45 protein-coding genes and 1 pseudogene are annotated in these 50,013 nt (G+C 45.4%); 23 read left to right on the forward strand and 23 right to left on the reverse strand.

The genetic code is table 11. From position 1 onward, the window contains the following. Nucleotides 1-71 precede the first annotated feature (71 nt). A complete protein-coding gene (locus tag QUB52_RS18460) occupies nucleotides 72-182 on the reverse strand; it encodes a helix-turn-helix domain-containing protein (RefSeq protein WP_442923201.1) in 111 nt (36 codons plus the stop codon). A gap of 858 nt (nucleotides 183-1,040) precedes the next feature. Between QUB52_RS18460 and QUB52_RS18465 the strand changes: the two genes are divergently transcribed. The 3 genes from QUB52_RS18465 (at nucleotide 1,041) to QUB52_RS18475 (ending at nucleotide 3,328) form a co-directional block, all read left to right on the forward strand. Further along, nucleotides 1,041-1,598 carry an HPP family protein gene (locus QUB52_RS18465; protein WP_265233893.1) on the forward strand — a complete coding sequence of 186 codons (558 nt, stop codon included), beginning with the start codon at nucleotides 1,041-1,043 and terminating at the stop codon, nucleotides 1,596-1,598. A 295-nt stretch (nucleotides 1,599-1,893) separates the two neighbouring features. Continuing rightward, entirely contained in the window at nucleotides 1,894-2,781 is an 888-nt protein-coding gene (locus QUB52_RS18470) for a shikimate dehydrogenase (protein ID WP_332974144.1), read from the forward strand. A gap of 115 nt (nucleotides 2,782-2,896) precedes the next feature. Continuing rightward, nucleotides 2,897-3,328, forward strand: coding sequence for a hypothetical protein (locus QUB52_RS18475; protein ID WP_265234462.1), 432 nt, complete (start codon nucleotides 2,897-2,899; stop codon nucleotides 3,326-3,328). A 373-nt stretch (nucleotides 3,329-3,701) separates the two neighbouring features. Here the strand turns inward: QUB52_RS18475 and QUB52_RS18480 are convergent, their stop codons facing one another. From QUB52_RS18480 to QUB52_RS18490, 3 genes are all read right to left on the reverse strand, one after another. Then, nucleotides 3,702-3,989, reverse strand: a complete 288-nt coding sequence (locus QUB52_RS18480) for a YggT family protein (RefSeq protein ID WP_265234463.1) — start codon at nucleotides 3,987-3,989, stop codon at nucleotides 3,702-3,704. A 231-nt stretch (nucleotides 3,990-4,220) separates the two neighbouring features. Next, on the reverse strand, nucleotides 4,221-4,544 hold the full coding sequence (locus QUB52_RS18485) for a hypothetical protein (protein ID WP_265234464.1): 324 nt from the start codon (nucleotides 4,542-4,544) through the stop codon (nucleotides 4,221-4,223). Between the two features lie 75 nt (nucleotides 4,545-4,619). Continuing rightward, entirely contained in the window at nucleotides 4,620-4,988 is a 369-nt protein-coding gene (locus QUB52_RS18490; RefSeq protein ID WP_265234465.1) for a YkgJ family cysteine cluster protein, read from the reverse strand. Nucleotides 4,989-5,202: 214 nt separating this feature from the next. On the opposite strand from QUB52_RS18490, the gene psb30 reads away from it, so the two are divergent. Further along, a complete protein-coding gene (gene psb30, locus QUB52_RS18495; protein ID WP_265234466.1) occupies nucleotides 5,203-5,343 on the forward strand; it encodes a photosystem II reaction center protein Ycf12/Psb30 in 141 nt (46 codons plus the stop codon). 235 nt (nucleotides 5,344-5,578) lie between these two features. Here the strand turns inward: psb30 and recJ are convergent, their stop codons facing one another. Then, a complete protein-coding gene (gene recJ / locus QUB52_RS18500) occupies nucleotides 5,579-7,654 on the reverse strand; it encodes a single-stranded-DNA-specific exonuclease RecJ (RefSeq protein WP_332974145.1) in 2,076 nt (691 codons plus the stop codon). Nucleotides 7,655-7,971: 317 nt separating this feature from the next. On the opposite strand from recJ, the gene QUB52_RS18505 reads away from it, so the two are divergent. After that, on the forward strand, nucleotides 7,972-8,877 hold the full coding sequence (locus tag QUB52_RS18505) for a bestrophin family protein (RefSeq protein ID WP_332974146.1): 906 nt from the start codon (nucleotides 7,972-7,974) through the stop codon (nucleotides 8,875-8,877). Nucleotides 8,878-9,161: 284 nt separating this feature from the next. Here the strand turns inward: QUB52_RS18505 and lnt are convergent, their stop codons facing one another. The 3 genes from lnt to QUB52_RS18520 form a co-directional block, all read right to left on the reverse strand. Next, on the reverse strand, nucleotides 9,162-10,934 hold the full coding sequence (gene lnt / locus QUB52_RS18510) for an apolipoprotein N-acyltransferase (RefSeq protein WP_442923202.1): 1,773 nt from the start codon (nucleotides 10,932-10,934) through the stop codon (nucleotides 9,162-9,164). 139 nt (nucleotides 10,935-11,073) lie between these two features. After that, nucleotides 11,074-12,156, reverse strand: coding sequence for a photosystem II q(b) protein (psbA, locus tag QUB52_RS18515; protein WP_265234471.1), 1,083 nt, complete (start codon nucleotides 12,154-12,156; stop codon nucleotides 11,074-11,076). 669 nt (nucleotides 12,157-12,825) lie between these two features. Then, the gene (locus QUB52_RS18520; protein ID WP_332974175.1) at nucleotides 12,826-13,143 is read right to left on the reverse strand and encodes a histidine triad nucleotide-binding protein; all 318 of its coding nucleotides are present in this window, start codon (nucleotides 13,141-13,143) and stop codon (nucleotides 12,826-12,828) included. A gap of 32 nt (nucleotides 13,144-13,175) precedes the next feature. Here QUB52_RS18520 and QUB52_RS18525 point away from each other — a divergent pair, with 32 nt between their 5' ends. Further along, a complete protein-coding gene (locus QUB52_RS18525) occupies nucleotides 13,176-13,391 on the forward strand; it encodes a hypothetical protein (RefSeq protein ID WP_332974147.1) in 216 nt (71 codons plus the stop codon). A 35-nt stretch (nucleotides 13,392-13,426) separates the two neighbouring features. Then, nucleotides 13,427-14,956, forward strand: coding sequence for a YifB family Mg chelatase-like AAA ATPase (locus QUB52_RS18530; RefSeq protein WP_332974148.1), 1,530 nt, complete (start codon nucleotides 13,427-13,429; stop codon nucleotides 14,954-14,956). A 22-nt stretch (nucleotides 14,957-14,978) separates the two neighbouring features. On the opposite strand, the gene QUB52_RS18535 is transcribed toward QUB52_RS18530, so the two are convergent. Together QUB52_RS18535 and QUB52_RS18540 are read right to left on the reverse strand one after the other, a co-directional pair. Next, a complete protein-coding gene (locus QUB52_RS18535; RefSeq protein ID WP_332974149.1) occupies nucleotides 14,979-15,200 on the reverse strand; it encodes a type II toxin-antitoxin system HicB family antitoxin in 222 nt (73 codons plus the stop codon). A gap of 68 nt (nucleotides 15,201-15,268) precedes the next feature. After that, the gene (locus tag QUB52_RS18540; RefSeq protein WP_332974151.1) at nucleotides 15,269-15,499 is read right to left on the reverse strand and encodes a type II toxin-antitoxin system HicB family antitoxin; all 231 of its coding nucleotides are present in this window, start codon (nucleotides 15,497-15,499) and stop codon (nucleotides 15,269-15,271) included. A 161-nt stretch (nucleotides 15,500-15,660) separates the two neighbouring features. On the opposite strand from QUB52_RS18540, the gene QUB52_RS18545 reads away from it, so the two are divergent. Then, nucleotides 15,661-16,836, forward strand: a complete 1,176-nt coding sequence (locus tag QUB52_RS18545) for a DNA cytosine methyltransferase (RefSeq protein ID WP_332974153.1) — start codon at nucleotides 15,661-15,663, stop codon at nucleotides 16,834-16,836. Here the strand turns inward: QUB52_RS18545 and QUB52_RS18550 are convergent. From QUB52_RS18550 to QUB52_RS18570, 5 genes are all read right to left on the reverse strand, one after another. Next, complete coding sequence (locus tag QUB52_RS18550; protein ID WP_332974154.1) at nucleotides 16,802-17,026, reverse strand: type II toxin-antitoxin system HicB family antitoxin; 225 nt, start codon at nucleotides 17,024-17,026, stop codon at nucleotides 16,802-16,804. The two genes, QUB52_RS18545 and QUB52_RS18550, sit on opposite strands and share 35 nt — an antisense overlap. Next, nucleotides 17,023-17,244: a type II toxin-antitoxin system HicA family toxin gene (locus QUB52_RS18555; protein ID WP_332974155.1), complete on the reverse strand. Its 222-nt coding sequence runs from the start codon at nucleotides 17,242-17,244 to the stop codon at nucleotides 17,023-17,025. Before QUB52_RS18555 ends, QUB52_RS18550 begins: the two co-directional genes overlap by 4 nt. Nucleotides 17,245-17,453: 209 nt before the next feature. Further along, nucleotides 17,454-17,828, reverse strand: coding sequence for a hypothetical protein (locus tag QUB52_RS18560; protein WP_332974156.1), 375 nt, complete (start codon nucleotides 17,826-17,828; stop codon nucleotides 17,454-17,456). Nucleotides 17,829-17,876: 48 nt separating this feature from the next. Continuing rightward, nucleotides 17,877-18,125 carry a hypothetical protein gene (locus QUB52_RS18565; protein ID WP_332974158.1) on the reverse strand — a complete coding sequence of 83 codons (249 nt, stop codon included), beginning with the start codon at nucleotides 18,123-18,125 and terminating at the stop codon, nucleotides 17,877-17,879. Continuing rightward, nucleotides 18,118-18,840, reverse strand: coding sequence for a hypothetical protein (locus tag QUB52_RS18570; RefSeq protein WP_332974159.1), 723 nt, complete (start codon nucleotides 18,838-18,840; stop codon nucleotides 18,118-18,120). The genes QUB52_RS18565 and QUB52_RS18570 overlap by 8 nt, the downstream gene beginning before the upstream one ends. Nucleotides 18,841-19,346: 506 nt before the next feature. Here QUB52_RS18570 and purB point away from each other — a divergent pair. Then, the gene (gene purB, locus QUB52_RS18575; protein ID WP_332974160.1) at nucleotides 19,347-20,642 is read left to right on the forward strand and encodes an adenylosuccinate lyase; all 1,296 of its coding nucleotides are present in this window, start codon (nucleotides 19,347-19,349) and stop codon (nucleotides 20,640-20,642) included. A 183-nt stretch (nucleotides 20,643-20,825) separates the two neighbouring features. Here the strand turns inward: purB and QUB52_RS18580 are convergent, their stop codons facing one another. Beyond that, nucleotides 20,826-21,146: a hypothetical protein gene (locus tag QUB52_RS18580; RefSeq protein WP_332974162.1), complete on the reverse strand. Its 321-nt coding sequence runs from the start codon at nucleotides 21,144-21,146 to the stop codon at nucleotides 20,826-20,828. A 10-nt stretch (nucleotides 21,147-21,156) separates the two neighbouring features. On the opposite strand from QUB52_RS18580, the gene QUB52_RS18585 reads away from it, so the two are divergent. Beyond that, nucleotides 21,157-21,882 carry a M15 family metallopeptidase gene (locus QUB52_RS18585; protein WP_332974163.1) on the forward strand — a complete coding sequence of 242 codons (726 nt, stop codon included), beginning with the start codon at nucleotides 21,157-21,159 and terminating at the stop codon, nucleotides 21,880-21,882. 370 nt (nucleotides 21,883-22,252) lie between these two features. Here the strand turns inward: QUB52_RS18585 and QUB52_RS18590 are convergent, their stop codons facing one another. Further along, nucleotides 22,253-23,095: an SH3 domain-containing protein gene (locus QUB52_RS18590; protein ID WP_332974164.1), complete on the reverse strand. Its 843-nt coding sequence runs from the start codon at nucleotides 23,093-23,095 to the stop codon at nucleotides 22,253-22,255. Nucleotides 23,096-23,422: 327 nt separating this feature from the next. Here QUB52_RS18590 and QUB52_RS18595 point away from each other — a divergent pair, with 327 nt between their 5' ends. Next, entirely contained in the window at nucleotides 23,423-24,790 is a 1,368-nt protein-coding gene (locus QUB52_RS18595) for an NACHT domain-containing protein (RefSeq protein ID WP_332974165.1), read from the forward strand. Between the two features lie 162 nt (nucleotides 24,791-24,952). On the opposite strand, the gene QUB52_RS18600 is transcribed toward QUB52_RS18595, so the two are convergent. Beyond that, nucleotides 24,953-25,588, reverse strand: a complete 636-nt coding sequence (locus QUB52_RS18600) for a Uma2 family endonuclease (RefSeq protein WP_265234482.1) — start codon at nucleotides 25,586-25,588, stop codon at nucleotides 24,953-24,955. A 191-nt stretch (nucleotides 25,589-25,779) separates the two neighbouring features. On the opposite strand from QUB52_RS18600, the gene QUB52_RS18605 reads away from it, so the two are divergent. From QUB52_RS18605 to QUB52_RS18620, 4 genes are all read left to right on the forward strand, one after another. Then, complete coding sequence (locus tag QUB52_RS18605; protein WP_194010298.1) at nucleotides 25,780-26,763, forward strand: alpha-ketoacid dehydrogenase subunit beta; 984 nt, start codon at nucleotides 25,780-25,782, stop codon at nucleotides 26,761-26,763. Nucleotides 26,764-27,038: 275 nt separating this feature from the next. Next, nucleotides 27,039-28,448: a protein translocase subunit SecD gene (secD, locus tag QUB52_RS18610; RefSeq protein WP_265234484.1), complete on the forward strand. Its 1,410-nt coding sequence runs from the start codon at nucleotides 27,039-27,041 to the stop codon at nucleotides 28,446-28,448. A gap of 125 nt (nucleotides 28,449-28,573) precedes the next feature. Continuing rightward, nucleotides 28,574-29,542: a protein translocase subunit SecF gene (gene secF, locus QUB52_RS18615; RefSeq protein ID WP_265234485.1), complete on the forward strand. Its 969-nt coding sequence runs from the start codon at nucleotides 28,574-28,576 to the stop codon at nucleotides 29,540-29,542. Nucleotides 29,543-29,657: 115 nt separating this feature from the next. Further along, complete coding sequence (locus QUB52_RS18620) at nucleotides 29,658-30,038, forward strand: hypothetical protein (RefSeq protein ID WP_265234486.1); 381 nt, start codon at nucleotides 29,658-29,660, stop codon at nucleotides 30,036-30,038. Nucleotides 30,039-30,124: 86 nt separating this feature from the next. On the opposite strand, the gene QUB52_RS18625 is transcribed toward QUB52_RS18620, so the two are convergent. Then, a complete protein-coding gene (locus QUB52_RS18625; protein WP_265234487.1) occupies nucleotides 30,125-31,585 on the reverse strand; it encodes a sensor histidine kinase in 1,461 nt (486 codons plus the stop codon). Nucleotides 31,586-32,044: 459 nt separating this feature from the next. Further along, complete coding sequence (locus QUB52_RS18630; protein WP_265234488.1) at nucleotides 32,045-34,864, reverse strand: AAA-like domain-containing protein; 2,820 nt, start codon at nucleotides 34,862-34,864, stop codon at nucleotides 32,045-32,047. Nucleotides 34,865-35,393: 529 nt separating this feature from the next. On the opposite strand from QUB52_RS18630, the gene QUB52_RS18635 reads away from it, so the two are divergent. Continuing rightward, nucleotides 35,394-35,792 (forward strand): DUF4342 domain-containing protein, encoded by a 399-nt coding sequence (locus tag QUB52_RS18635; RefSeq protein ID WP_265234490.1) that lies wholly within the window; start codon nucleotides 35,394-35,396, stop codon nucleotides 35,790-35,792. A 180-nt stretch (nucleotides 35,793-35,972) separates the two neighbouring features. Here QUB52_RS18635 and QUB52_RS18640 read toward each other — a convergent pair. Further along, nucleotides 35,973-36,392: pseudogene (locus QUB52_RS18640) on the reverse strand (transposase); the annotation flags it as partial. A gap of 812 nt (nucleotides 36,393-37,204) precedes the next feature. Between QUB52_RS18640 and QUB52_RS18645 the strand changes: the two are divergent. Continuing rightward, entirely contained in the window at nucleotides 37,205-38,047 is an 843-nt protein-coding gene (locus QUB52_RS18645) for a hypothetical protein (protein WP_265234491.1), read from the forward strand. A gap of 302 nt (nucleotides 38,048-38,349) precedes the next feature. On the opposite strand, the gene QUB52_RS18650 is transcribed toward QUB52_RS18645, so the two are convergent. Next, nucleotides 38,350-39,735 (reverse strand): hypothetical protein, encoded by a 1,386-nt coding sequence (locus tag QUB52_RS18650; RefSeq protein ID WP_332968093.1) that lies wholly within the window; start codon nucleotides 39,733-39,735, stop codon nucleotides 38,350-38,352. Nucleotides 39,736-40,225: 490 nt separating this feature from the next. Here QUB52_RS18650 and QUB52_RS18655 point away from each other — a divergent pair, with 490 nt between their 5' ends. From QUB52_RS18655 to QUB52_RS18665, 3 genes are all read left to right on the forward strand, one after another. Continuing rightward, the gene (locus QUB52_RS18655) at nucleotides 40,226-41,779 is read left to right on the forward strand and encodes a metallophosphoesterase (protein ID WP_332974166.1); all 1,554 of its coding nucleotides are present in this window, start codon (nucleotides 40,226-40,228) and stop codon (nucleotides 41,777-41,779) included. A gap of 135 nt (nucleotides 41,780-41,914) precedes the next feature. Continuing rightward, nucleotides 41,915-42,643: a DUF3891 family protein gene (locus QUB52_RS18660; RefSeq protein ID WP_265234494.1), complete on the forward strand. Its 729-nt coding sequence runs from the start codon at nucleotides 41,915-41,917 to the stop codon at nucleotides 42,641-42,643. 185 nt (nucleotides 42,644-42,828) lie between these two features. After that, nucleotides 42,829-43,797 carry a YegS/Rv2252/BmrU family lipid kinase gene (locus QUB52_RS18665; protein WP_332968095.1) on the forward strand — a complete coding sequence of 323 codons (969 nt, stop codon included), beginning with the start codon at nucleotides 42,829-42,831 and terminating at the stop codon, nucleotides 43,795-43,797. A 176-nt stretch (nucleotides 43,798-43,973) separates the two neighbouring features. Here the strand turns inward: QUB52_RS18665 and QUB52_RS18670 are convergent, their stop codons facing one another. Further along, nucleotides 43,974-44,330 carry a hypothetical protein gene (locus QUB52_RS18670; RefSeq protein ID WP_242717026.1) on the reverse strand — a complete coding sequence of 119 codons (357 nt, stop codon included), beginning with the start codon at nucleotides 44,328-44,330 and terminating at the stop codon, nucleotides 43,974-43,976. A 507-nt stretch (nucleotides 44,331-44,837) separates the two neighbouring features. Between QUB52_RS18670 and QUB52_RS18675 the strand changes: the two genes are divergently transcribed. The 3 genes from QUB52_RS18675 (at nucleotide 44,838) to QUB52_RS18685 (ending at nucleotide 49,898) form a co-directional block, all read left to right on the forward strand. Then, nucleotides 44,838-49,325, forward strand: coding sequence for an NACHT domain-containing protein (locus QUB52_RS18675; RefSeq protein ID WP_332974167.1), 4,488 nt, complete (start codon nucleotides 44,838-44,840; stop codon nucleotides 49,323-49,325). 19 nt (nucleotides 49,326-49,344) lie between these two features. Beyond that, entirely contained in the window at nucleotides 49,345-49,584 is a 240-nt protein-coding gene (locus QUB52_RS18680) for a hypothetical protein (RefSeq protein ID WP_332974168.1), read from the forward strand. Nucleotides 49,585-49,667: 83 nt separating this feature from the next. Next, nucleotides 49,668-49,898, forward strand: coding sequence for an antitoxin (locus tag QUB52_RS18685; RefSeq protein ID WP_332974169.1), 231 nt, complete (start codon nucleotides 49,668-49,670; stop codon nucleotides 49,896-49,898). Nucleotides 49,899-50,013: the final 115 nt, after the last annotated feature.

The following is a 50,013-nucleotide window of genomic DNA, read 5'->3' on the forward strand; positions in this document are numbered from 1 at the left end:
TATTTGGTATTTTATCCATCATTACAACTATGTTTTGAGCCAATGAATATCTAATCACTACATATTTATCACTACCCTGCCAACAAATAGTTGTACTGTGCACATAACATTGACAGCCATCTGTCAATCTTAATGACTTGTAATTTTGTTGGACGTAATCGATACTGGTAAGAAGTTCTCATTAAGCGGTGAATGTGTAATTTCAGTCGCGATTTATCAATTACTGTTAATATACTTGAATGCGTTACTTCGTGTCAAGTACGTAAATAAATATTTGTTTGCACACTCAGAGAGACTTCTATTGTCAAGTATTAACTTTTATCGCCAAATCTCCAATGGCAACATAAATGGTTAAAATATATTAAGAAAAGTTGAATGAAATAATTTGTTCGTCTCGTCATCCACCCGCTCACTGCTCAACGCTTGCATCGTATAAGGTTGTGAGCGGGTGGAATCAGGAGTCTCACCGCGCCTTTCATCCCACACTATATCGCTTCGATTAGTGTGGGGATTCCCGTCTGTTTAGCTAAATGCTTTGCACTGTATTTACTGAGCACAATATGTGTCGTTGCTGAATCAAGGTTTGATATACACCCCGCCCGCTTATGTGCGGGGATTATTGACACTTGATTTGTCGATCGCCCGTTTTTTTAAGTATTATTACTGATTGACAAATGCAGCCAGTGTCTTAACTTATCGGAAATGACCGAAAAAGGGCGATCGCACCGCTAAACCAGAGGTCGCTCGAAAGCCTGGGTGCGATCGGTCAATTAATGCTTACTCGGTTCGCACCTTACCAATAACCTCTCGCTTGACCCCGACTCGGAGGGCTACCAGTGAAGTTGTGCCGCGGCCGGTAACGTATGTTGCATCGAGAAAACTTGCTAGTCCGTTCCAACCGAGTTGCGATCTGCAGCTAAAATGGCATAAAAGCAAAAAATCTGTACGTTTAGCTACTTTTTTACAAATTGTTATGGTATCTTGACTTTAGTAGAGGCTGGCTCAAACAATTTAAAACGCCCGGTTATCAAATAACTTTTATGGTTGACCCTAAAAAAATTCTGCTGAAATGGGAAAGATATTGGTTTAAAATTCTTGGTAGGTGGCAATCGTGTGCATTGACTTGCCCAATAGAAAGACCTCATCACCGACATATTGTTTGGAGTTGGATTGGCAGTTTTTTGGCAATTACCGCAACGTCCTATCTTTCTGTAAAAACTAATTCTCCTTTACTAATGGCTCCGTTTGGCGCTACAAGTGTTCTAATATTTGGTGTCCCTGACAGCCCCTTGGCTCAACCCCGGAATGTCATTGGGGGAAATTTCTTAGCTGCTCTAGTAAGTTTAATAATTCTGCATTTTTTCGGTTCTTCTCCTGTTGCGATGGGGATAGCGGTTTCTAGTGCGATCGGAGTTATGCAGATGACCAAAACTCTACATCCGCCTTCGGGAGCAGTTGCGTTAGTCGTCATGATGACCAAACCAGACTGGCAATTTTTGCTAACACCTGCTTTTGAGGGATCGATGATCTTGGTCTTGTGCGCCGTGATATTTAATAATTTAGCGGACGAAAGGACGTATCCCAATCACTGGCTATAGCATGGTCTTTGATTAGTTCAATTTATAACTGCGATCGCAATTTCATATACAATTTCTGGGCTGGTGACAAAGATATTTAAGAGATAGACTGTTATGAGGGTTGCAGCACGCAACCCTTCTCGATCAGCTATCTCTACTCATGGTTCGCTTTTTTGCCTGGTTGAGCAATTACCAAAAAATGTATAATAACGCTATCAAAATTATTCTTGATTCTTTTTTTCAGATTCCATCAAAAGCGATCGGTTAAATTGGTTAAAACAATCGATTGCCGAACTTCCTTCCACATCGAACTACTATGATTCAAGGCACTACTAAACTGCTCGGAGTAATTGGTCATCCGATCGCACATTCTCTGTCGCCGGCGATGCACAATGCTGCTATTTCTCACTTGGGAGTCGATTTTGTTTACCTCCCATTTCCGGTAAAACCAGAGGATTTAAAGGCTGCGCTGGCAGGATTTGCGGCGATCGACCTTCGGGGATTTAGCATCACGATTCCCCACAAACAAGCCATTTTACCGCTGCTGTCGTCGGTTTCCCCGATCGCCCGATCGATCGGCGCAGTCAACACCGTCTACCGCACTGACAAAGGTTGGTGCGGCACAAATACTGACGTAGAAGGCTTTCTCGCGCCCCTGCAAACCCCCACTTACCAACCTAGGGAGGGCTCCGATTGGAGTCAGAAAGTAGCGGTAATTTTGGGGAATGGTGGGGCGGCGAGAGCTGTTGTGGCTGGATGCGCTCAATTGGGATGTGCCGAGATTCACGTTGTCGGGCGCAACGCCCAAAATTTAGCGGAGTTTCAGCAGAGTTGGGTTAATTCTCCGATGCCCGTGCCGAATTTGCAGGCTCACACTTGGGACAATTTGTCAATGTTAATTTCGCAGGCGGATTTGCTGGTGAACACAACTCCTGTGGGTATGTATCCGCACGGGGAAAAGTCGCCGGTTTCGGCGGATTCGTTCGATCAAATCAACGCAGGTGCGATCGTCTATGATTTAATTTACACTCCGAATCCTACTCAGTTTCTCAAGGATGCGCGGAGGAGGGGGGCTATCCCGATTGACGGACTCGAAATGCTAGTTCAACAAGGAGCCGCCGCCTTGAAAATTTGGCTGGACACAGAATCCGTCCCTGTGGATGTAATGCGCCAAGCCTTGCGGCAGCATTTAGGCTTAGAGTGATGCTATGGGCGATCGCACTAGGGAAACGGCACAGGGCTGTTTCCCTAGAGATGTTAAAAATTCGATCATGAATTCGCGCTAAGCTGGGAATCAAAATATACTTGCGCTGCAACTTATGAAATTTCGAGCTATCAGTCTTTTTTTTGTCACTTGCGCGATCGCAATTTTTAGTTTGGTATACACTCCACCGGCTTGGGCTCTGACACAGATCAAACTTTCAGATCTTTCTTATCGCGAATGTCCGGCAGAAATGGCAGAAGGAACAGTTACCAGCGGCAGTTCTATGGAAGCTAACTGCTTTTTGATTACAGGGAAAGCTGAAAATAGTAGTGGCAAACCTGTTTTTGATGCTGATATTTTCGGACGTATTTATGATGCAGATGAAAATCCGGTGATGCAAAACCGCACTCGCTTGGGATCTATCGAAGAAGTTCCTCCCGGAATTAGCGATTTTCAGCTCAGAATTTCGGTTGCTGCCAATCAGCGAACACCTTTGCAGCTCAAGCAATTTAAAGCTACAGGTTTTAGTGGTGTGGTTCGTCGCTAATCAAACTATTGGAGATTTTAGATTGCTGATTTGAGATTTTGGGTTGGCTGTTGAGAAACTGCGATGCAGTTTTCGATTTCTGATTGTAGATTTTAGATTGTTCAGTTGCTTTCAATTGGTTATATCTAACACAATACAGTTCAGCTCAAACAGTCCAGTCGGGAAAACAAGAGTGAAAAACAGATACTGCGATTGCTTCGTTCCTCTCTTCGGACAACTTCTAACTGAACCGTATTGAGATCTAATGTACAATTAACTCCCCGGCTTTTCAACCGGCGAGTTAATTTAAAAATCTCAAATCTTAATTTTAGTGGCCGGCAGCTAGGTTTGTTAAACAATTTAGCCTATATGTTTAAAAACTTAAGCTTTCCAACTACAAGGCTGTTTGCAAGCTGCTCAAAAGACGGATCAAGAATTCCGAGCCGAACTGAAGGACAAAAAAGGCAATCAGCGGTGAAAAGTCAATCCCTCCTAGGGGGGGGATAATCGAACGGAATAAATTCAAGTAAGGGTCTGTTAACTGACTCAAAATCGAAAACGGGGGGTCGTACCAATTGATATTGGGGAACCAGCTCAACAGCACCCTAACAATCATTAGTGCTACATAGATTTGCACAAATGTGGACAGCGTGGTAGCCAACAGGCCTATGGAATAACTCATATATTGTGCTGAAAGTTTGAGTAAAGTTTACAAACACTTTAACTTTAGCTTTAAGTTTAGCATAGCTGGGGGAAAGGGGGAGAGTGAGGGAGTGGCAGAAGAGGAGCATTTTTGTTGTTCCTTGTTCCTTGTCGCTTCCCCTTCGATCGCGAAAAATGAAGAAAGAAATGTGCGACAGTTGGTCGATCGCCCGCATTCTACTCCCAGACTACTCTAAAATCTTTCATAGATTCAGGAGTCTTTGGCGATCGAACCTTCGCTGTTGTGGGCTGGCGCGTTCCCGTTGACATCGCCGAGTTGCAGCCGCACGTCATCAATTGCCTGATTTAGCTGGGCAATTTTATCTTCCAAACTCAGCCTTGCTACTTCCATCCCTTCGGCTTCGAGTTGGCTGGCTTTCCTCTGGCGCATCTTTCTTGCGTTGGCGTCGGAAGGTTCACTCAGCAAAGCTTCAGCAGCGCGCCGCGACAGCACCGCGCCCAAAACTGCCCCCACCAAGCCCCCAACTGCGGCTCCGGCAATAAATCCGCCTGTAAAACCCTCTCGATTGCTCATTGCTCAACTCAACTGCGCGATATTTCCTTGATTTGTCTATTTTGACACTCTCTGGAGCGATCGACCGGGAGATCGTTAATTGCCTGGTAAGGCGATAATTCCGACTTCTTGGTTAAAGCGGATCATCTCCAAAGATCGATCGCCATAAAGGTCTTCAATGTGCTCTAAGCAGCAGTCGATCGCGAAATCGTTCAATTCAGCAGGCTCAATGCCGTACATATCCTGAAACACCCCCTCGTCTACCCGGCAAAAGCGGGGTCGATCGTCATAAATTCCGCATTCTCGCGTTTTCTTGTCAAAATTGATACACCAACCGTCATCTCCGACTAAGCTCAAGTAGGTTCCTAATTCCTCTTCAGATAAATACTCGTCTAAGTCTGGGCGCTCTGTTGGTTCTAGGTAACAACAAGCACCGCACTGCTTTATGCAACGCCAAGTAGTCATAGTTTCGTTCGATTTTAGATTTTAGATTTTAGATTGGGAACACTCCGACAACGGGCATTAATTCCCCGGTTCCCTGTGAATGGGAGGTCGATCGTTCTTTACATTTTGTTGAATTTTGTAAACTTCCTTAAAAAATAGGGCCGATCGCCCGGTAAAATCAGAAGCGGATTTTCTAATCAACAATCTAGACTTAATCAATACAGTAGGAGGACACATGGACTTTATAACCGATCTTTTCAGCGGCCTGGGCGGTGTAAACTACCAACTGATTATTCAGGTAGCTTTACTTGCAGCAGTCGTGCTTTCGGGCCCGATCGTGATTTTTCTATTGGCTGCTAAAGGCGGCGACTTGTAATTGTAGCACGGCTGGCGATCGATGGTTGGGAGTTTTGATTTTTAAATGTGATGCAAAATTCCCAAAGCTCGATCGCCAATTTTCGCTGATTTTCCCTGCTGCACTAGATTTCCGCTCAAATACCGCTATCATATCGTTTCCGGTTGCATCGTCAGGTGATTTAACCACAGAGAACGCAGAGAACACAGAGGGAGATCAGAGAGATGAATAATTCCGATGAACAGAGGATTTGATATCAAATGCCGAGGGCGTGTTTAGCCGTTTGAATCAAATTCTCAAAAAAAGGTAGAGATACATCGACTTCTTTAGCATCCTGACGGGAGTTCCCCAACAAACCGATATGTTGTCCCGGTGCTACAGCCAAAACTTGCCCTTGAGAGTTACGAATTCTCAACTCCTCTTGAGAACCGGTGGGAGACAGACTGCAAGAATAAGTGCGATCGCAATAATCAAACTCAACTTTTCCAAACACCTGCCGCCTCGAACTCGCAGCACTTGCAGGTAAGCGGACACCCAACAATTCTAACTCAACCGAAGTCCTGCCATTAAAACTATTTTCCCGCAATCGGTAAGCAATATCAACCCGCCGAGGCAAAGGAAAATATTCCCCCCAACGCCAAGCAATCCCCTTGACACTAGCCGAGCCTTTTTCATCTTGAGTTGCAGTTAGTTTAACGTGGCCTCCTTTACCCACAATTTTCTGTTCAGTGATGCAAACATTAGGAGTCCAAAATACAGGAGCCTTATTTTCAATCCCGCAAGGTTCCAAAGCATCAATTTGTCGGTAAAGATCGAGATTAATCTCAGCCAAATCCGCTCGCACATCTACAGAAACCAGCGGCTTGAGGTGTTCCGGCTGCAAACATTGATTCGCAAAAACTGACAGTTGATGGCGAAATTGTTCGAGATTATGGGCCGGCATAGAAAAACCGCCAGCCGCTTTATGTCCGCCAAATTTAGTTAATAAATCCGCGCAAAAATTCAGCCCGTCAAATACATTAAACTCAGGAATTCCCCTCGCCGATCCCCGGATGATATTAGCCGTTTCGCCACCCTCATCCTCAAAAGTACCGATAAAAACGGGTACGCCATAACGTTCCAGCAACCGAGAAGCCACAATCCCGATCACCCCGTGGTGCCAACCGGGTTGCACAACAACTAAAACCCGTTCCTGCTGTAAATTTATCGCACTTTTCTCACACCAGGCGATCGCTTCCTGCTCAATTTCCTGACACAACTCCTGCCGGCGCTGATTGATTTGTTCGCACTGCATCGCGTTTTTGAGTGCCAATTCGCGATCGTCCGTCGTCAGCAACTCTATCACAATTTGAGGGTCAGCCAGCCGCCCCACAGCATTAATCCGCGGCCCCAGCCGAAAACCAATATCTTCAGGCTTTAACGTATTATTAGCTTGACTTTTTGAATTAAAAAGAGGTAAAGTTTCCGCACTTCCCGCCTGCACTCCGGCAACTTGAATCAAAGCTTGAACGCCAGCTAATTGCGAGTGAGGCAACAGCCGCAAGCCCCGCTTTACCCAGCGGCGATTAACCCCAGTCAAAGGAGCTAAATCCGCAATAGTTCCCAAAGTAAATAACTCCAGCAGCGGATTCACCAACCCGCCAACTTTATTGAGATCCTGAGCCAAAGTAATCGCCAAAACATAGGCAACGCCTACTCCAGCCAAACCGCGATAAGGCGAAGATTCCGCAATTAATTTTGGGTTGAGAATAGCATCCGCCGGCGGTAGTTTTGGCGGCAAATCGTGGTGGTCTGTAATAATAACTTTAACACCGAGTTCTCGCGCTCTCGCCACCGGGCCGTAAGCTGCAATCCCGTTGTCAACAGTCAAAATCAGAGCCACACCCTCGGAGTGAAATTCTTCTACAATGCGATCGTTAATCCCGTAACCTTCCCGCATCCGGCTGGGAATAGCATAATCCACCTTCGCCCCCAGAGCCCTCAGAGCTCGCAGCAACAAAGCCGTGCTCGTCATCCCGTCAGCATCGTAATCGCCGCAAATCGCAATTTTCTGCCCTCCCGAAATCGCCTCCCGCAACAATTTGACACTCGCAGCCAAATCGGGAAACTCATCCATTGGCGCGGGCAAAACCAGAGATTCCGGTTCGATAAACCCCTGCACTTCTTCCAGAGAATCGATGCCCCGGTTAATCAGTACCTGTGCTAGCAAAGACGACAAACCGATTTCTGCGGCAAACTGTTCGGCTTGCTGCGGTTGAGGCGAATAAATTTGCCACCGTTGGTTGGGCAATCGGGGAGAATTCGGGGGCAAAGATGTCGGTAGCTCTTGCACGGAAGCTGAGGTCTAAAGATACATAACCAATCTTACCGAATTAAGTGCATCAATCAGTTAATCAATTTTATATTTTAGATTTTAGATCGATCCTAAAGATGAATTTTTTGGGTAAAATCCAAAGGTTGTTTGTAGGAAAGCTTTTTTCGGAAGCCCTCACCGCACGCAAATAGGGATACCAGCGCCCGATAGAAGTCGTGAAGAGCCCCTAATTTTAGACCAAAGTTCCAACCCCCAGATTGCATCTGCCCTTGTCCATCGCCAATCGAAAATACTTTGGGCGCAGACGACTGATTTAATTTTATGAGGAGAATTGCATGAATGTCGATCGACCGTCTTGGTTTAAAATTGCATTACAGCTTCGCGGCTCCGTCATTCCCTCAATTTGGCCCAGGGTTTTACTGTGCGGCGGCTTTGGACTTTTTATTTCCCTGCTGCATTTTTTGAAATGGCCGGTTTCCTTGCCAATTTTATCTAGTATTGTACCGAGTATTGTGCTTGGTTTACTGTTAGTTTTTCGGACAAATACAGCATACGAAAGATTTTGGGAAGGTAGAAAATTGTGGGGAACCTTAGTTAATAACGTCCGCAATTTAGCGCGCCAAGTCTGGGTAGCAATTGAGGAAAAAGACCCGCAGGATAGCGTTATAAAAAAGTCAGCTCTGCGCCTGTTACCTGCCTTTGCAGTAGCGATGAAATTGCATTTGCGCCAAGAATCTATAAATTCAGAATTAGAGGCGTTGATGTCACAATCGCAATATCAAAAACTCAAGTCTATGAACAATCCGCCGCTAGAAATCGCTTTTTGGATAGAGGATTATTTACACAATCAGTACGAGCGTAATTGCCTTGATGTCTATCAGTTAACTTCTATGAAGGAGTTGCTCAACTCTATGATTGATGTATTAGGTGGCTGCGAGCGGATTTTGAAGACACCTATCCCTTTGGCTTACGCGATTCACCTGAAGCAGCTATTGTTGCTTTACTGTTTGGCACTGCCCTTTCAAATTGTGAAGGATTTGACTTGGGGAACCGGCCCTGTTGTGGCTTTAATTAGTTTTACTTTGTTCGGGATCGAAGAAATCGGAATTGAAATTGAAAATCCCTTCGGGCATGATACCAATGATTTGCCTTTGGACAATATTTGTGCTGCCATGCAGCGGAATATTGACGATTTAACGACTTTATCTCCTAGCGTTCACCAACAGGTGAAAGATAAGTAGAATTATTAGTCATTGGTCATTAGTCATTAGTAGTTGTAGGGTGCGTCGCTATGAAAGATTACCGAATAAAATCGATAATAGATCGAGCGACGCACCTGCGCGTATAAGATTGAGTCAAGAAAGCCAATAATTTGATTACACCTCTTGCATAAATCACGGGATAGATAGAGAAACCGCAGATTTTAGGCAGATAAACACAGATAAACGCAGATGTTTTTAAGATAGGAGAGTGAGTGAGTGCAATCTTGTCGATTGTCGCAAAATTTGTGATAAATTGTTAGACATTAATTTCTAATAATCAACCGCATCAACCCAGCTAAAACCAACAATAAAGGCGTCAGCCAATCTCCCCAGCGCACGTACAAAGTCCTAGTTTTCCGCCGATAAATTGTAGCATCTTGGACTTCGTAGGTATTAAGTCCAGACTTCCAAACCGTCTCGCCGTGAGGATTTACAAAAGCAGAGTACCCCGTATTAGTTGCGATAACTGCCCATCTATCTGTTTCAATTGCGCGCATCACATCGAGGGCGTGATGTTGGGCCAGCATCGGCGGTTTGTAATGGGCATTGTTGGAAGCTGTAATCATAAATTCGCCTCGCTGTGCTGCTTGATATCGGAAATTTTCAGCAAAGGCGGAATCGTAACAAATTCCGACAATGGCGCGGCCAAATGGCGTATCAAACAATTGTTTTGAGTTTCCTGGTATTAAACGAGCATCTAAGGGTGACAGTCGATTTATGATCCCGCCTAATATTTCGTAAAAAGGGATATATTCGCCTAAAGGTACTAGCTTTAGTTTATCGTAGCGACCGACAATTTGTCCCGTTTTGTCGATCGCCAATAAGCTATTAGTGAGACCGTTTTCTTCCTGTCCAAATCCTCCAACCCAAGCCACTACACCGCGTTCGAGAATAGCTTGGTAAAAGGAAAGAGTGGAACGCTGATATTCATTTGTCCATATAAAAGGCAAAGCGGTCTCTGGAATTAACACAGCATCGACTTTTCTGTCTGCTAACTCTTTATATCCAGCGGTGTAACCTTCCAAAGCGCGCCGCCAGCCCCCGGAGTCAAACTTAATTTCGTTAGGAATATTTCCTTGAATAATCCCAATTTTTAATGCTGTTCCGGCTTCTTGAATTAAGGGGCGATTGTACAAACTCCAGCCGACAATATGCAAAACTAAAAACAAACCCGCAGGCAAAATATAAGCAGCCCACTTCTTCTTTTTTCCTTCTTCCTTTTCTTCACTCCCTTCTTCCTTCTTCCCTCTTCCTTCTTCCCTCTTCCTTCTTCCTTCTTCCTTCTTCCCTCTTCCTTCAATAAAAGCTTCGGCAATTAAGCCATTTACTGCTACGATGGCTGCTGTTACTGCGGCGGGGCCGGAGAGTTGACCGAGGTGCAATATTGGTAAATTGTGCGGGCTTTGGGTGTATGATAGTGATGTCCACCACAGCGAACCTGTACTCCAAATACTTTCTAAGGCGCACCACAAAGCTGTGCCAATTAAAACGCGGATTAATGCTGAGAATTGAGTTTTACCCCCCCCAGCCCCCCCTTGTAAAGGGGGGGAGTTAAGAGTAAGAATAGGATTTTTTCTGGGTACTGTGAGGGAGTTGAGAGTTACAAATAGCCACGCCCAAACGGCTACTAAGGCGGCTCCCCAGAGGGTGATGAAGGCCCAGCAAAAAAGTGCGATCGCCAGACTGGGCCACCAAGGAACCCCCAACCAAGTCATGGGGTGTATTCCCATAATCCAAGATAAGGCTAATCCGTGATAGCCAATTCCCCAAAGAGAAGGAAGAAGGAAGAAGGAAGAAGGAAGAAGGAATAAGAAAGAAGGAAGAAATTTTTGTTTTTTTTCTGTGATTATCGGCCGTTGATAACTGGCAACCAAAACCCATAGGGGAGCTAATGCTATCCAGGCTAGCGGCCAAGCATTGAATGGCGCTGTTGTCAATGCCATCGAAATGCCGCTGAAAAGTGCGATCGCTGGGCCTAATATTTGAGATTTCTGAACTGCGAGTTTTTCAAATTTAAGCCTGTTAAATATCGTCACTTTGATAATTGCTAAAAATAATAATGCCTAATCAATATATCAGATTAATCAGCCAGAAGGAAATCTCTTAAATTATACTTACCCAAACAAAAAGCGCCCTCATTTGGAGAGAGCGCTTTTTGTTAATCAACAGCTAAATTTAGCCGTTGATGGCAGGAGCAACCATTGCTACTGGGGTGACTTCACCGGCGGCCAAGTCGAGGGGGAAGTTGTGAGCGTTGCGCTCGTGCATTACTTCCATACCCAAGTTGGCGCGGTTGATCACATCCGCCCAGGTGTTGATGACGCGACCTTGGGAGTCGATAATCGATTGGTTGAAGTTGAAACCGTTGAGGTTAAATGCCATCGTGGAAATACCCAAAGCGGTAAACCAAATGCCGACAACTGGCCACGCACCTAACAAGAAGTGCAAAGAACGGCTGTTGTTAAAGCTGGCATATTGGAAAATTAAACGACCGAAGTAGCCGTGGGCTGCAACGATGTTGTAGGTTTCTTCTTCTTGACCGAATTTGTAACCGTAGTTCAAAGATTCGGTTTCGGTTGTTTCGCGAACCAAAGAAGAGGTAACGAGAGAACCGTGCATGGCAGAGAACAGTGCACCGCCGAAGACACCAGCTACTCCCAACATATGGAAGGGGTGCATCAGGATGTTGTGCTCGGCTTGGAACACGATCATGAAGTTGAATGTGCCGCTGATTCCCAGGGGCATACCGTCAGAAAAGCTGCCTTGTCCGATCGGATAAATCAAGAATACTGCGGTAGCAGATGCCACAGGTGCGGAGTAAGCCACGCAGATCCAAGGACGCATTCCTAAGCGATAGCTCAGTTCCCACTGACGACCCATGTAGCAAAAAATGCCGATGAGGAAGTGGAAAATGACGAGCTGGTAAGGGCCGCCGTTGTACAACCATTCGTCTAAAGAGGCTGCTTCCCAGATGGGATAGAAGTGAAGCCCGATCGCATTCGATGAAGGAACGACAGCACCACTGATCAGGTTGTTACCGAACATCAAGGAACCTGCAACTGGTTCGCGGATGCCGTCGATATCTACAGGAGGAGCTGCGATGAAGGCGATGATGTAGCAGGTGGTGGCGGTCAGCAGAGTCGGGATCATGATCGTCCCGAACCAGCCCACATAAATCCGGTTATCGGTGCTAGTTACCCACTCGCAGAACCGTTCCCAAACGTTGCCGCTTTCGCTGCGCTGTACGGTTGTTGTCATTTGTTTTATGATTGCTTAATTGAATTTTCAATGTTCGTTGTGGGGATGCCCCACGCTTATATTAGTAACACCATTCACTAAAGTTTGCCAAGGGTTTAGTGCTGACAATTAAAACATTTTACAAATATTTACAAACATTGATTTTTAGTGAATATTTGTAGTTATTTGCAAAGTAATGTTACATAAGTAATACGGTTAAATACAGCGAACAGAAGAGCTGAATCTATTATCTGTAGGTTTATTCAGCAGTTGACTTCAATTACTGTTGTTCAGGTCGATCGCCTTTCTATTTAAATATCTCTTAATTAGGTCTTGAACAAATTATTTTTAATATTTATTCACATATTATCCGTGGATTCGGCACACATAAGTTTTTATTGGGAGAATACTGGAAATTGGGTGATTGTGCGATCGCACTATAGCAGTGGACAGTGGACAGTTGACAGTTGACAGTTGCATAACGGGAATCAAATCATTGATGCTTGACGGGTATCGGCTCTATTCATGAAGTTATTTATGTCCTCACTGATGTGGCGGTTGCTATACATTCTCAACAATTCCCCATCAACCGGATTCATCAACTAAAAACCCAGTTTATGAGGCGCTTTGCAATAGCCATAAACCGGGTTTCTGAGGATGAGTTCGTAAGTTGTGCGTCAAAATTAACCTTTAGCCAGGGGGCCACTTCATCTGCCGTCCGCCGAGAATGTGAAGGTGCAGGTGGTCTACAGTTTGGCCGCCGTCGTTGCCGGTATTAATCACGACGCGATAGCCGTTGCTGAGTCCGAGTTGTTCTGCTACGCGCTTGACAGTCAGGAGCAGGTGTCCCATGAGCGCATGATCTCCCGATTCGGCATCGGCTAATTTGGGAATAGGTTTTTTGGGAATGACGAGGATGTGGACTGGCGCTTGCGGATTGATATCTCTGAAGGCGAGGGCCAAGTCGTCCTCATAAACGATGTCTGCTGGAATCTCTTTGCGGATGATTTTGCTGAAAAGCGTTTCTTGGGTTGTCATGGGTGTTAAAGAAGGAAGAAGGAAGAAGGAAGAAGGAAGAAGTGGGAAGTGACAAGGGCGAAGGTGCAAGACGGAAGGGGGAAGATGGAAGGGACAAGGAGAGGAGGGAAGGGGGAAGACTCAGGAGGAGATCAGCAAAAAGAGAAAAGGAAGAGGCAAGGAAAAGTTTTTCTTGCTTCTTCCGATATTCATTAGTCATTGTTAATCATAATATATGATGAATCAAAGACAGGCAAATTAAGGATCGAGAAAAATGCTTGCTAGGGTTTGGAGTGCATCGATCGTAGGAATTGACGCGGTAAAGGTGGGTGTGGAGGCTGATGTGTCGGGGGGGCTGCCGAAAATTGTGGTTGTGGGGTTGCCCGATTCTGCGGTACAAGAAGCTAAAGAAAGGGTTAAGGCTACGCTGAAAAATTCGGGATACTCTTTTCCGATGCGGAGTATTGTGATTAATTTGACTCCGGCGGATTTGCGAAAGGAAGGGCCAAGCTTTGATTTGCCGATCGCCATTGGTATTTTAGCAGCATCGGAACAGGTCAGCGGTGAGTTGTTGGGAGATCATTTATTTTTGGGGGAACTCTCTTTAGATGGGAGTTTGCGGCCTGTGGCTGGGGTTTTGCCGATCGCCGCTGCTGCTCAAAGAATGGGTATTTCGGGATTGATTGTGCCGATGGCAAATGCGGCCGAAGCTGCTTTAGTCAACGGCATATCTGTTTACGGTTTTGAGAATATATTTGCAGTTACTGATTTTTTAAACAATCCTCAAGTTTATTCGCCGGTAGAAGTAAACGGTAGAGAAGAGTTAGCAAAAAGGCGGATTCCCGGTTTAGATTTAAAGGATGTAAAGGGGCAAATTCACGCGAGACGGGCTTTGGAAATTGCGGCGGCGGGGGGGCACAATTTAATTTTTGTGGGGCCGCCAGGGAGCGGTAAGACTATGCTGGCGAGACGTTTGCCTGGTATTTTGCCGCCGCTGACTTTTGATGAAGCTTTGGATGTGACTCAAATTCATTCGGTGGCTGGGTTGTTGAAGGATAAGGGAAGCTTGGTGAGCGATCGGCCTTTTCGCAGTCCTCACCATTCAGCATCGGGGCCTTCTCTGGTTGGCGGCGGCAGTTTTCCGCGTCCGGGTGAAATATCTTTAGCACATCGCGGCATACTTTTTTTGGATGAATTAACTGAGTTTAAACGAGATGTTTTGGAGTTTTTGCGGCAACCGTTGGAAGATGGTTATGTGACGATTTCTCGGACTAGACAATCGGTGATGTTTCCGGCACAATTTACCTTAGTTGCGAGTACAAATCCGTGCGCTTGCGGTTACTACGGCGATACGATCCAACAATGTACTTGTTCGCCGCAAAAGAGGGAGCAATATTGGGCAAAACTTTCGGGGCCTTTGATGGATCGGATTGATTTGCAGGTGGCGGTTAATCGTTTGAAACCGGAGGAAATTACGCGACAGCCGACGGGGGAGGAGTCGGAACCGGTACGGGTGAGGGTGCAGAGGGCGCGAGAGGTGGCGACTCGGCGTTTTCAGTCGGAATCTGGCTTGCGGTGCAATGCCCAGATGCTAAGCAGCCACATTAACGAATGGTGTCAGTTGGATGATGCTTCGCGGAATTTGTTGGAGATGGCGATTCGGAAGTTGGGGCTGTCGGCGAGGGCTAGCGATCGAATTTTGAAGGTTGCTAGAACTATTGCTGATTTGTCGGGGGATGAAAGCCTGAAAACCAATCATGTGGGGGAGGCGGTGCAGTATCGGACGATCGATAGGATGCAGTAATGGGGATTTGTGCGATCGGCTTTCAAGTCGTAAGTTGATATATTGCAGGTCGGTATTTTGGTTCGGGAATGGGTTTTCCCGCAGCTTTTGCAGCTTCGGGCCATGCTGTTTTAGCAATCTGTACTTCCTGCAAAGCTGATTCTGGGGTTTCGCCAAAAGCGGAACAGTATTTTAAATCAGAAATATCGGCAATATAGCCTTCATCTTGGTTGCTGTAAAAAATATTGATGTGATAGTCTTTCATGGTTCATCATCCTCTATTGTAAGAGCGTATTCCTCGATTGTGGTTCGCTATCTCTTGATATTAAAAATTTACGCAATCTGCAATCGTTTCCCGAATGTCTGAGGTTCTGGTAGAGGTTTGCCATCTTCTTGATATAGCTCAATCAAGGTTTCTAACAATTCTTGTCCGTGTTTTGCTGCTTCCTCGTAAGTGTCTCCGTGAGTGCAAGGCTGCATGATCTCGGTAAACTCAGGTAAGCTGACAACAAAAAGTTGATCTTCTTCTGACCACTGGATGATGAGACTGTAATGGCTATTCATTCTTCTATCTCCTTCAGCTTCTGCAAGGTTGATTAACTTCTCTAAATATAGTTTAGCATCATTTCCGTCTTTGCCACCTATGACAATAGCTTGTGCTAATTTTTGATGCTTCAGTTTATGCCGTACAGTACAATAGATGTGATGCCGTAAAAAAATGTAAAATGGAAGCAATACAACTGTCTTTATTCTCAAATGAGGAACAAAAAGTTCCTGTCAAAAAGCCGAAGCAAGCAAAATTAGGGCGTTACGAACGCATCCAACGCGAACTAGAAGCAGATGAATCCGATCCTTACAAGGTTTTCATTGATATTGAATCTCAGTCAATGCCCGCCTCAGACTATAGATTTGTAGATCTTTTCTGCGGTGCGGGCGGAATGACACAAGGTTTATTGCAAGCAGGTTTTAGACCAGTAGCAAGTGTTGAAGTTAATCCCATTGCTTCTGCAACTCATATCAAAAATTTTCCAGATTGTCATCACTTTTGCGACGACATCAAAAACTTAAATTCCCAAAAGTTGCTCGCTCAAATTGGTTCACCGGAAGTTCATCTTGTTGTAGGTGGGCCGCCGTGTCAAGGTTTCTCAGTTGCCGGAAAACGCGACCCCAACGACCCTCGAAACCGCCTGTTTAGAGAGTTTGTCCGTATCGTCTCGGACATACGTCCCTGGTACGTTGTCATGGAAAATGTGCCGGGAATTCTGACTATACAGAAAGGGGCTGTTAAGCAAGCTATTTGCGAGGCTTTTGAGGAAATTGGCTATCCCCACATTTCCGTTGCGGTGCTGGAATCAGCCGCCTATGGAATTCCGCAAATCAGGCCGCGAGCGATTTTTATTGCTAACAGATTTGAGATGCCAAATCCCTATCCTAAGCCACAATTGTTATCTGAACAATACACAGCAATTGAGTCAGCAATTGATGATTTACCAGAGTATACTCGTATACCAGAAATTAACCACGAGTGGACTCGCCATTCTGCTCAGTATATGGAAAGACTTGCTAAAGTTCCGGCTGGAGGTTCTTTGTATGCAAGCTACGCAGATGCTTTTAAGCGACAGTATCCGGGGAAACCGAGCATGACTGTGAAAGAAAATCACGGCGGCACTCATATTCATCCTTATCTGAATCGCGTTATTTCAGCCCGCGAAATGGCTAGATTGCAAACTTTCCCGGATTCATTTATTTTTGAAGGTTCAATGAAAAAGGCAATGTGGCAAATTGGAAATGCCGTGCCACCCCGCTTAGCAGAGTGTATCGGCTTGGCACTTATTCCATATTTGACTGATATTGCTTTGAACAAATTTATGCAGCCTGAAATAATCGTTCTAGCTTCTTAGTTGCTGGTAATGGTTTACCTTCAGCTTGACAGCTATCGATTAGTAACTCTATTACCTCTCGCGCATTGTATATGGCTTCTTCATAAGAATCTCCGTGAGTGACTGGCTGCATTACATCCTCAAATTCCGGCAAAAATACGACAAAGCATCGATCTTCTTCTGACCATTGGATAACAACTGTATATTTCATGGTTCTGTCTCCTCTGCTTCGATTTTCTTGAGCGCCTCAAGTGTTTCGTTGACTAACTTCTCTAAATATAGTTTAGCATCATTTCCGTCTTTACCAGCTATGATAATAGCTTGTGCTAATTTGGGATGCTTCCACTTACTATGACTACCTTTTGCTGGCTCAAAAATGAATCCTGCTTTGAGCAATATGCTTTTCAACTCTCGAATCTTCTTAGGCATAAGTGAATATTAGCATAGATTGTGCAAAGACTGAGGCTTAATCAAATGTTGCTCGGAGTCACGATATTGTGAAATGCGTCTGGAACGACTTAATCCTACCGATTACTTTATGCGACCGAGGCTGTTCAGTACCATACAATAGAGTGGACAGGCGATCGCATCATAGGAAATGTAGCGATCGCACTCTTGAGCCAAGTTGGACTTTTATATCAATCCTTATCGAAGTAAAACCCTATGGTAACTCCGAGCAAACCTACTTGGGGAGTAATGATCAGGGGAATTAAATCCTTGAGTAACCCTTTATCAGAATTTGGCATTAACGAGCTTACCCCTACTAAAACAAAAGTCGTAACCAGCGACGTAGCAAACATTGTCAGCAAACGATTAGCAATTTTTGAGCGAGTCCGCTCTCTATTTTTACCAACCCAAGCCTCTACATTTTGGCAGACTTCCTCGCTAGGGGGAACGCTAAGAATGTAGTCACTAATATCCAGTTTGCTGTCCAAAACGATTCGCTCAAGAGTATCGTTATGCTTAGGCTGGATATAGCAATAGTTGTGAGGATGGTACTGTTTTTTGTTCATGGGGTTTTTTCAACAAAGAGTTACTTGTTTTGACCCCCGCAGCTTGCATTATCTAAATATTACTTCTCGCACTTCTTTGTCAGAATTTAGAAGTAAAACTTTAGACCCTTGTTTTATCTCTTTGTGAAGGTAAGCTTCAGTTGCAATAGCTTTCCGAAGCGCCTCAATTTGAGTTATCCCTTGGGTTGTAGCAAGCCATTCCAATAGTTCAGCAGCATCCGCCGATAAAGTGACGGACATCCGCTTAACATTTGGGGGGCGGGGGGCTTGTGTATTCTTGAATTGCTGTTCATTCATAGCTTTTCTCCGTGAATATTGAATTCACTAAAGGGAGAAGTATGGTTAATTTACTCCATTTAGAAGTAGAGTGAAAATACTCTATTGAAAGGTTTAATTGGTGAAAATGATAGCTATCAATCCCAATTAAAGGACTAGCACTAACAAGTACCAGCGAAACGCTGGTGTCTGTAGGGGTGAAGCATTCCGGCAGTAAATATGAGCTTCTAACCCAAGACTGTAATAGCGCAATACTCCGGAGAATTTTTTGGATAGTGGCCCTAACCCGCATTCTGCCGTTAAGATTTGACCTACTGAGGAAGGTGAAACCCGTATTCTGCCGTTGGTGCTTCAAAACTATCGGGACTATTGATAGCGATAGTGTCATTGCGAGGCGATCCGCCGCAGGAAAGTAATTACGAAGACTATCAAGCTTCTCAATTAAGTGAAGTACGTAGTAGGGTACGCTCTGAGCAATTACCCTTTTAACTGAATCGTATTGGCTTCTAACCGATAGCGCTATTGTCATTGTGATTCTCTCTGAGAAGAAATTGCAAAGACTATCACGCTTCTCAATGAACTGAGGTTCGCCCAGAGTAATAGCAATTACCTTTTTAAGAGCAATTACCTTTTTAACTGAACCGTATTGGCTTCTAACCGATAAATTATCGGCCGGAACGCTTCGCACAGAGTCAACTAACGGAACTAAGAGCAACCCTACAAGTTTTTCTTTCATTGGATTTTTTCCTTTTTGATCATGGGTTAATAAAATGTACTCCAGCGACTACACCTACTATATACGTTATTTTATATTTTTAGGTGTTTTTTTTGCACCAATTTGGTGTAAATATTAGGTGGATACAAAAAATTGAGTCACCGCCTCTAGCAAGCACTGCCTTGGGTAAGTTACCATGAAGTTCTAAATAAATTATTTAGTCAAGCAAAGCTGGTAACTCCTAGCCTGTAAAGCTTTGAGCTATCTTGTACTTTGACGCATATCGGGACTTCGGGCTGCTTTGAGAGCGGATATCTTAGATAAAGGTGAAATTTAGCCTATCGTTGCAAAGGGAACTTGCCCAACGGCTGCATTACATCCTCAAATTCCGGCAAAAATACTACAAAGCATCGATCGCCCTTTAACCCTCTTTCCCCCATTTTTACCCGATCGCCCCCGCCAACCAGACCTATCCCCAGTGCCACATAGCAGTACAATAGTGAGATCGCATTCCCCAATTCCCAACCGTGATAGAGCGCTACACCTTGCCCGAAATGGGCAACATCTGGACTGAAACCGCCAAACTCAAAAGCTGGCTACAAGTAGAAATCGCTGTCTGCGAAGCTCAAGCCGAACTCGGCTACATCCCCGCCGCCGCAGTCGAAGAAATCAAAGCTAAGGCTAATTTTGACCCGAAACGAGTCCTCGAAATCGAAGCCGAAGTCCGCCACGACATGATCGCCTTCTTGACAAATGTCAACGAATATGTAGGCGATGCCGGACGCTACATCCACCTCGGTTTAACCAGTTCCGATGTGCTCGATACCGCTTTGGCGCTGCAATTAGTCGCTAGTGTCGATATTTTGTTACAACGTGTCGAAGATTTGAGTCAAGCTATTCGGTATCAGGCTCAACAGCATCGCAATACCGTCATGGTTGGTCGATCGCACGGAATTCACGCCGAACCCATCACCTTTGGCTTTAAACTAGCTGGATGGCTAGCGGAAGTGTTTCGCAGCCGTGAAAGATTGGTGAATTTGCGATCGTCGATCGCAGTCGGCAAAATCTCCGGCGCAGTCGGAACCTATGCTAATATTGACCCGCGAATAGAAGCGATCGCCTGTCAAAACCTCGGACTCGAACCCGATTGTGCATCCACTCAAGTCATTTCGCGCGATCGACACGCCGAATACGTCCAAACCTTAGCACTGTTAGCCGCATCGATCGAACGTTTCGCAGTAGAAATTCGCAACCTCCAACGCACCGACGTGCTCGAAGTCGAAGAATTCTTCTCCAAAGGGCAAAAAGGCTCATCCGCCATGCCCCACAAACGCAACCCAATTCGCTCCGAAAGACTCACAGGAATGGCAAGAATTGTCCGCGCCAACGCCGTCGCAGCCTTAGAAAACGTAGCGCTTTGGCACGAAAGAGACATCTCTCACAGTTCCGTAGAACGGATGATTTTGCCCGACAGTTCTACAGTAACTCACTTCATGTTAGTAGAAACCACAGACTTAGTAAAACACCTGCTAGTCTATCCCGAAAACATGAAGCGCAACATGAACCTTTACGGCGGAGTAATCTTCAGCCAGCGCGTGATGTTAGCCTTAGTAGAAAAAGGCATGAACCGCGAAGAAGCCTACAAAGTTGTGCAATCTTGTGCTCACGAAGCTTGGAACAAATCTGAAGGCAATTTCTACAATTTGATTGCTAAGGACGATCGGGTAACAGCTAAGATGACGACCAAAGAAATTGATGATTGTTTCGATCCGCAGTATCAATTGAGGCACTTAGATTTAGTGTATCAGCGCTTGGGAATTTGAAAATACTTTTAATTTCCTAATTTGAATCGGGCAAGTTTTTCCACCAAACTTCTTTGGGATCAATTATACCAAATTCGGCTTTGATATCCCCTTTATTCTTCAGTCCGCGGAGGCGGACTTTGTATGTGTAGAAGCGATTTCAATCGCCGATTGATAAAGGGGGTAACGAACCCGGACTTGGTATTACCAATCCTCATGGGGTAAGGACATAAATTGCATCTTTGCCAAAACAGGATCTAGTTCAGAGGACTCTTCAGAATAGACTTGATTGAGTTTGCTCAAAATTCGATCGCGATTGTATCGTCGTAGATATGCTTGCAATGCTTTTGTATAAAGCTCACTGCGCGATAACCCTAACTGACTGGCCAATGTCTCGGCTTCTTCAAAAACTAAATCTGGAAGTGAAATTGCAGTTTTCATAGTTTCTCCTGCTGTCACTGTTACTACATAATATTGATTATACCACAGAAAAATCACCTCAATCTCTTCTCTAATATTCGCCATCAAAACAGCTATGAAATTTAATCGTTTTGGAAAATATCCGATCGCCTTTATGCTAGTATTGCTATGTGCGATCAATCTGCACCAACCAATATTTGTCCGCGCCCAAGAACCGCCAAGAGTGGAAATTACCCAACCAGAACCAAGCCCGATCGCACCTGACAGCATTTTCATGAGTCAACTTCCCAGTTGGGCGCGCCTTGTTGACATCCGCAAAGTAAATCGCAACATTCGCCTCGATATTCGCTACGCCACTGCGAACAATTTTTTGAAACGAAAGCTTTACTCTCAAGCAAAATGCGCTTTGAGAAGTTCTGTAGCTCAAAAATTAGCGCTAGTTCAAACAGACTTAGAAAAAATCGGGCTGGGTTTGAAAGTTTACGATTGCTACAGGCCTTTTTCTGTGACTAAGCAAATGTGGGAATTTTTGCCAGATCCAAACTATGTTGCTAATCCTGCTAGGGGCTCGCGGCACAATCGCGGTGCGGCTGTAGATTTAACTTTAGTCGATCGCACCGGCAAAGAATTAGAAATGCCCACGCCCTATGACGATTTTACCAAAAAAGCTCACGCAGATTATCAAGGCGGCAGCGCGCAATCTCGGAAAAATCGTCAAGTGCTTAAGGATGCGATGAAAAAACAGGGATTTATTGGTATAACAACTGAATGGTGGCACTTTGATTCAGAAGATTGGCAGAAGTTTGCGATTCTTGATGTGTCGCTTGGGGCGATTCCTTGATTAGCTAAGATGGCGGTTAAAACCGCGTCTACACAAACGAAGACGGCGATTAAAACCGCGTTTACACAAACGAAGACGGCGGTTAAAACCGCGTCTACACAAACGAAGACGGCGGTTAAAACCGCGTCTACACAAACGAAGTCCGCCTCCGCGGACTGAAGAAAAGAAGGTAATTTTAACCGCCCACTCTTCAACCCGCGCACCATCCGGGTTTTGTCTGTATAGACGCGGTTTCAACCGCCCGGTTCAATACCTCTGGGTTAAGCACAAAATTGTAGGATTTAATCTCCTGAAATGCTTGTAAACTCGTTAGGGATTGTTAACCAAAGTTCCTTAACCGAGAGGTATTGCCGCCCGGTTTTCTTGGAAATTATCGGACTCGTACATAAAATTCATATTCAAATCCCCGGAAATTCGAGTCTAGTTCAAATGTGTAATTGCCAGTAACAGGTATTTTTCCCGTCCACTCAGTTTCATTACCTGTATAATTATCTCCAATCAAAGATTTGCCATTCTGAGTCAGAATTAGTGGAAAAACACCTTTCCGATTCCTAACAATCATTTTTTGACCCTTGGCTGCCCGAATCTTGTAGGAATGGCTGCCGCCGCCGATAATTCGACCTTTAACAATGGCTTCATTTCCCCCAGGCAGAAAATTAATCTGCTGGTTCACCTTCGCACAACTGCTTTCGGTGCGATTTTTGGCAATCCAACCGGGCGGATCGGTAATTCGCAGCCAACCGTTTTGTTCTTCGGCGACTGAAACAAAGGTATTATTTTGGAGTTTTCCTACTATTTTGCTGCCGTTGACTTGCGGGCGCGATCGCACATTTAGCGGTGGATTCGGATCGCTGACTACAGCCATACTGATTTTACAGCCGGAATTGGGCGGTGTGACAACTACTGGGCCAACTTTTGGCGGAGAAACTGCGACGATTTGCGGTGGTTCAAATGCGGGGCTTTGGGCTGGTTGAGATTCAGATTTCGGGGCTTCCGTAGCCTGGGTTTCTGCTTGCAGAGGTTCTGCTGGCCGAGATTCGGGGTTGTTGGCCGGAACGAGTGAAATCGGGTTTCTGACGGCTGCTGGCGATTCTGCAACCGGGGGATTGGATTGTTCGATCGCACCCGACTGTATAGTTGCAGCAGCCACTCCTACCGCTGTTGCTAGCCCTGCTAAGCCTGTGATGATGATTTGAGTAGAAGTAAATGACATAAAAAACCCCTCTGTATTTATACTGATAATTTTTGTTTTGGAGTTGGCGCGAGGCTAGAATTTTGATAGGGAAAATACTTGGTTAGGGCAGATTTATCTGGATTTTCCCGGAAAAATTGGCGGGCTCGCCATTCCATCTAGAGTGAAAATACTTAATCAGGGCTGAGGTTTCCGCATTAGTTCCTAAAATTTAACATCGATGATTGTCACAATCATTTCACTCCATCTATACTTGACACCTGTAGTGATGGTACTGTTGCGGTGAGCCAGTTCCGCGCAAATATGGTAAAGTAGCCGTCCGGCGCGAGGCGCAGTTTAGTAGCTAAAATGTCAAGATTTATTCCTTTCAGATTACAACCACCTCGCGATCGACTACTTTCGGAAGTAAAGCGAGAAGTCCAAGCAGGTCGATCGCAGTCTTTGCACGCTTCTGTGGTGGCTAACCTCAGCCAAGACTCCCAGCCTGTTGGTGCTAGTCGCTGTTGGGATGTGGAAGTGAAAGCCGGCAACCGTCCGAGTTTTCGGCTTCCTCCCAAAGCTAGCATTTCTAAAGTGTTCGATCGCACCGGCGGCAAATTGGTCATTTTGGGAGCGATCGGTGCAGGCAAAACCACGACGCTGCTAGAATTGGCTCTGGTGTTAGTTTCCCGCGCCGAAAAAGATCCCAGTTTACCAATACCAGTGCTGTTTGAACTCGGATCGTGGAAAGCAGCATCTGGGGCGATCGCCGATTGGTTAATTGCTCAACTTCAGTTCAAATACGGCATCTCTGCTGCTGTTGGCAAAAAATGGCTCGCCGAACAAAAATTATTGCCTCTCCTCGACGGTTTGGACGAAGTGGAAACCCACCGCCAAAATAGCTGCATTCAAGCAATCAATCAGTTTGTGGAAAGCGAATTCAAACCCAAACATTTAGTAGCTTGCAGCAGTTTTGAAGTCTACAAAAACTGTCAAACTAGATTTAAATTGCAAGCAGCAGTTTTGCTGAAACCTTTGACAGAAAATCAAATTCAAAACTATCTGCTAGAAGCCAGAAGCCGCGAACTTTGGTACAGCATTGAGAAGGAGCCGGAGTTGCTAAAATTAGCAAAAGCTCCCTTGTTGTTGAGCATGATGGCTTTGGCTTATGATGATATTTTAATTGAATCTTGGAAGCGCATAACTTCCGCAGAAGAACAGCGCAAATATCTGTTAACTGCCTACATCCGCCACCAAATGACCGGAGAAGTCAAGCAGTATCCCAGAAATAAGGAACTGCGGCCCGAACAAATTCGCCACTGGCTGGGATGGTTGGCGAGAAGGATGGAACAACAAGGAATTCAAGAATTTTACCTCGATCGCATCCCGTCTAGTTGGCTGCAAACAGGCGAGGAGCGGCGCAAGTATCAGTTTGGAGTTAAGCTGGTTGGCGCGCTGATTTGGGTGATTTTGGGATTAATTGTCACCTTAGTCTCCGGGTCGGTTTGGGGGTTGATTGCGGGTGCTGTAGCGGCGGTAATTAGTGCTTTGCTGCCTCCAATTCCGGCGATTGAAAGTTTTATGTTGCGCCTCGTGCTGTGGTCTAGCGGTCATATTCCTTGGGATTACAGGCGTTTTCTGGATGCTGCGGGCGATCGACTGTTGCTGCAAAAAACGGGCGATCGACGTTATCGATTTATCCACGATTTATTGCAAAAACATTTTGCTGAAATCTAAATTGAGGAGCTTGACAAAAATCACTATTCATGATATAAGACCGGGCGGTTTAAACCGCGGCTACACAGACAAAACCCGCCTCCGCGGGTTGAAGAGTACCTAGTAAAAATGCGTTACTTTCTTCATTCCGCGGAGGCCCAATTCGTTTGTGTAGACGCGGTTTCAACCGCCGTCTGATCTTGATTCCGCGGAGGCCCAATTCGTTTGTGTAGACGCGGTTTCAACCGCCGTCTTTGGTGGTATTTTTGCCATCTGAAATAGCTGTTCCGCGCTAAATTCTAATCCATCAAAAAGTGGATCTTTTAATAGAGTATCTCCCATATAAGTCTGCGGTGCTGCATCGGGGTAAAAAACAGTAATACTTCTAGCCTTGCTATCTACCACCCAAACCCGCAAAACCTTAGCATCTAAATAATTTCTCGCCTTGGCCGCTAACTGACCGAAAGTTGGTTCGGGTGAAATAATTTCTATGACTAATTCTGGGACAACAGGACAGGCTTCATCTTGATTCCAGTCAGGAGATAAGCGTTCGTAAGAAACATATAAAAGGTCTGGTACGGGAACCCAGTCTCGCCCCAATCTGGTTAATTTCACTGCCCATTCTACACCAATTTCTCCCCGTTCCTCACCCCACTGTTCGAGGATTTTGATGAGGCTTCTGGTGAGGCGAGAATGAAATTTTTTCGGTGACATCTTCGGTACTGCTTGATTGTCAATAAGTTCGTAAGTAATATCGCCTTCTCCTTCGGGGAGAGTGAGAAATTCTTCGAGAGTTAGTTCTGTTTTTGTCTGGAACATAATATTCCTCTGCTGTCGGCAGGCAAGTTAGGATTATTTTAACTTAAATATTTATTGACATAATACAAATGTTATGATATGTGTGGGCAAAATCTCCAGTCTTAACTGCCAAATGTACGATCGCATCCTCATCCGCACCCCAAAAGGTTAAGATTCTAATCTGACCTCCTGCAATCATTGCTTGACCTCCTATGGCAGAAACTTTATTGTTCAACGCGCTCCGCGAGGCGTTAGACGAAGAAATGGCCCGCGACTCCTCTGTATTCGTACTCGGCGAAGACGTAGGTCAATACGGTGGTTCCTACAAAGTCACCAAAGACCTCTACGAGAAATATGGCGAGCTCCGAGTGCTCGATACCCCGATCGCCGAAAATAGCTTTACAGGCATGGCAGTCGGCGCAGCAATGACGGGATTGCGGCCGGTCATCGAAGGCATGAACATGGGCTTTTTGCTGCTCGCGTTCAACCAAATTTCTAATAACGCCGGAATGCTGCGCTACACCTCCGGCGGCAACTTCAAAATGCCGATGGTGATTCGCGGGCCCGGCGGCGTGGGCCGACAACTCGGCGCGGAACATTCCCAGCGGTTAGAAGCCTATTTCCAAGCAGTACCGGGTTTGAAAATAGTCGCCTGTTCGACTCCCTACAACGCCAAAGGACTCTTAAAATCGGCAATTCGCGACGATAACCCCGTCCTGTTCTTCGAGCACGTCCTGCTGTACAACCTCAAGGAAAATTTGCCAGAAACAGAATATTTAGTGCCGTTAGACAAAGCGGAAATTGTGCGATCGGGCAAAGATGTCACCATCTTGACATATTCCAGGATGCGGCACCACGTCCTGCAAGCCCTGCCCGCACTGCTAAAAGAAGGTTACGATCCCGAAGTAATCGACCTGATTTCTCTCAAACCCCTCGATATGGAGACGATCGGCGAATCCATTCGCAAAACTCACAAAGTAATTATTGTCGAGGAGTGCATGAAAACCGGAGGCATCGGTGCCGAACTAATTGCTTCGATTAGCGATCGATTTTTTGACGAACTCGACGCACCAGTTTTGCGCCTGTCTTCACAAGATATTCCCACACCTTACAACGGCAATTTGGAAAGACTGACAATTGTCCAGCCAAACCAAATTGTCGAAGCCGTCCAAAAAATGGTAGCTTTGCGAGTGTAAATAGTTAGCAATCATTAGTCAGTAGTGGCGGGTATTATCATAAATATTTATAGCTGACAAAAAGGCTCTCTAAACCCGCCATTACTCCGAAGAATCTAGCAGATAAAATTTGCATCAAACCCCCAACCTTAAAACAAAACCAGCCATTGGTAACTGCTATACAACTAAATTTTTCCTATTTATTCCCTCTTCCTTCTTCCTTTATTCCTCTTCCCTCTTCCTTCTTCCTTCTTCCTTCTTCCCTCTTCCTTCTTCCTTCTTCCTTCACACTAAGTATGCAAAAACAACGTTCAATATTAGCCCTAATTTTTGTTTTAATCATCGCCGCTATTACTGTAATAGTAACAATTCCGACGCGGCTGGGATTAGACTTACAAGGAGGATCGCAACTCACAATTCAGATAAAAACTACCAAAGATATCCCGAAAATTGAAGAACGGGATCTAGAAGCAGTGAGGCGAATTATCGAAAACCGAGTTAATGGTTTAGGAGTTTCCGAATCAGTTGTACAAACGGTAGGCAACGATCAAATTCTGGTTCAGTTGCCTGGGGTAAGCGATCCGCAACAAGCGGAACGGGTGCTCGGCGGTACGGCACAGCTAGATTTTCGGCGCGAGACACAGCAAGAAGGAGCTTTTTTGAAGGTCAGAAAAGAGGAACTTGCCGGACTGGTGGGAAAGCAGCAGGAGTTGCAGGCAAAAGGAGATGCTAAGGCGATCGCAGATAACCAAACTGCGATCGACAAAAAAAATCAAGAAATTCAACAACTCACCGCCAACCTTTACGAACGTACCGAGATCACCGGCAAAAACCTCAAAGATGCTTTCGCCACATCCAATTCATTAGGCAACACCTATGCTGTAGCGCTACGCTTCGATACCGAGGGGGCCGAAAAGTTTGCCGAACTGACCAAAAGCATTGCTGGTACAAACCTCACTCTAGGCATTTTTGTAGATAACGAACTGATCAGCGCTGCGACAGTTAGTGATCAGTACAAACAAACTGGTATCACAGGCGGTAATGTCGAAATTTCCGGCAACTTTACAGCACAGAAAGCTAATGACTTGGCGGTGCAATTGCGTGGTGGTGCTTTACCTCTACCAGTCGAAATTATTGAAAACCGCACTGTCGGTGCAAGCTTGGGACGAGATAGCATTCAAAGCAGTATTAACGCAGGTATCGGTGGCTTAGTTTTAGTCTTGATTTTCATGGTTGGTTACTATCGACTCCCCGGCGTAATTGCCAATATTGCTCTGTTAATTTATGCTTTGTTAACTTGGGCAGCCTTCGTGCTGTTGGGAGTAACTTTAACGCTGCCGGGAATTGCTGGTTTTGTGCTCAGCATCGGCATGGCGGTGGATGCTAACGTGCTGATTTTTGAGCGCACGCGGGAAGAGTTGCGATCGGGAAAGACGCTTTATCGATCGGTAGAATCAGGTTTTTACCGCGCTTTTTCCAGCATTTTAGACGGTAACGTCACAACGCTGATTGCTTGTACTGCTTTGTTCTGGTTGGGTGCAGGTTTAGTTAAAGGGTTTGCTGTAACGCTAGCATTGGGCGTGGTAGTCAGTATGTTTACTGCTCTTACTTGCAGTCGCACTCTACTTTTGGTAGTGTTGGGCTTTCCTGGATTGCGCAAACCTCAGTGGTTTTGTCCCGGTTTGTCGAAAACTGCTAATAGTTGACAGTAGTCAGTAGTCAGTAGTCATTGCTGAGATTCTTCCCTCTTCCTTCTTCCCTCTTCCTTCTTCCCTCTTCCCTCTTCCTTCTTCCTTCTTCCTTCTTCCCTCTTCCTTCTTCCTTCTGACTTATGCAATTTAGTGTTATCAAACAGCGATCGCTCTGGTGGAGTATTTCCGCCGCGATCATCCTTGCAGGTATAGTGTCGATGGCGATTTCTTGGACTCGTCCCGACATCCGCGCACCCCTGCGCCCCAGTTTAGACTTTATCGGCGGCACTCGGCTGCAATTTGAACTCGACTGCACGAAACCGGAAAATTGTAAACCCATCGATATTGTCAGTGTCCGCCAAGTTTTAGACTCCCAAGGTTTGGCTGGTAGCAGCATTCAAGTTATCGGCAAAGAACAGCGCGGTTTGTCGCTGCGCACGAAAACTTTAGATGTCGAACAGCGGACTAAGTTGCAAACAGGTTTGAGCGAGAAAATAGGCACTTTTGCTCCTCAATCTATTCAAATTGATACGGTGGGGCCTACCCTCGGCAAACAGTTGTTTACTTCTGGTTTGCTGGCTTTGTTGCTTTCCTTTGCAGGCATTACTCTTTATCTGACATTCCGATTTCAGTTAGATTATGCCTTTTTTGCTTTTGTTGCTCTGTTTCACGATGTCTTAATTACGCTTGGTGTATTCTCAATTTTGGGTTTAGTTGGAGGACTGGAAGTTGACAGTTTATTTGTCGTCGCCCTCTTGACAATTATCGGTTTTTCTGTTAATGATACAGTGGTAATTTACGATCGCGTGCGGGAAGTAATCAAGCTAAATCCCGGACAGTCGATCGATCAAATTGTCGATGATGCCGTCATGCAAACGCTGGGAAGGTCAATCAACACGACCCTGACAACGCTGCTGACCTTGTTTTCAATCTTTTTGTTTGGTGGAGAAACCCTTAAATACTTTGCTTTAGCATTAATTGTCGGGTTTATTGCCGGTGCGTATTCCAGTATTTTCATTGCTAGCACGCTGCTAGCTTGGTGGCGCAGTCGCACGGGCCACTCCATCCCCCTCCCCGCAGAAGGAATCAACCCATCAGAAGAAGTTTAACGATTGTTGACTGTTAACTGTTGACTGTTAACCGTTAACTGTTGACTGTTAACCGTTAACCGTTAACTGACTAATAACCAATAACTAATAACCAATAACTAATAACCAATAATTAATGACCAATGACCCAAATTTTCAAATTGAAGTCCAAAGGCTTCACAAACTAACAGTTTACGGCCGCTGGTTAACTGTGATATTGCTGTGGATTAGCATCGGTTCTTTGAGTATTTGGAGTTTGCGTCGCGAAATCGGTTTGTGCTTAGAAAACTTCACTTGGGCGGCGGTACGCTACGGTTTATCTTTTCACCGCTGGCCGACTCTCGGTTTGGGTTTGTGCTTGGGGATGACTTTAGCAGTGCTAACTTGGCAAAGTCGCAATAAGGTGCGAGGATTGCCCCAGCGAGAAAAACAGGGTTTGGAACAACAAGTGCGCCGAATTCGCCAACAGGGGCCGAGTCATCCTTTGTGGAAGTGGGTTTGCAAAAATTCGCAGTAGTCAGTAGTCATTAGTCAGTAGTCATTAGTCATTAGTCAGTAGTCAGTAGTTATGTTTTGCGAGTTCATATAGCTCGCGAACAGCAGTCACGCAAAGCGAGGTAACATATGTGCTGGGGAAAACTGTTGAAGTGGAATCTCGATCGCAAATTCTGTTCCTTTTCCCGGTTCCGACAAGCACTTCAACTCACCGCCGTGTTGGTTGACAACAATTTCATAGCTAATCGAGAGTCCCAAACCCGTTCCTTGGCCGACAGGCTTAGTAGTAAAGAAAGGGTCAAACAACCGCTTCCGAACATCTTCTGTCATCCCCGGGCCGTTGTCATAAATCCTAATTATTACCTTTTTTCCCTCGATTAACTCAGTGCGAATCCGAATCGCAGGCATCTGACGACTATTTGCAAGGGAATCATTTTTCTCGCCTGCTTGCGAATTATTCAGGCTTTTTCCATCGACATTTTCGTGTTTGTTCCACTCAAGAAGAGCGTAAATTGCATTAACTAAAATATTCATAAATACCTGATTTAGCTGTCCGGGATAGCACTGCACCAGCGGCAAGTCGCTGTATTCTTTGTGAATTGCGATCGCCTCCTGCCCTGGTTTCCCTTTAAGCTGGCTTTGCAAAAGCATAATCGTGTTGTTGATACCGTCGTGGATGTTGACCTGCTTCATTTCAGCTTCGTCTAACCTGCAAAAATTCCGCAGCGACAAAACGATGTCACGCACCCTTTCTGCACCTTGCTGCATGGAATTAAAGACTTTAGGCAAGTCTTCCAGCAAATAATCGAGTTCGATTGTTTCTGATTCGGCTTCAATTGATGCGAGGGCTTCTGGACAGTGCTGCTGGTAGAGTTCGAGTATCCGCATTAAACCTTGCGTATACTCTTTAGCGTGGTGCAAATTGCTGTAGATAAAGCCGATCGGATTGTTAATTTCGTGAGCGACTCCTGCTACTAACTGCCCCAAAGAAGACATTTTCTCTGTTTGAATTAGTTGGGTTTGAGTGCGCTGAAGTTCCAACAGGGCAAGTTCGAGTTGTTGGGCTTGATACCTCAACTGTGCTTGGGATTCCCGCATCGCCACTGTTGACAACTCGTGAATCTGCAACTGAGAAAGCAGCAGTTGGTGCACGTCTAAAAGTTGGTAATTGTCCGGCTCTACCTGCACTACAATGGGTTCATGGATCAGTTCTGGCGATCGCTCTAGAGACTGCCGCACTGCCTTCATAATTGGGGTTTTGCGATCGAGAACCAAAATATCAGTTTTAGTAAAGCGGTAGAGAATCAACAAAGGCTGTTGAGAAAATAACTCCAAGCTGTAGGGACGACTCATGTGTTCAAAAAAACGCCTGCGCGAAATCATCCCTGTAAACTTTCCTTTCTCAGTAATGATGATGCCGGGAAGTAAAGGATTAGCTTGAAAAATTTTAGCAACTTCGCCACCCAGACATTCTGACTCTAGGAGAAAATTGTACAGAGTTAATTCCTCTAGAGTCGATCGCAAACCGAGCGGCGATTTCAGGGGACTCAACCCATCAGTTTCATACACTGCTCCCTCCTTTGGTAATTGGTAGTTGCGGTTGGCTGCTGGAGTATGCCTAATTTACACTGCGATTTCAACCTCTATTTTCGCTTGGCAATCAACCCTACTCTCTGTTCTTCAATCCAATAGATTAAGCACAATTTTTTGTACCTTAAATCATGCGAATACCGTCATAAACGATATAATCGGTTGACAGCAGTCACCCCTGTGATACCTGAGTATTTACTAAATTTTAATCGATCCAAGATTCTACTAATCAGAATATTGTAGTGATAACTACCTTTAATGTTTGATAACATTAATTTAGTTCAGATTGATAGACATCCGCGGCCAGTGCCACTACATTTGCTATGACCCCTTACCTAAAATTATATGACAATCAGACAAAACTAGCGACAAATATGGAGCCGATCGCCCGCTGCGACAATTCATGTAAAATCAGTTACGGGGAATTGCCAAGAAATATCAATTATCAGTGGTTTCGCACAAATGCCGATCGCTCTCAACACGCGGATTGTATTGCAGGTAGTCTCCGAGCCAGCGACAGCCGACTGCGAGCAGTTTGTCAAGTTCGGCAGCTTCTACTTTAGCAGCATCGAGACTCCAAAGCTTCACCGACGAATCTTTCCCGGCAGATGCTAAAGTTGTGCGATCGGCACTAAAACTCACACTCCACACATCCGCTTGATGCGCCCTAAAAGTTTGCAGCAAAGTACCGTCGCGCCGCCAAAGTCTCACCTTCCCATCCGTGCTGCCCCCTGCGAGCAACTTGCTGTCTGCACTCCAACTGACACTACCCAAACCTGCTGTAGAATCGTCGAGAGTTTTCAGCAACTTGCCGTCAGTATTCCAAAGTTTCACCTTCCAATCGTGACTCGCTGAAGCAATCATCTCACCGTCTGGCGAGAAATTGCATCCCCACACTTCATCTTTGTGTCCCAAAAGAGTTTTCTCAAGTTGAAACTGTGTTTTCCCGGTGCGTTTCCAAAGCTTGACAGTTCGATCTTGACTGGTGGAAGCCAACAGATTACCATCGGGACTGAACCTGACTGATGTAACTGGTCTAGTATGTCCTTTTAAAGTGTGCAGCAAAACGCCACCTACACTCCAAATCTTAATAGTGCGATCGGAACTAGCAGTAGCAATTAGTTGAGACTTGGGGCTAAAACTCGCGCTCCAAACTAAATCTTGGTGTCCTTTCAAGATTTGCTGCAAAGTTCCGTCGCTGCGCCAAATTATGACAGTTTTATCAAAACTTGTAGAAGCAATTAACTGACTGTCTGGACTAAAAACCACCTCAGTAATTGACTCAGTGTGTCCATGTAAACTCAAAATTAACTTGCCGTTAGGCTGATAAATTTTCACCAGAAATTTGTCACCTGCACTCACAATTAACTTACCATCCGGGCTGAAATTAGCCGTGTGTCCGTTAGACAAACGATTACGTTCTCTGACTGCATTTAGAGTTCGGTGCAGTATATTTACTGTCTGTGTTTTGAGCGCTGGGTAAACTTCTATTTCTCGCAATTTTTTGCCCGCGCTGACTGCTGCGATTAAAGCTCCTAGCTGATCGTAGCTTAGGGAAATATCGGCGGTAGAGTTGAGTGCTTCAATGTAGGTAATTATCGCTTGTTTTTTTTGATTTTCAGCTTTTTGGGCAACTCGCTGCGCGTGCAGGAGGACGCTAGCAGAGATTGCGGAAATTGCAGCGAGTCCCAACAAACTAAATTGGACTGTTCGCTTGGCTTTTTGCTGAGCTTTACTCAAGACTAAATTTGCTTCGGTTAATATTTGCGAAGCTACTTTCTCTAGTTCCAAAGCTCTTTGAATTTCCAGATTTTCTAGTTCTTGGCTAGCTGATAGGAATTGATAATCGCGATCGCCCAAACTTTTGTCTGCCGCCCAGGTTAACGCTTCTGCGAGAGCTCTGCCTTGCAGCAAGCGGGAAGTGTCGGTGTGGTTGGAGGCTTCCCAAGCGCAGATCGACTCGGAGTAAGGCAGGAGCTTTGCTAATTCTTGCTGTATCCATTCTCGGTTAAAAACAGAGGCATAAATCGGGTTAAATACTCTCAGTTTACCTGCGTATTTGACGATTAAACCTGACAGTAACAGTTCCATTTTCTCGGAACTGTCTTTTGAAAAATTATCTTGACAAATTAACTCTTCTGCTGAATTTTTTGGGCTGTTCGGAAGAGTCAGATCGGCTAAGATTTGTTGGTAAATTCCTAGCAAACGGCCGGTGCGCTGGGGATTTCTCAGAAGGCGATCGCGAATTGTCTTGAGATGTTCCGGTTCGTCTTGAAATTCCCAGTTTTCCAATGCGCTTAACTGCACTAATTCAGCAATGAATAATTGACAGTTGGCTGGGCTATTGCAGTTGCTGCTGGTTTGTGCTGCTAACTTCTGAGCAGTTAATTGACAAAGTTTTTGAGTGAGAAATGGCTGTCCTCCCGTCCATGCTAAGATTTCTTTGAGAATTTCTTGGGAATTGTCGATTTTTTCTGGCCATCCTCTGGCTAAAGGTGCGGCTTCGGTAAGATCGAATCCTTTGAGTTCAATGGCGCGGCCGATATTAAACGGAGTTCTGGTTTGGTCAGAGATTAAATCTTGAGGAGTCGCAACTCCAAATAAGGCAAAAGTTAGGCGGTTGTATTGGGGATTTTCGGCACGTTTGTTGTAGCAGCCGCGTATCCAGGCAAAAAAGTCGTCGCTGGAGAAGTTCAGGGAGAGAATGCTGTCAATTTCGTCGATAAAAATTACGATATTGCGATCGCTCGCAGGAAGCAATACTTGTTCGATAAATTCATTTAATCTAACGACTGGCGGCAAGTGTTCTCGATCGCGCCACCAAGTCCTGACATTCATTTTAATTTTAAAGCTGTTGGCAAGAGTGGCTGTAAAGCCCGCATACCATTGCACCGGAGTTATTTGGGCCGTGCCAATTCCTGTGATGTCAACAATGCCGCAGGCAATATTTTCTGCTTGCAAGCGGCGCGCTGTTTGCACCCGCAGACTCGATTTTCCCATTTGTCGGGAGGTGAGCACGTAGCAAAAATCGCCTGCTTTTAACGAGTCGTAAAGTTCGCTATCTGCTGATCTGGTGACGTAGGTAAGAGCATTCGCCTGCAAACTGCCGCCAACTTGATATTCAAATTCTGTCGCTGGCAAATCGGACACGGGAAATAAAGGGGAAGCAGAAGGAAGTAATTCTATTTTAGCGGACTTTGCCCCAAGCTCAACTTCAATTTGAGATAATTGGTTTTGTTGCGATAATATTTCGATCATAATTACTTCTGCTTCCCCTTTATTTTAAGCAATTCTCATTAGAAACTCTAAGATGTTCATGGGAGGAACCTCGGGGGGCCGGGTTTTGTGGGGCGATCGCACTGAGTTGAATAAAAATGACTGTTGAGGAAAGTAAGCGAGGGTTTCCATGTGCGGTTTGCCGAACTAGATGTGTTAACTCTATAGACGGTGGGGCGATCGCACTTTCAGTACAATGTCAGTATTTCAACCTGTACATCTGTTGAGTCTGAATATCTCCAGGCGTGAAATTAGCTCTAATCCTGTGGCTGTCGCGATCGGAGGTTTGTTAAGGGTGAAGCGGTGCGAGGCTCAGAAGTAGACAGTTCGCGTATTGGCACAAGGGAAGAAGGGGAGAGGGGAAATCGAGCCGTCAAAAATTAAGATAGAAGATCATGACAGCACCAGCAGCAATATCACCCAAAAGAATGATTTATCGACAAAAACTTGTGTGTTATCTTTACTAGGTAATTATATACATAAATACTTTTACCTAAAAGGAGAACAAAAAATGGACACACCTACAGATCGCGAACAAGAACCAGTCGGGACAAGAGAACTCGAATCAATACCTGTATCTGGAACAGTTTCGGGCCAAAAAGCTACTGATGTTAACTTTGAAACGACTCCTTTAGAAACGCCTGCTTATACTCAGGACAAAGTTAGCGTTGAGGAGTTGAAGATTAACGGCGAGGATTTGGTTGCTAAAGTTAAAGAGTTGATTCACGAAGGCAATATCCGCCGCATCATTATCAAAAATGAAGAAGGACGGATCTTGGTAGAAGTTCCTCTGACGGTGGGAGTAGTCGGCGGAGTGATCGGTGCGGCTTTGTTTCCAGTGATTGCAGCAGTAGGCGCGATCGGTGCATTAGTCGCTCACATGACCATCATCATTGAAAGAAAAGATTAAAAAACCTCAGTTGTCAGTAATGCTGATGTCCGGTTAATTTCCTGCAATAAAGCTTGTTGGTAGTGAGTACGATCGTACTCTCTTGATGGATGAGAAAAAACTTGCCTTTATTGCTGCTAAAAACTTAATTGTGGTTATCTAACCGGACTTAAACAAATTTCAAGCCCAAACTGGCTTGATAAATAGATGGCTAGTAACTGTTACTATTCCCTTCTTTTTTTGCCCGATTTCTCTGATGTATTGTCTTCCCACTCCGGCAGTAAAGTTGCCACTTTTAAGGGTGCCATGAATTATCTCTGATCAGGCTAAATCCTCGACTAATCTTGCTTTGGTGACACTGATTCATTACCTCCAGCCGACATTGATTCATTTCACTAAATGACCAAGGCGCTGCCGTTAAAAAATGGTGTAATTTGCGGTAAGTTACTCCGACGGCTTTTCCAGCCATCTGCGACAGTTTTTTTCGCTTATTTTTTCTCAATACTCCGCCTAAATAGTTCCTAAACTCCCGTTTTTGGGCTTGATGACCACAGATATCGTCAAATCTTTGACAAAATTGATCAAAGCAGGGGGCACCGCGGCAGGGGTTGTCTCTTTCATTGCTCATTTTTTAAGCTTATATGCTTGCAGAGCAAGCATTATAAATAACTCAATTAGCCCGTATTCTTTTGTTCAAGTCCGGCTAATTCTATTCCTTTGGGGACTCCGACAATCACTCTAGGGGTAGAGCCTGGTTACTACCTTGGCGAGTTAGATTGGATACAAATGAAGGAAAAACCAAAAGTTCTCTAAACTCCCTAAGCTGAAAGCTGTTAAGCATTTAAACTGGTATGAGCCAAACACCCAACGCTTACACCTGATTCTTGACAGTGAATCGGAATAAGTGGTTTAAATGCTGAACAGGAGATGCTCAAGTTTTCAAACATAAGCATCTCCTACAGACAAATATTTTTTGAATAGTTGTGACGAAGATAATTGTCAGGAACTCAGGGCTAAAGCCACTGAGCTTGTAAGACGAAAGTTGAAGCAAGCTATTCTGACCAGCCTAAGTCTTAACTGACTACGTTATCTGGGTCACGATACCGGAGAATGCGACGCTAGTTTTCCGCCCTATCGCTAGTGGTTAAACAGTCTTAAAGTCACTGAGACAGTGCTACTAGCCCCTAACAAGCCCTAATAACATTGGCGAAGCGAACATCACCCCGCAAGGGAGAGGTAGAAATGCCAAACATTATGCGTACAGGATTGCAAGGCTTGAGATGGTAATTGTCCCATCGAAAGTACACCACAAAAGTACACTCCCGCTAAGCAATCCCAAGGCGGTAATGGAAAGATTCAAGGCGGTTTAAACCGCCGGGTTGTTTTCCTCTCAGGACTAAAGTCTCTGAGTTTCCCACTTACCGAGTTTTTTTATGAAACCTAACGAAGAAAATAGCTCTAACCGTGAAATTCATCAAGAAGTTCACACCGATGCAACTAACGGTCATGTCAGTACAACACGAACTACTACAAGTGTTCCGAGTACAACGGGGAAGGCTTCTAAAGAAGCAGCTCATGATCAAGGTTATGTACAGGGTCAAATCGCGGAAAACCACCGCCAAGCTGGAGTCCAAGAAGTCCGCGATAATGAGAATGCAGGTCGCGGGTTACTGTTAGGGATTCTTCTTGCTTCTTTGGCAGGCTTAGTTCTGGGCAGTGTATATTACTTCAATCGGGGTGAGGAGGCTCCTACTCCTACTCCTGCTCCTGTGATTGTTGTACCGAAAGCGAATCAGCCTTCAGCAACACCTGCTCCGACTCGGATTATAGAGAGAGAAAAAACGATCATTGAAAAGAGTGTTCCGGTTCCGGTTGAACCATCTCCAGTTCAAAAGGCTACGCCTGCTCCTCAACCAAGTCCAGCTCAAAACGCAACTCCGACTCCTCAAGCAAATCCGGCTCCCAATACCAATATTACGGCTCCAAATTCACAGCAGCAAGATGCACCCGCTCAGCAAGCAGCGCCGTCTCCATCTTCGCCGTCAAATAATACTAATACTACGGTTCCGAATTCGCAGAAGGAGCCAGCTTCCACTCCAGCAACTCCAGCACCTGAGAGTTCAGCTACTCCATCTCCAACTCCAAATGATGGCGCTTCTGGAGCAGGTACTAGCGGCAAAACTAATACGGAAAGCCAGACTGATTCTAATCCTACGGGTACTGCTGCACCTGATAGCAACTCCGGCGCAGAGGGTGCGGCTGGTTCACAGAAATAGAAGTTGGATGTCGAATTAGTCCTTCTGGGGTTCAAACCCCAGACTCATAGCTAAAGTCCTTTGAATAGGACTTTTTTTTATGGTTTAAACTGAGATATTGCACCATTGTCAATCAGCCTGCTATGGGCGGGATCTCCTGCCCAACCCCTACTCCCCACAAGAAAACTTATTCTTTGTGGAACAGGCCCGAAAGCCTGTTAAGCGAGAATGATACAACATCTCAGACTAACCGGACATCGTGGCTGAACTCAAGGAACCAGGTTTGTGCAATGGAAAACTTTTTAAGATTCTGCCAACCTATGCTAAGAAACAGCTTGGTGAGCTAACTTAACTTTTCCTAAAGCCATCTTCCTGCTGTCAAAGAGTTTCATAACTCCCGAAGAGATGGTTTCGATGACATCAGGAGCGCAGTAAGACAGAAACTCTTCCGACGAAATACGCTCTGCAAAAAAGTCTTGAGCTTTCTTCAGGAAATTTTCAGTTTCAGCAAAGCCGATAGATTTGATAATAAAGGTAGCTACGGGCGAGTTTTTAATATCATAGGGAGATTCTTGATTGCGTCCTATTGCTAACAAATCTAAAACCTCTTTTTCCAACTGACTTTCTAAGGGGTAGGCGATTGGTCGGTTGGGCAAATAATCCTCTAAAACTGATGTTTTAAATCCTGGTGCGCGCAATTCTCCCATCATTGTTGAAAGGGGAATGTCGCGGCCCAAACGGTAGGAAAGAGCTTCTAAGATGGCGATGGTAATTAGTTTTATTCCTAGATAAAGTTTGGCAGCGGCGATATTTTTTCGTGTTTGGGCAATCATGTAAGTGTAGGTTTCATCGTCCGGCTCTTGCATAAATTGCTGGAAAACCAGTTCTGGTTTGAGGAAGTTTAAAAATCCTTCCATTTTTTGCAGAGATTTGCGGTATCCGCCAACAGTATAGGAATTGACATTGCTCAATTCGTGATTAGTTTCCGGCATCAAGTTCCAGGTATTGTCTAAGAAATTAGAGGAATTTGGAGAGGCAAAATTCTCTACATCCCGATTTGATAGCCTCACAGAACGCTTGACAATTTCTACAGTTTCGGCATCAGTCCATCCAAAATCAAAATCGCGATTTACATTTACTAACCGCTGGTACAAAAGTTCGATCGCACTGAAGCCGGAGGGCGAAAGCGGACGAAAAGGAATAGTAGCTTCGATGCAGGCGGAGATTTCGGCGATCGTACTAGCTGGCAAAAAAGGCTCTAAAGATTTGGCAGCAATCACGGCGCTCAAAAATTCGTTTTGACCGGCAAAGGGAGAGAGAGTTTTACCGGGAACAAACCCAAAGACACTGGCCACAAGGTGATACATGGTATCGTCGGGCAGTTCGGTTTCATCTCTAATCACTAACTGCGATCGCACTTCTTTGACAAAAGGACAAAGGGCGCTGCTGATATTGAAACTTACGCCCTGATCGACTTGCACGTACACAAGGTCGTGAAATAGCGCAGCCAGCACCTCGATCGGATCGACTGACCCCCCGACCTCAAAAATGTGTTCCGACGTGTGAAAGTAGCGCCAAGGCCCTCTCATCGTTTGAATGATTAACTCAGCTATCTGTTCGAGCTTCGGAATGTCTGCTCGACCTCCCAATTGCTCGATCGACGCTACCAAAGCATCCAGACACCGTTTTTGTTCTCCGAAAAGCTCCATTTACGCACCTCCACTACATTCCCTGATCGTCTTGGACTTGATTGCATGGTATCAAAAGGTGCTGCGATCGTGCCATCACTCCTGACTCAAAAATTGCAGATAGTGAGCAGTACGATCGGGGGGGAAGATAGGAAGAGAGGGAGAGACCGATTGGGGAGAATTCAGAATTAAAAATTTGTGGCGATTCCCGCAACAAAAGCAATTTGTATCATCAATAACAGTAGATTGTAGCGGTTAGTCAAGAACCGCAAGCTGGCTAAATCTCAAAAAAAACGATTTCTCGGATCAACAGGGGTCGATCGGCTCCTGGGCAAGCAGAAACCGAGTTCTTAGCCCCCGCACGCTTTCCCCAGATAGATTTTCAGCTTTTAGAGAGATGTAAAAAGTCGATCGATCGCTGCACTATGATTAACAAGGAACTGAGCAATTTGGGAGACTAGGCGGCGTGAAATTCGTGTCCGATCCGCGGATAATAGTCAAAATCCGCAAAATGAACGAGCGGGTGCGGTGGCAAGAACAGGCGATCGTCGATCGGGGAATCGACCAAACTCGGATGGTTTTGGACGATCGAACAACAGACTCCCCAGAGTTTTCGTTTTTAGTTCTAGGCGACAGCGGCACGGGCAACCACCGCGGCCACAACCCCCAGCGGCAAATTGCCGAACAAATGCTCTCGCAGCGGGAAACTTGCCGTTTCGCACTCCACACAGGGGATGTAGTTTATCTAGTAGGTTCCAGCGAATACTACTTGCAAAACTTTATTCGCCCCTACCGAGAATTTATCGTCGGTGGCGAACATCCTTCTCGGATTGCTTACGATCGCATGGTGTTCAATTTTCCGTTTTTGCCAGTACCAGGAAACCACGACTATTACGACTTGCCCATAGTCTACGGCTTGCTGTCGGCAACAGCGTATCCGCTGCGGAAGCTGTTGGGTTCCAAATTGGATCTCGATGTTGGCTGGCACGGTTCCGATCGCGGCAATGCCTATGCTAAAGCATTTCTCGACTACCTGAAAGCTCACAAATTGCCGGGAGAACTCGATCGCCACCTAGACGCCCACTACACCGCCAGCACCAGCACAGGCCGCTGCATCCGCTACCAACCAGGACGCTTTACCCGCTTACCAAACCGCTATTACACGTTCCGCAGCGGCGGCATCGACTTCTTCGCCCTCGACTCCAATACTTTCAACGAACCCTTACCGATCCCGAAAACCAAACAGGGCGACATTCGCCGCCAAAATTTAGAAATCGAGCGCCAGCAGTTGGAACAAGAAAAATTGGCAATGCTCGAAATGTGCGATCGGCTAAACCCCGAAATTCCTTCAGAAGCCGAACAGCTAGACGACTTGGCCGCCAAATTAGAGCAACTTGACGAAATCCTGATTGATATTGACAAACAACTGTCCCCCGACAAAACAGCCACCGACGTGGAACAGCTCGAATGGCTCAAACAAAGGCTGATTGCATCTTGGCGTGATTCTGAGGTGCGTGGGCGAGTAATTTACTTGCACCATCCCCCCTACGTGACCGAGGCGACAAAGTGGAATCAAGCTCAAACTTTGGCGGTGCGGTTGCGTTTGCGCGAGGTACTCGACGCGGTGGCTGATGCAGTTGGGAAAGAGGCGGGCGGGCGTGCCCTAGTAGATTTAGTGCTAACGGGCCACGCCCACTGTTTGGAACACCTGAAGACTGGGGATACTGGACATGGCGACTCCGGCATTAATTGGATTGTTTGCGGGGGAAGCGGTCACAGCCTGCGCCGCCAGCGCCCAGAAGGCCCGGTGTTGGAGGAACCATCAACTCCTGAAGCTTATCGATTGGGGCGCGAACTGGGTGTCAAAACAGCCGGCCGGCGGGTAGCGGAATCTTTGCTATTTGTCGGCCGCAGCGGTCAAGGTTCCCACAAACGCCGTCCTTATTCGTGTTTGCGGATTGATGTTCTTGACGGGACTCCCCCCAAGTTCCGAGTCACACCTTTGGTTGTCGAACGATTTGAGGGGAAATGGCAGGAAATCGCGATCGAACCTTTTGTGATTTAACGAATGAGATTGCCGTCAGGATGGGGTTTTGCCGAAGCAAACGGCTTAATTCCTTAGTTTGAAACTCTAAAGATTCTGTCTCAAACGCGGAAATCTTCAATTTTTGCACTCAACTTAATTCAGGAGAAAAATTCAATGATTGCTAACTTAACCGCTACCGGCTGGGAAATTATTTATCACCGCGCCCATGCTTTGCTGGCCGCCCAACTGGGCGGACAGTGGAAGCGCTCGAAATCTCCGGTTCGCCTCTACGAAACCATAGCCGCGATTTCTCACCACGACGATTTAGAGAAAGAGTGGGAAGAACATATCTTGACTGAAGCGGGCGCGCCCTTAGATTTTACCTTGAGCACGGAAACTTCTGTGCCCAAAATGCGAGGATTGACGGAGAATTCCCTATATCGCGGGCGGTGGGTAGCAATGCTGATTTCTATGCACATGAGCTATCTGAACGAAGGAAAGCGGGGAGAGTCGAAGGAGCTCGACGAATTTTTGGACGAACAACTGGCCAACCAAAAAAAGTGGCGCGAGGAGATGAAGATTTCTAAGGAAGAAGCCCAATCAGCTTATGCTTTTTTCCAGTGGTGCGATCGGCTATCATTAATTCTTTGCAGCGGCGAGTTACCCGCCGGAGAACGGGCTTTAGAAATTAGTGTCGGCCCCGACGGAAAGCGCTACGATATTCTACAGCACAGCAACGAACTGGTGACTGTAACTCCTTGGCCTTTTGAAGACGATAAATTTACTGTCAACGTGGAAGCGTGCCATTTGGATAAAGTCAAGTTCGACAGCAACCAGGAAATCAAGGAAGCGCTGCAAAACGCTCCGAAAAAAATGTTAGAGTGGACTTTTGTTAAGTCTTAATTAAACCAAATAGCAGAAATACTGCACTGTTCCCGGTTCGTAGTGAGGACTTCAGTCCTTAGAAAAATAAGGACTGAAGTCCTCACTACAAACCAAATTGATTGTTGTCGTTCGACCAGACGTAATTTCACCAATTACCAATTATCAAATACCAATTACCAATCACCAATCACCAATTACTACCTATGAAACGTTCAGCGTGCCTAATTTTTAATCCCGTCGCCGGCAACAGCAACCCAGAGCAAGACTTAGCTAGAATCCGGGAACTTTTAGAGCCGTTTATTGACTTAGATATTCGGTTGACAACCCCAGAAATAGACGCAGATCAACTCGCCCACGAAGCAGTTGCTAGAGGAGTTGAGGCAATTATTGCTTCCGGGGGCGACGGCACATTATCAGCGGTTGCTGGTGCGATTGTCAGCACAAATATTCCTTTAGGAATTATTTCGCGGGGAACTGCGAATGCTTTTGCGAATGCTTTAGAGATTCCCAATACAATTGAAACCGCCTGCGCAAATATTTTGGGAGGATTGACGCGGGTGGTGGATGCGGCGATTTGCAACGGTGAAATGCCGATGGTTTTGCTAGCGGGAGTGGGTTTTGAGGCGGAAACTGTCGAATTAGCCGATCGCGACATGAAGACTCGCTGGGGAATGCTGGCGTACATTCTGTCAGGAATTCAACAGTTAAACAATTTAGAAAGATTTGAAGCCGAAATCGAAACCGAAGATAAAATTATCACCCTTACTGCTGTGGCTGTGACAGTAGCTAATGCAGCGCCGCCTACTTCCATTTTAGCACAAGGGCCGGCGGGGATTATTTTTGATGACGGCTTGCTGGACGTGACACTGGTTGCACCTCAGAATAAAGCTGGGGCGATCGCAGCCTCTTATCACCTATTACAAACAGCTTTGAGTGGCAATCCTACCGATAGCGACGATATCGGTTATTTGCGCGCCAAAAAAGTAAAAATCACTGCCGATCCTGCTCAAAAAGTGGTGGTAGATGGGGAACTATTCGGCATGACTCCACTCTCTATTGAGTGCATTCCGGGAGCTTTAACTATTTTTGTACCGCGAGTTGAAGTAGAGCCACTGGTGGAAAAACTCACAGGTTTAGGGGACATCGAAGTTACAATGAAACCCTTAACTTAAAGTTTTCTGTGGCACAAAAGACTTCTTGCAAAAATAGGTAGGAACAGGCAAGATGCCCGTTCCACAGAAAAAATAATTTTGTGGAACGGGCATCTTGCCCGTTCCAACATTTGATTTAAAGGACTTTTGCAAGAGATATAAACAACCAGAAAGACCGCCCGCGCGGTCTTTTCTTTTTATGCCTCTAAGATTTGGCGAATCCGGCGTTCCAAAAGTTCGAGATCAAGTCCACCTTCATCGCGGCTGATGCGGCGCACGGTGACGTTAACGTTGCTCAAATCTGCCAGCAAATCTTGGAGGATTTCTTGTTGCTGGCGAGCTTGAGTTATTTCGCGCGGTTCTTGCACCAAATCGCGAACGATCGTATCTTCTGCGCGGGAAGCCACGATCGGGTCTGCTTCTCCGTCTACGTGCACGAACGTGCGCCGACCAGGGCCCCGTTCTTCTTCTATTGGGATTACTGCTGTTACGCGATCGGATCGTACATATTTACCAAATCCGAGGTGGACTAAGACTGATGATTGTATTTTCATAGATAGCAAGTTTTATTTGTTAGTTATCTATATTTTAACTTTTTTAAACATGAGATAACAACTAATATCAGAGATGATTTTACTATAAAATATGTCGGCTATTTCTCTGTTTTATAGTTGTCATATTTAGTGAAATATGCTAATATTTGATGTAAGAGTTCAACGGTATCATATCCATTTCGGTTGGATCGGATTTTTTTAACCACAGAGAGCGCAGAGAACACAGAGAAAGATCGGAGAGATATGAAGAATTACGATGTTAACAGGTTTGATATTATTCATTATCTGGGTTGAATCAAATAACTAAATAAAATATGATTCCAGAGTCCTCTTGAGAGGACTTTCGCTATGAGACAGGGGTTTCAACCTCTGTCGGATTATTGGAATATCGCAAATCTCGGACTGTCGGTGCGCGACAGTTGGCTAATGCGTTAACATAGAATGAAAGCAATTTGCGATTTTGAGATTCGAGAATGATTCCCACCGATAAACAGGAAAGCCTAAATTATGCTAATTAGTCTCGACTTAGTTATCAGTCTCCTGACAGCGATTCCCTTCGGCACCGTCAAAGACAAGTTTCAGCGCAACGAAACAGTCATCAAATTATTAAAAAGATTTAACCTCGACCCCGATGCTCCGCCAGCCGATTTCGCGGGAGTCTATGTTTATACTTTAGTAGAATACGGCGCTGGCAAACCCAAGCAGATTTTAGAACTGTTTCGCCAAAAAGAGATTGAATCAGCATTTCGCAAAGCTTTCGAGTCCGATAGCCCAGCTATTTTAATTAAAGCTGGCGATGACTATCTGAATGAGAGTGCTTTAGGCAAAGAAATGCGAGATTTAGGCATTGACCCCCAACGGGAATTCATGGCGTTTGCGGCCGTGTTTATGGAAGTAGCAAAGCGGACGCGGACGCTGGGTGATGTGATGGTGGGAAATGCACTCGCCTCTTTGCAAAAACGCCTATCTATGGTAATGGATCGCATCGAACGCCTCCCCACTCTCGAAGGAATTCGCACCGAATTTGCACGACTGGAAGCTGAAGATTATCCCGCACTTCCCGCAGCCGAATCAAGCAATATTCAAAAGTCTAAAGTTTTTATTCTATCGCAACAAGTTCGAGGTTGGTTTGAAACATTAAGTTATCGGTTTGAGAAATATGAAATTTGGGAAGATAACTATTTTGAATGGATTATCAATGTTCCCGTCAGACGCAATCGGTACGATCGCATTTTAGTGCGCGGAATTGCCGGAGAAGCTGGACTCAGGGATATCTTAGCCCTGCGCGAGTCGGTGGAAAAACAGCGCACCGATGAAGGATGGTTAGTCACCGCCCGCCGCATCAGTCGCGCCGCGCGGGATGAAGTAGATAAACCAGAAAATCGCGATCTAGCTTGCTATACTTTTGATGAATTACTCGACCAAGATGCCGATTTTACCGCTTATCTGGATTGGCTAGAAACAGAAATTACCAGCCGAGAAATTGATACCAAATATGTGCCGCTAGCTTGTACGAAAGAAGAAATTGACCCCGATACTCACCGCAAGATAGGCGTGAGTCATTATGACGGGCGAGATGGCTGGATTGAAGGTTATATTGACCTGTGGTTAGATGACCCCGTAAAAGAACATATTTCTGTTTTAGGAGAATTTGGGACGGGGAAAACTTGGTTTGCCATGCACTATGCTTGGATGGCACTGCAACGCTACCGAGATGCTCAAAAGCGGGGCTTAGAACGTCCGCGTTTGCCGTTAGTAATTCCTTTGCGAGATTACGCTAAAGCCGTTAGTGTGGAGTCGCTATTTTCCGAGTTTTTCTTTCGGAAACACGAGATACCTCTGGCGGGTTATTCGGCCTTTGAACAACTCAATCGCATGGGTAAATTTCTGTTGATTTTCGATGGTTTTGATGAAATGGCCGCTAAGTGCGATCGGCAAGAAACCATCAATAACTTCTGGGAACTAGCAAAAGCCGTGGTTCCCGGCGCAAAAGTCATCCTCACTTGCCGTACCGAACACTTTCCTGAAGGCAAGGAAGGACGGGCATTGTTCAATGCAGAACTGCAAGCATCAACAACCATTTTAACAGGCGAAACTCCCCAATTTGAAGTCTTAGAATTAGAGAAATTTAACGACGAACAAATTGGGCAAGCGCTGTCATTTCAAACAGAAGCCGCAACTGTCGAAAAAGTGATGAAAAACCCGCAGCTATTGGATTTAGCGCGTCGCCCGGTGATGACCGAGTTAATTTTGGAAGCATTGCCCGATATTGAAGCAGGAAAACCAGTAGATATGTCGCGGATTTATCTGTATGCGGTGCGGCGGAAGATAGAGAGAGATATCAAAGCAGAACGCACCTTTACTTCGTTAGCAGATAAGCTTTACTTTTTGTGCGAACTGTCTTGGGAAATGCTGTCAACCAACCAAATGAGTATCAATTATCGCGGTTTTCCCGATCGCATTCGCAGCTTGTTTGGTTCCATCGTGCAAGAGGAAAAAGACTTAGACCACTGGCACTACGACATGATGAGTCAAACGATGCTGATTCGCAATGCCGATGGGGATTATACTCCGGCGCACCGTTCGTTATTAGAGTTTTTTGTCGCTTATAAATTTGCAGCGGAATTGGGAGTTTTGGCCGCAGATTTTGCCGAATTAGTTGCGCCCGAACAGTCTTGTGTCAATCCTGATGCAGCGCCTCAAGAATACACTTGGTCTAATTATTGTCGGCTGCAAGCCCAGAAGAGAAATCAGAATGAACTTATCGCGCCTTTGAAAGGATTTGCGGCGGAAGATTTAGGACAACTTCTTCAAAGTTTCGGACACGCGCCGCTGACAAAAGCAGTGATGGATTTGTTGTTGCCGATGTTGGATGCAATTTCTCCCCCCTTGTTAAGGGGGGCTTTAGAGAAGTCGCCCCTACTGGAAATTCTGGAAGCAACGCGGGGAAAAACTGAAAGTGAGGTAGGTTATGTGGGAGGGAATGCGGCGACGCTGTTGGTGAAAATCGATCGCACTGCGTTAGAAACAAAAGACCTTTCTCGTGCAGTTATTTTAGGTGCTGATTTTACAAATGCGACGCTGCGTCACGTCAATTTTGCTGAAGCAAATTTAGCTAATTCTGCTTTTACTAAAATCTTCGGTAGCGTTCGATCAGTAATATTTAATCCTGATGGCAAACTGTTAGCTACAGGTGATAGTGATGGCGTAGTTCGCTTGTGGGAATTTAGCAGTCAAAGAGAAATATTGACCTGTAAAGGACATACCAACATCGTGGAGTCTGTCGCCTTCAGTCCAGACGGTTCGGTAGTTGCTAGCGGGAGTTATGACAAAACAATCAAGTTATGGGATGTCAATACTGGTGAATGTTTAAAAGTGTTGCAGGGACATACCGAATCAGTAATGTTTGTCACGTTCAATCATAAGGGAAATATACTCGCTAGTGGGAGTTTCGATGGCACGGTAAGGTTATGGGATATCCGCACGGGTGAATGCTGCAAAATTTTGCAAAACCATACTAAAGTTGTACTTTCAGTTGTTTTCCATCCTGCTGGTGAAATACTTGCTAGTGGAAGCGGCGACAAAACAGTGAGGCTGTGGAATATCGGTACTGGTGAATGTGTCAAAACTTTGCAAGGTCATACTAAAAATGTGTTTTCAGTGGCTTTCAATTCTGCTGGTGAGATGCTGGCTAGTGGAAGCGGCGACAAAACAGTGAGGCTGTGGAATATCGGTAGCGGTGAATGTCTCAAAACTTTGGAGGGACATTTGGGTCAAGTACGGTCAGTAGCCTTCAGTCCAAATGACGAAATACTCGCAAGTGGAAGTTACGATCAAACAGCGAAACTGTGGGATATTCGCACTGGTGAATGCTTGAATACTTTGCAAGGCCATTGTAATCAAGTAGGGTCAGTGGCTTTCCATCCTGCTGGTGAAATACTTGTTAGCGGTAGTTATGACCAAACGCTGAGGCTGTGGGATGTCAACACTGGTGAATGCTTGAATACGTTGCAAGGGCATAGCACTCAAGTAAGGTCAGTAGCCTTTAGTCCAAACGGTGAAATTCTTGCCAGCGGCGAGGACGAACAAACAGTCAGGCTGTGGGATGTCAACACTGGTGAATGCCTCCAAATCTTGCAGGGTCATCTCGATCGGGTACACTTAGTTGCCTTCCATCCAAACGGTGAAATACTTGCTAGCGGTAGCTATGACCAAACGCTGAGGCTGTGGGATGTCAACACTGGTGAATGCCTCAATATTTTGCTAGAGAGTGGAAAAGAAGTACGGTCGATCGCCTTTAGTCCTTCGGGTGAAATACTTGCCAGTGGTAGTTATGACCAAACGGTGAGGCTGTGGGATGTCAACACTGGTGAATGCCTCAAAACCTGTCAGGGGCATAACAGTTCATTATACTCGGTTGCCTTCAGTCCTTTGGGCGAGATATTTGCCAGTACAGGTTATGACGGAACGCTGAGGCTGTGGGATATCCATACTGGTGAATGCCTCCAAATCTTGCAGGGGCATACCGGTTGGGCGCGCGCGATCGCCTTTAGCCATAACGGTGAAATACTTGCCAGTGGAAGTGCGGATCAAACAGTAAGACTATGGGATATCAACAGCGGTGAATGCCTCAATATTTTTCACGGGCATACTGATTGGATACGTTCAGTTGCCTTTAGTTATTCGGGTGAGTTAGTGGCTAGTGGAAGTGTGGATAAAACGGTAAGATTATGGAATATTCGTACAGGTGAATGTCTAAAAATTTTGCAATGTCATACCAGTAGAATTAACTCATTTGCCTTCAATTATGATGATACATTGATTGCTACTTGCAGTCGCGATGGCACAATTATGATTTGGGAGATTGAGACTGGTGAGTGCCTCAAAATACTCAAAAGTGACAGACCTTATGAAAACATGAATATTACTGGGGTTACTGGTTTAACGGAAGTTGAGAAAGCGACGCTCAAAGCTTTAGGGGCTGTTGAGAATTAATCATCGCAAAGGAGGAAGTATGCAGTCAGCAATACGGATTACAACTAAAGTTCTTGCAGGAAATAAACTTGAAATTCAAGTGCCTCCTGGATCTGTGGGTGAAGAAGTAGAAGTGTTTGTGATTATACCAGAAAAGCCGCAAGGCGGGCGGCGTAAGGTGTTGGAATTGCTTACAGAAATCCGCAGCCGTCATGTTTCCAGAACTGTTGAAGAAATTGACCGGGAACTAGAAGAAGAAAGAAACTCATGGGACAACTAAACCTACCATCCTCTGCTACAATTTAATGGGAGCAAGTGGACGGTCAATCTAAAATATAAATTGAACCACCAGGAGGCAAAACAATGAATACTGCTAAATTATCGATCGCGGATGACTACCAGACAGTCATATTACCAAAAGAATTTCATTTTGCCGGAAATGAAGTGTATGTCAAAAAAATAGGAGATGTTCTTGTCCTAATCTCCAAAGAAAACCCTTGGAAAACTTTTTTTGATAGTTTGAATATGTTCTCCGACGACTTTATGCTAGTCAGGGAGCAGTTGTCCTTGGAGACGAGAGAGGCTTGTGAATGAGATTTTTACTAGATACTAACATCTGCATCTACATCGTTATAAGCTGTTGTACATTTAAACTGTGATACAAGCATTACCCTTGTTTTTAATTTTGCGTTCCCATTTGATAATCAAT

The sequence above is a fragment of the Microcoleus sp. A6-C6 genome, assembly GCF_036705955.1.
GTDB lineage: Bacteria > Cyanobacteriota > Cyanobacteriia > Cyanobacteriales > Microcoleaceae > Microcoleus.

Coding starts and splice junctions, on each gene's coding strand:
- QUB52_RS18460 (WP_442923201.1), bottom strand. CDS start 182: ATGAGAACTTCTTACCAGTATCGATTACGTCCAACAAAATTACAAGTC.
- QUB52_RS18465 (WP_265233893.1), top strand. CDS start 1,041: ATGGTTGACCCTAAAAAAATTCTGCTGAAATGGGAAAGATATTGGTTT.
- QUB52_RS18470 (WP_332974144.1), top strand. CDS start 1,894: ATGATTCAAGGCACTACTAAACTGCTCGGAGTAATTGGTCATCCGATC.
- QUB52_RS18475 (WP_265234462.1), top strand. CDS start 2,897: ATGAAATTTCGAGCTATCAGTCTTTTTTTTGTCACTTGCGCGATCGCA.
- QUB52_RS18480 (WP_265234463.1), bottom strand. CDS start 3,989: ATGAGTTATTCCATAGGCCTGTTGGCTACCACGCTGTCCACATTTGTG.
- QUB52_RS18485 (WP_265234464.1), bottom strand. CDS start 4,544: ATGAGCAATCGAGAGGGTTTTACAGGCGGATTTATTGCCGGAGCCGCA.
- QUB52_RS18490 (WP_265234465.1), bottom strand. CDS start 4,988: ATGACTACTTGGCGTTGCATAAAGCAGTGCGGTGCTTGTTGTTACCTA.
- psb30 (WP_265234466.1), top strand. CDS start 5,203: ATGGACTTTATAACCGATCTTTTCAGCGGCCTGGGCGGTGTAAACTAC.
- QUB52_RS18505 (WP_332974146.1), top strand. CDS start 7,972: ATGAATGTCGATCGACCGTCTTGGTTTAAAATTGCATTACAGCTTCGC.
- psbA (WP_265234471.1), bottom strand. CDS start 12,156: ATGACAACAACCGTACAGCGCAGCGAAAGCGGCAACGTTTGGGAACGG.
- QUB52_RS18530 (WP_332974148.1), top strand. CDS start 13,427: ATGCTTGCTAGGGTTTGGAGTGCATCGATCGTAGGAATTGACGCGGTA.
- QUB52_RS18535 (WP_332974149.1), bottom strand. CDS start 15,200: ATGAAAGACTATCACATCAATATTTTTTACAGCAACCAAGATGAAGGC.
- QUB52_RS18540 (WP_332974151.1), bottom strand. CDS start 15,499: ATGAATAGCCATTACAGTCTCATCATCCAGTGGTCAGAAGAAGATCAA.
- QUB52_RS18545 (WP_332974153.1), top strand. CDS start 15,661: ATGGAAGCAATACAACTGTCTTTATTCTCAAATGAGGAACAAAAAGTT.
- QUB52_RS18550 (WP_332974154.1), bottom strand. CDS start 17,026: ATGAAATATACAGTTGTTATCCAATGGTCAGAAGAAGATCGATGCTTT.
- QUB52_RS18555 (WP_332974155.1), bottom strand. CDS start 17,244: ATGCCTAAGAAGATTCGAGAGTTGAAAAGCATATTGCTCAAAGCAGGA.
- QUB52_RS18560 (WP_332974156.1), bottom strand. CDS start 17,828: ATGAACAAAAAACAGTACCATCCTCACAACTATTGCTATATCCAGCCT.
- QUB52_RS18565 (WP_332974158.1), bottom strand. CDS start 18,125: ATGAATGAACAGCAATTCAAGAATACACAAGCCCCCCGCCCCCCAAAT.
- QUB52_RS18570 (WP_332974159.1), bottom strand. CDS start 18,840: ATGAAAGAAAAACTTGTAGGGTTGCTCTTAGTTCCGTTAGTTGACTCT.
- QUB52_RS18580 (WP_332974162.1), bottom strand. CDS start 21,146: ATGGCGAATATTAGAGAAGAGATTGAGGTGATTTTTCTGTGGTATAAT.
- QUB52_RS18585 (WP_332974163.1), top strand. CDS start 21,157: ATGAAATTTAATCGTTTTGGAAAATATCCGATCGCCTTTATGCTAGTA.
- QUB52_RS18590 (WP_332974164.1), bottom strand. CDS start 23,095: ATGTCATTTACTTCTACTCAAATCATCATCACAGGCTTAGCAGGGCTA.
- QUB52_RS18595 (WP_332974165.1), top strand. CDS start 23,423: ATGTCAAGATTTATTCCTTTCAGATTACAACCACCTCGCGATCGACTA.
- QUB52_RS18600 (WP_265234482.1), bottom strand. CDS start 25,588: ATGTTCCAGACAAAAACAGAACTAACTCTCGAAGAATTTCTCACTCTC.
- QUB52_RS18605 (WP_194010298.1), top strand. CDS start 25,780: ATGGCAGAAACTTTATTGTTCAACGCGCTCCGCGAGGCGTTAGACGAA.
- secD (WP_265234484.1), top strand. CDS start 27,039: ATGCAAAAACAACGTTCAATATTAGCCCTAATTTTTGTTTTAATCATC.
- secF (WP_265234485.1), top strand. CDS start 28,574: ATGCAATTTAGTGTTATCAAACAGCGATCGCTCTGGTGGAGTATTTCC.
- QUB52_RS18620 (WP_265234486.1), top strand. CDS start 29,658: ATGACCAATGACCCAAATTTTCAAATTGAAGTCCAAAGGCTTCACAAA.
- QUB52_RS18630 (WP_265234488.1), bottom strand. CDS start 34,864: ATGATCGAAATATTATCGCAACAAAACCAATTATCTCAAATTGAAGTT.
- QUB52_RS18635 (WP_265234490.1), top strand. CDS start 35,394: ATGGACACACCTACAGATCGCGAACAAGAACCAGTCGGGACAAGAGAA.
- QUB52_RS18645 (WP_265234491.1), top strand. CDS start 37,205: ATGAAACCTAACGAAGAAAATAGCTCTAACCGTGAAATTCATCAAGAA.
- QUB52_RS18650 (WP_332968093.1), bottom strand. CDS start 39,735: ATGGAGCTTTTCGGAGAACAAAAACGGTGTCTGGATGCTTTGGTAGCG.
- QUB52_RS18655 (WP_332974166.1), top strand. CDS start 40,226: ATGAACGAGCGGGTGCGGTGGCAAGAACAGGCGATCGTCGATCGGGGA.
- QUB52_RS18660 (WP_265234494.1), top strand. CDS start 41,915: ATGATTGCTAACTTAACCGCTACCGGCTGGGAAATTATTTATCACCGC.
- QUB52_RS18665 (WP_332968095.1), top strand. CDS start 42,829: ATGAAACGTTCAGCGTGCCTAATTTTTAATCCCGTCGCCGGCAACAGC.
- QUB52_RS18670 (WP_242717026.1), bottom strand. CDS start 44,330: ATGAAAATACAATCATCAGTCTTAGTCCACCTCGGATTTGGTAAATAT.
- QUB52_RS18675 (WP_332974167.1), top strand. CDS start 44,838: ATGCTAATTAGTCTCGACTTAGTTATCAGTCTCCTGACAGCGATTCCC.
- QUB52_RS18680 (WP_332974168.1), top strand. CDS start 49,345: ATGCAGTCAGCAATACGGATTACAACTAAAGTTCTTGCAGGAAATAAA.
- QUB52_RS18685 (WP_332974169.1), top strand. CDS start 49,668: ATGAATACTGCTAAATTATCGATCGCGGATGACTACCAGACAGTCATA.